Origin of the sequence: Actinomycetospora endophytica (assembly GCF_021026375.1) — a bacterium.
Taxonomy (GTDB): Bacteria; Actinomycetota; Actinomycetes; order Mycobacteriales; family Pseudonocardiaceae; genus Actinomycetospora; species Actinomycetospora endophytica.
The window spans coordinates 113,687-169,790 of the sequence record NZ_JAJNDB010000001.1; the positions used below are offsets into that span (position 1 = coordinate 113,687).

Sequence of the window (56,104 nt, forward strand, 5' to 3'; positions counted from 1 at the left end):
AGCAGCGTGCGGACCGCGAGATCGGGCTCGCCCCGCATCCGGGCCAGCAGGCCACGCACCTGATCGTCGAGCTCGGCGTAGCTCCGCGCCGGGCACGAGCGCCCTGCGACACAGCGCGTGCGCCGGTCGGCGAGGCACCCCTCGGAGGGGCACGACCGCGCATCGTCGATGACGTTCCTCATGCGTGGCCTCCCCGTCGGCCGGGCGTTCAGGGTGGTCCCGATCGGCCCGCCGCCTCAGCCCCGTCGTGCCGGTGCTCAGGCAATCGTCAGGTCCGGCCCCGTCCCGGGGGGCGTCGCGTCCCGGGACGGGGCCGGAGCGAACGGCGTCAGCTCCCGCTGGGAGCCGGCGTGATCGGCGCGGCGGGGGTGGGCTGGGAGGACGGCGCCGACTGCGCCGCGGCCGGGCCGTGGTCGCGGACCCAGCGGGCATCGAGGGGGCTGTGGTCGGCGAGGGCGGCGATCCCGATCCGGTCCCCGACCGCCACGGCGCTGTCGTCGCTCTTCTGCTTGTCCTTGCGGACGTGGGTCTGCGGGGTCAGCGTGTATGTCTGGGTGTAACCGTCCTTGCTCTTGACCGTGACGCTCGAACCGTTGACCGCGGTCACCACACCGCGCTGCAGGTCGATCTTCACCACCCCGTCCTTCTTCGTGTTCTTCGAGAATTCGACATGCTCGCCGGGGTGGTGGTGGGGATGAGCGGCCGGCGCTGCGTCCGCCGCGGGCGCGGCATTCGCGATCCCGGCCCCGAGACCACCCAGCGCCAGCACGCTCACCGTCGTCGCCGCTGCCTTGGCCATCCAGATGCTCATCGTGAATCCCTTTCCTCGCGTCCGCCGTGGCGGTTCCCGCCGCGACGAGGACGACGATTCCTCGGATACCTGACAATGGACTGAGAACCGCGGGACACGGTCCGTGCGCTTCAGACAGCCTTCAGCGACCCGGAATTATTTTCAGGTCACGGCCTGGGATGGGCGTCGAGGAAATCCCAGATGGCGGTGGTGGCATCGAGCGCGGTGGACGGGGGATCGGTCGGTATCAGCCGTGACCGGCCTGAGCCGGCCGGCGCGCTTCCCGGCCACTGGTGCCCGGCGCCGTCGATCTCGATCAGCTCCACCGCGCGGCCGTCGGGGCAGCTGGAGACGGTGGTGTGGACGGGCCCGGCAGTGGTGGTCGACGCCCGACGCCATCCGGGTAGGCCACGAGGAACCCCGACCGGGCGGCCACCGGGTCCCGGCCGTACCGGGTCTCGGCTCCGCGAGCGCTACCGCCGCCCCCGTGGAGCATCACCACCAGCGCCGCCGGGGCGCGCAGCCCGGTCGGCCGGTACATCCGGAACGAGCGGGTCCGCCCGCCGACCAGCATCGTCCGGGTCGAGGATCCGACCGGCACTCCGCCGGCGATCGCCGTCCCCGCAGCGGCCGGCCCCGACCCGGCGTCGGACGCACCACTGCACTGCAGGCGCCGAGGATCATCAGGCAGCGCACCAGGAGCGACACCCCACCGCGACTGTGCCGTGGGAGATCACCGTCCCGGGACGCCGTCACGGCGCACGATCGCCCCCGGCGTCGGGGCCGGGCCCCGTGGTGTCGGGCGGAGCGGCGGACGCGGGGGCATCGTGGGTGAGTTCGCGTGCCTCGGCCCGCAGGATGCGGACCGTCTGGCCGAGCGCTCGGGCGGCGTCGGGCAGGCGGCGCGCTCCGAAGAGCAGCATGACCACGCCGGCCAGGATGAGCAGGTGCCATCCGGTGAGCCCGTCGTAGAGCATCGGTTCCCCCTCGTTCCCGGTGATTCGATCCTTGCTCAGGTCGTGAGCAGACGCGGCACCGGTGTACGACCGGGCCCGAGAACGCGGGTTGGGTCAGTGCCGAGCACGGCGGCCAGTGTCGTGGCGTAGAGGTCGCGGAAGTCGGTGGAGGCCTTGAGGTCGCCGTCGTCGAGGTCGGTGAGGCTGGGCTGCTCGCCGTAGAGCCCGCCCGCGACGGGGCCGCCGAGGAAGAACACCGGGTTGGCGGTGCCGTGGTCGGTGCCCTGGCTGGCGTTGGCGAGCACGCGGCGGCCGAACTCGGAGTAGACCACGGTGACGACCTGGCGGCCCGCGTCGCTGTTCTGCAGGCGCTGGACGAAGGGAGTCAGGGCCCCGTCGAGCTCGGTCAGCAGCCGTTGCTGGGTCCCGCGCTCGTCGGCATGGGTGTCGAACCCGCCCAACGAGACCGAGTAGACCCGGGTGGGCACACGGGCCTCGACCAGGGCCGCCACCGTCTGCAGCTGGTCGCCGAGCTGGGAGTGGGCGCCGCCGCTCTGTGCGCCCGCGGAGTTCCCCGCGTCGTTGCCGGTGGCGCTGCTCTGCTTGCGGGACGCGGCCAGGGTGGGCCCGAGTGTCTGCTCGACCTGCGCGAGATCGCGGCCCGACTGCGCCACCCGGGCGCGCATCGTGTCGTCACCGGGGTCCACCCCGGCCAGGGCCCGGAACGCTGCTCCGCTCGGCCCGGTGGGCAACGTCAGCCCGGCCGAGGGCAGCGTGGACGCCGCGGTCCGCTCCCCGGTGAGCAGCGGCGGCAGCACCGAGTCCATCGACACCGCCCGCAGCGGGTCGTCACCGGTGGCGTCGAGCCAGCGCCCCAACCATCCCGACCCGGTGGGCGAGGTCGGCGACGCGGTCTGCCAGATGGCCATCGAGCGGAAGTGACTGTGGTCGGGCTCGGGGTAGCCGACCCCGCGGACGATGGCGACCTGGCCACTGTCGAACAGCGACTTGATCCCCGCCATCCCCGGGTTGAGACCGAGTCCGTCACCGACGTCGAGGACCTCGGAGGGCTGGTAGGCCAACTCGTGCCGGTTGGACTGGTAGGCGGGATCGCCGGCCGGCACCAGGGTGTTGAGCCCGTCGTTGCCGCCGTAGAGGGTCACGACCACCAGGACCCCCTGGCCCGGCTGCAGCGGAGTGTGCGCCGCCCCGTGCAGCAGCGTCGACCACGGCACCTGCGTCGCCCCCACGGAGAGCCCGGCGGCCGCTGCGGCGACCCCGGACCACGCCAGGAAACGGCGCCGGGTCACGTTCGGGAGGTGCAGGCCGGGCAGGCGGCCGGTGGCGCGCCCGGAAGCCTCGGACGACTCGGCAGACTGGGGGCTGGTCATGTGCTGATCACGTACTCCGGGGTGAGGGCGGCGACCGTGAGCACCGACCGGGGGTCGCCGCCGGCCACGTCGCGCAGGGCGTCGGTGCTCCGCGGCCCGAACGCGTCGACACCGAGGACCTGGCGGGCCCAGTCGATCTGGGCGTTCGGCCCGGTGGGTCCGGGCGGGATCGCGGCGTGGGCGATGACGGCCTGGGCGAGAGCGAGCCGGTCCAGCTGCGCGGACGGCGTCAGCCACGAGGTGCCCCCCGGCCAGCCGCCCACGCTGGGCGGCAGGAAGGGGACCTGACCGAGGGCCTGCAGGTGCTGGTGGACCGGGTCCGCCCGGGCGGCCGCCGTCGCGGCGACGGGCCGGGCACGCGGCGCGGTGGTGACCGAGCTCGGGCGGGTGCCCACCGCCCGCATCAGCCCGATCGCCCACTCCACGGGCTGCTTGACCAGGGTGGTGGCGCTGTCGTGGAACGGCGCCGACGTGGCGATCGCCCGCAGCAGGGCGCCGAGGTCCCGGCCCGGCCCGTAGGCGGCGGTGAGCTGGGCGAGCACCCCAGGAGGCGGCGGCGTGGTCGAGACCAGCCTGAACCACAACCGACCGGCGACGAACGCGGCCGACTCCGGACGGGCGACGACCATGTTCACGAAGCTCGGCGCGTCGAACGCGGCGGTCTGGCCGAGGATGGTCTTCGGTCCAGTGTCCTGCCGGCGAGCGACGAGCCGGGCGGTCCCTGTCGACGCGTTGACCGTCCACCCGGTCAGCGCGCGGGCAGCCTCCCGGACGTCGGTCTCGGTGTAGTGGCCGACCCCGAGGGAGAACAGCTCCATGAACTCCCGGCCCAGGTTCTCGTTCGGCGACCCCACGCGGTTGGTCCGCCCGTCAAGCCAGACGAGCATGGCCGGGTCGACGATCATCGCCTGCGCCAGCGACCGGAAGTCCCCGCTCCCGAGGCGGCGCAGCGACTCGTTCTGGGTCAACAGGTACGCGGGCTGGTTCACCTTCTGGGCGCTGGTGGCGAAATGCCCGTGCCAGAACCAGGTCAGTCGTTCGGGCAGCGACCGCTCGGCGGCCCACATCCGGTCGAGCCACCACCGGGTCAGCGCGTTCTGGCCCTGAGCGCGCTCCTGCTGCGCGGCCTTCTGCGCCGGGGTGCCCGCCTTGCCCCGATTCGCGATCGAGGTCAGCGCCGGCGGCGGAGTGGCGGCGACGCCGGGGTCGGACGGCGCCGGGGCGAGCATCGCGTCCAAAGTCGCGGCGAACCCCTGCCCGACGGCGGCGGACAGTTCCCCGGGGCGCGCGCCGAACCCGAAGCGGTCCAACAGACGCCGGGTTGCCACGGCGTCGGGCACGACGGTCACGGGCGAACCATGGCGCGGCCGCCCCGGCGCGACCCAGGCCCGGTCGCGTCGCCTCAGCCACCCTTCAGAAACCCGTCACCGACCTCATGACCTGCGACGACGATCCGGCCGCGGTGCGTGTGGGCCTGCACGCCCTGCGTGACCTGCACTCACTACCGACTGCGGTCAGCGACGGTGGTCTCGAAGCGACTCTCCGGGCCAGCCTGATCCACCATCCCTCGGCCAGCGCCGGCGCGTCGCCATCCGCATCGCGGCACCGACATGATCGTGTTCGAGCTCCACGCCCTCCCGGTCGCCCGTGACTGACCCGCCCTCCGGACGTCAGGCCCGGCAGTGCAGCGGGCGACCGCCGTTGAAGGTGACCATGTCGCGGAACGCGCCCACCACGTCGACCTCCCCGGCCCCGACCTCGGCGTAGGCGCGGTGGAGGTTGCCGACGATGCGCTCGGGCTCGCTCCACTCGGCGAACCGGCCCAGGTCGCACTCGCGGGCGGCCTCGAGCGGCGTGAGCCCGGCGTCCCGGCCCCGGCGGGCGACGTCCTGGACGAACCGCAGGTAGTCCACGGTCGGGGAGATCACCTCCGGTCCGCAGACCGGTCCGTGTCCCGGCACGATCGTGCGCGCACCGAGCGGAGCGACGATCGTCTCGAGGACGTGGATCGCACCCTCGATCGACCCGGAGAGCAGGAAGGGCGTCCCGCCCGCGAAGAGCAGGTCCCCCGCGAGGAGCACCGAGCGCTCCGGGATCCAGACGATCGAGTCGTTCGTGGTGTGGGCGGGGAGACCGACGTGCCGGACCTCGCAGCGCAGATCGTCGACCCAGAGGGTGATGCCCTCGGCGTAGGTCAGGAACGGCGGCGTGGACGGCACCGCCCCCTGGTCGAAGGGCTCGAACACCCCCTCCATCGGCGGCAGCGCGGCCATCGCCCGCATCTCGGCCCGGGTGGCCTCGTGCCCGACGATCGTGGCCCCGGGGAACCAGCTGTTGCCGGCCGTGTGGTCGGGGTGGCTGTGGGTGTTGACCAGGGTGTGGATCGGCGCGGGCGTGACCGACCGGATGTGCTCGACGAACGCCCGGGTGCGGGCCTCGGTGGAACTGGAGTCCACGGCGACGACCCCCGAGCGCCCGACGAGGAACGCCATGTTGTTGATCATCCAGCTGCCGTCGGGCTGGACGTAGGCGTGGAGCCCGTCCCCGAGGTCGACGTCGACGGGTTCGGTCGAGAGATGCGTGGTCACGCGGAGCTCCTCGTCGTGGTGTCACAGGCCGTCGGGAGCAGGCCGAGTGCCGCGGCGGTGCCGCCGGCGATCGCGTCCCGGTCCGCGGCCGGGAGGCCGGCCGCGTCCAGGCGGGCGAGCGGGTCGTCGACGCCCATGTCGAAGGGGTGGTCGGTGCCGAGCGCGACGCGGTCGGCACCCGCGACGGCGACGAGGTACCGCAGCGCCTCGGGCGTGTACACGAGCGCGTCGAACCAGATCCGGCGCAGCGCCGCCGACGGGGGCGCGGCGGCGGCCCGGTCGCCCGGCCGGGCGTGCCACGCGTGGTCCTGCCGGGCGGTCCCATAGGGGAAGAAGCCGCCGCCGTGCGCGGCCAGCACCCGCACGCCGGGCGCCGCCTCGAGGACCCCGCCATGCACCAGCCGGGACAGCGCGACCGTCGTCTCGACCGGGTTCCCGACGGAGTTGGACAGGTACCCGACGTCGAGCCGCTCGGCCAGGGTGCAGCCCCACGGGTGGACGAACACGACCGCCTCCGACTCCGAGGCGGCCGCCCAGAACGGGGCGAGCGCGGGGTCGTCCAGCTCGCGACGGGTGCCGTCGGGGCCGGCGACGAACGTCGAGATCTCCACGCCGCGCAGGCCCGCCGCGATCGCGCTCCGGAGCACCTCCACGGCGAGGTCGGGGTGCTGCAGCGGGGTGGTGCCGAGTCCGACGAGGCGCTCGGGTGCCGCCGCGCAGTGCGCGAGCACGCCGTCGTTGACCGCGGCGGCGTACCGCGCGGCGAGGTCGGGCCCGGCCCAGGTGTGGTGGATCGGCATGGGGCTGACGAGCTGGACGTCGAGCCCGGCCCGGTCCATCCACGCGAGCCGGTGCTCCAGCGACGTCAGCGCCGGGCCGAGCGCGGCGATCTGTTCCCGGTTGACGCGGGCCGAGGCCGGGCCGGCGGCGCGCGCCTCCACCGCGCGGGCCGCGGCGAGTTCGGGCTCGTCGGGGACGAGCGCCTCGGCGCCGGGGACGAGCAGGTGGGCGTGGACGTCGACCGTCGGGCTGGTCATGACTGCTCAACCCGATCGCCGGGACGACGACGCGGCCGGGGTCGGGCCCCCGGGATCGGCTGCGGCGCCACCCCGGCCACCACCCGGTTGGTCACCGTCCCGATGCCCTCGACCTCCAGCGACACCACGTCGCCCGGTGCCAGCGGCGGCAGCTCCTCCCGCGACGTCCCCCGGCCCCACAGCTCGGCGAGGCACCCCCCGTTGCCGCACGTCCCCGAGCCCAGCACGTCGCCGGGACGCACCTCGGTGCCCCGGGAGGCGTACGCGACGAGGTCTCCGAACGGCCAGCCCATGTTCGAGAGCAGGTCCTCGCCGACCACGCGCCCGTTCACCCGCGAGGTCATCGCGAGGTCGAGGAAGCCCTCGGCGTCCGGCGTGAACTCGTCCGCGGTGACCAGCCAGGGGCCCAGCGTGGTCGCGGTGTCCTTGCCCTTGGCCGGGCCGAGCCCGACCTGCATCTCGCGGCCCTGCAGGTCGCGCGCCGACCAGTCGTTGAGCACCGTGTAGCCCGCGATGTACGACGCCGCCTCAGCAGACGACAGGTCGCGGCCCGTCCGCCCGATCACCGCGGCGACCTCGAGCTCGAAGTCCAGCACCGCGCATCCCGGTGGCACCGGGACGTCGTCGTCGGGACCTGTCGTCGCGTAGGGGTTGGAGAAGTAGAAGGTGGGCGCGTCGTACCAGGCCTCGGGCAGGCCCGACTCCCCCGACACCGCCCGCCGCACCCCGTCGACGTGCTCCTCGAAGGCGACGAAGTCGCGCACCGTCGGCGGCTCGAGCGGGGCGAGCAGCCGGGTGTCCGCGAGCGGCACGGGGCGGGTCCGCAGTGCGTCCTGCCCGGCGGCGGTCAGCTCGCCCGACCGCAGCAGGTCCAGCAGCGAGACCCCGGTGGTGAGGAGGTGCACCCGCTCCTCGCCCGGGTCACCGACGACGACGCCGACGCGAGTGGCGCCCGCGTACCGCACGGTCGCGATCCGCATCAGACCTCCCGAACGGTGATCGGCAGCGCACGCATGCCACGGATGACCGGGCCGAGGGCGCGCTCGGCCGGTCCGGCCGGCGTGATCGACGAGCACCGCCGGACGAGCGCACCGAGGATCGCCTCCGCCTCGACCCGCGCGAGGAACTGCCCGGCGCAGTTGTGGATGCCGGCGCCGAAGGCGAGGTGGCCGGTGGGCCGGCGCTTCACGTCGAAGCGGTCGGGGTCGGCCCAGCGCCGCTCGTCGCGGTTGGCCGAGGCGAAGGGGAGCAGCACCTTCTCCCCGGCGGGGATCGTCACGCCGTCGACGTCGACCTCGCGGGTCGTCGTCCGGAAGAAGGCCGTGACCGGGGACTCCACGCGCAGGGACTCCTCGAAGGCGGGCCCGGCCAGCGACGGGTCGGCGCGCAGACCCGCGAAGGCGTCGGGGTCGCGGGCGAGCAGGTCGATGGTGTTGCCGATGCCGTGGATCGTGGTGTCCATCCCCGCGACGAGGTAGGCCGAGAGCAGCGGGACGACCGATGCGTGGTCGATCTCGCCGCGCTCCGCGGCCGCCCAGACCTGGGCGGCCCATCCGTCGGGACGGACCCGGTCCGGCGCCATCGCGGACCCGAGGTAGCCGAACATCGCGCCGACGGCAGGCATCGCCGCGGCGGCGCGCTCGTCGCGGGGACCGAAGCCGACGAAGGCGGCGTCCGCGTTGCCGACCAGGGCGTCTCGGCCCTCCTCGGGCAGACCGAGGAGATCCGCGACCACGTCGACGGGGAACGGGTAGGCCAGGTCGGCGGCGGCGTCGAAGCTGCCCCGCTCGACGCACGCGGCGACGAGGGCGTCCCCTCGGGCCAGGATGTCGTCGGTGAGCGCCCGCATCGCGCGCGGGAGCAGCTGGGACGCGAGCACGGTACGGAGCCGGGTGTGGGCGGGTGGGTCGCTCGCGATGACCGTGCCGCGGGTGTTCTCGTTGAGGACGGGGTCGAGACCGACACCCTCCGCGGAGGAGAACGTCGCGTGGTCGATGAGCGCGGCGCGCTGCTCGGCGTAGCGGGGGATCACCCAGGCCGGGTGGCTGGTGAGCCGGACCGCCGGGCCGGCCTCGCGCAGTGCCCGCCAGACGGGGTGGGGGTCGGCGAGGGTCTCCGGGGCGAACGGGTCGACCGCGGACGTGGGGACCGACATCGTCGTCATGTCGTGGCTCCTCAGACCGGGGGCGCGACGAAGACGCCGCGGTCGGGGTCGTTGAACGACTTCGTCGCGACGAACTCGCTCATCGGGTTCGCGGTGCCCCACTGGTCGGAGACCTGCGGGTCGGTGAAGTCGTAGAGATGAGGGTGCCAGAGGTCCTCGTCGAGGCGTTCGAGCTCCGTCGTGTACTCGACGGTGTTGCCGAGCGGGTCGAGGAAGTAGGAGAACGTGTTGTTGCCGGCCAGGTGCCGGCCCGGGCCCCACACCTTCTCGACGCCGGCCCGCAGCAGCCGTCCGGTTCCGCGCATGTACTCGTCGATGCCGCGCAGCTCGAACGAGGCGTGGTGCAGCGACACGTGGGGGCAGCGCGCGATCGCGAGGCTGTGGTGCTGCGGGTTGCAGCGCAGGAACCACATCATCGAACCCATGTGGGGGCTCGTCAGGGTGTCCGAGAGCCGGAAGCCGAGGTGCCGGTCGTACCAGGCGACGAGGGCCTCGGGCTGTGGCGAGTTGATGACGACGTGGGAGAGCTTCACCGGCACCGACTCGCCCTCCTCGACGCGTCGGTGCGCGCGGACCGCGACGTCGGAGGACACCTCGATGGTCCGGCCCTCGAGGTCGAAGAACCGGAAGCCGTAGCCGCCGCCCGGGGTCTGCAGCTTGTCCGGCGTGCTGACCAGCGTGACGCCCTGCGCGCGGAGCTCCTCGGCCAGCGCGTCGACGTCGGCCGCGGTCTCGGCGCCGAATGCGATGAGGTCGAGGCGCTTCTCGGTGTCGGCGCGCAGCCGCACCTGGTACTGCTCCGGCGAGCCCTCGGCGGCCAGGAACGCGATCCCGGCGTCGCTGCTCTCGGGGGACAGCTTCCAGAGGTCGGTGTAGAAGGCCAGCTGGCGTTCGTAGTCGGGCACGGCGAGGTCGACGTGCCGGAGGTGGGTGATCAGACGGTCCATCTGGGGCTCCTGGTCAGGCGAGCGAAGCGACGGGGTGCGGCTCAGGGCCGCTGCGCGAGCAGGGCGGAGACGCGGGCCATCAGGCCGGGGACGTCGGCGGTGCCCCCGGCCTGGGGCGGGGGTTCGTGATCGAGCAGCCAGCGGGCCATCTGGACCGAGGCCTCGACCACCGCCGTCGCCCGGGGACGGCGTCGCTCGCCGTAGGCGGTGAGCGCGGTGTCGAGATCGTCGTGCGCGAGGAGTTCCTCGACCAGTACGACGGCGTCCTCGAGGGCCTGGGCGGCGCCCTGGGCGAGGGTGGGTGGGCAGGAGTGGGCGGCGTCGCCGACGAGCACGACCCGCCCGCGGTGCCACGGCCCGTCGACGACGTGGTGGGTGAACCAGGTGTGGTTGACCCGGCCCGGCTCGGTCATCCGCTCCCGGATCTCGGTCCAGGGACCGCCGTAGTGCGCGGCCAGCTCGCGCATCGTCGCGAGCGACTCCTCGGGCGAGAGCCCCGAGCGGTCCTGGGCGTCCTCGACGAGGTACGCGTAGAGGGAGTCCTCGCCGGTGGGGCACCAGCCCGCGATGTAGGCCGCGCCGCCGTAGGTGAGGTCGGTGCGCGTGATGCTCGCCGGCCGCGACGTGAAGACCCGCCAGATGCCCATGCCGACGGGCTCGGGCCGCGCGGCGATCCCGATCGTCGCGCGGACCGTCGAGTTCAGGCCGTCGGCGCCGACGACGAGGTCGTACCGGCTCGTCGAGCCGTCCGAGAAGGTGGCGACGCCGTCGTCGAGGCCGGTGAGCGACGTGGACGTCCGCACCTTCGCCCCGGCCGCGGCGGCCGCGTCGAGCAGGATCCGGGCCATCTCCGAGCGGGGCATGCCGACCGTGGCCGGGAGGTCGGCCCCGCCGGTGCGGGCGTCGGGGATCTCGACGAGGACCGTGCCGTCGGGGGCACGCAGCCCGACGTCGTCGAAGGCGTAGCCGTGGGCCAGGACCTCGTCGAGGACGCCGAGCTCCCGGAACACCCGCAGCGCGTTGCCCTGCAGCGTGATGCCCGAGCCGGCCCCGGCCACGTCGGACTTGGCCTCGACGAGGTCGACGCCGATCCCCCGGCGCGCGAGCAGGATCGCGGTGGCCGCGCCGGAAGCGCCCCCGCCGACGACGAGCGTGGAGTTGATCATCTACGCCACCACCCGCGTGCGCTGCGCGCCGAATCCGACGGTCGAGCTCCGCTGCGCTTCGTCTCCGGGCCCGCTGATCGTCCCCGTCATGACGTCACCCGGTCGCAGCAGCCGGCCCCGGGCCATGCCGTTGCCGGCCGGGCTGCCGGTGAGCACCAGGTCGCCCGGGCGCAGCGGGGTGATCTCCGAGGCCGCGGCGACGAGGGACGCGGTGTCGAAGAGCATGTCCTTGGTGGTCTCGTCCTGCATCACCTCGCCGTCCAGTTCGAGGTGGATCCGCAGGTCGGCCGGGTCGACGTCCCGCGCGGGCAGCAGCCACGGGCCGAGCGGGGTGAACCCGGGCCCGTTCTTGCCGCGGAACCAGTCGGTGCCGATCTCGGGCATGTCGCGGCGGAACACCTGGTCCCGGGCGGTGAGGTCGTTGGCGATCGTGTAGGCGGCGACGTGGGAGAGCGCGTGCTCGCGGTCCACCCGGAACGCCTCGCGGCCGATCACCGCGGCGAGTTCGAGCTCCCAGTCGAGCTTGTCGGTCCAGGGCGGGATGGTGACGTCGTCGTAGGGCCCGGTGACCGCCGACGGCAGCCCGACGAACAGGTACGGCGTCCCCTCGGCGGCTCGGCGGTCCATCATCGCGGCGATCTCGGCCCGGGCCTGCGCCTCGGTGCGGGCGTCGTCGGCGGGGCGGTGCGCGACCGCGAGGTCGATGACGTGGGTGCGGTAGTTCGCGCCCGACTGCAGGACCTGGCCCGGCTCGAGCGGGGCGTGCACGCGCAGCCCGGCGAGCGGCTCACCGTCGGCATCGCCGAGAGCGTCCAGCCGGGGCAGCACGCGGTCCCAGTCGGCGAGCAGGTCCCGGGTCGTCGGGGCCTGGTCGGTGAGGTCCACGACCCGGTCGGCCGCGGTGACCGCCCCGGGGAACCGTCGATCGTCCCCGGGCCGCGAGAACGTGCCGAGCCTGTTCATGGGAATCCTCCGCGACGCCGTCGGTGCCACGACGACTGTGCGGCCGGTCACCGGGGGCCCGGAAGAGCGAACCGCTGATGCCGGGCATCGACGCCGTCGATGCCCGGCGTTGTCGCGTGCCGCTTCCGCGCGGTATTCCTGCACGATGTCCGCGACGACCGGCGGTGCCTCCGGCCCGCCACCGCCTTCGTCGTCGCCGTCCGCCGCGATCCGGCTCGTGAACCTCGACCTCAACCTGCTGCTCTCGCTGCGCGCCCTGCTGACCGAGCGCAACGTCACCCGCGCCGCCGCCGCGCTCGGACTCTCCCAGCCCGCGGTGAGCGCCGCTCTGGCGCGGCTCCGGCGGCACTTCGGCGACGAACTCCTCACCCGGATCGGCAACCACTACGAGCTCACCCCGCTCGCTGTCCGCCTCGTCGACCGCACCGAGAACGCCGTCGCCGGCGTCGAGCGGGTGTTCTCCGCGGCGCCGGACTTCGACCCCGCCGCGACCACCCGCGAGTTCACGCTGCTGGTGTCGGACTATGCGACGGCCGTCCTGGGCCCGCCGCTGGCCGCCGCTCTGGCGGAGCGCGCCCCCGAGGCCCGGTTGCGGCTGCGCCCGCACACCCCCGAGGACGTCAGCGGTGCGGACGAGCGGCTGCGCGGGGTCGACGGCCTGCTGATCCCCCACGGCTTCGTCGACGACCTGCCCTACCTGGATCTCTACGAGGACCGGTGGGTGCTGCTCGTGGCGCGGGACAACCCGCGGGTGGGAGCGACGGTCACGCTCGACGACCTGGCCACCCTGCCGTGGGTGACGATCTACCACCGTCCGACGGCGTTCACCGCGGCGGCGCAGCAGCTACGCGCCCACGGCATCGAGCCGCACCCGCAGGTCGTCGTCGAGTCGTTCCTGCCGGTGCCCGAGCTCGTGGCCGGCACCGACCGCGTCGGCCTGCTCCAGGGCCGCCTCGCCGCCCGGCTGCGCCCGGAGGACGGCGTGCGGGTCGTCCCGTGCCCGTTCGACGCCGCCCCGCTGGTCGAGGCGATGTGGTGGCACCCGATGTACGACGGGGACCCGGCCCACCGATGGCTGCGCGCGCTGCTGGCCGAGGTCGGCGCCGCGCTGCCGACCATCGCCGCGGTGGATGGCGGCCCCCAAGCGGAGTGATTTCCGATCACGCCGATCCCACCTCGAGACTCCGACCCATCCGTGGTGCCGGTCACGGCGGCCACCAGGCGGACGGAGAACGGTCGTGACGGAGCGGACCCTCACCGGCGAGGTGCACGGAGAGGCGGTGGGGCCCGAACGGCCCGGAACCGTCGGGCAGGGCGCCGTGCTGCTGGCCGGCAGCTGCCTGCCGATCCTCGGCTCGGTGCTCCTCGCGCCCGTGCTGCCACGCATGATGGCGGCCTTCGCCGGCACGCCCGGCGTCGAGGTCCTCGTCCCGATCGTCCTCACCGCGCCGGCCCTGATGATCGGTCTGCTCGCGCCGGTCGCCGGACGGATCGTCGACGCCGTCGGGCGCAAGCGGATCCTCGTGGCCGCGCTCGTCGTCTACTCGCTCGTGGGCACCGCGCCGCTGTGGTTGCACGCCCTGGGCGCCGACTCGCTGCCGCTCGTGGTCGCCAGCCGCGTGCTCGTCGGGATCACCGAGGCCGCGATCATGACGGCCTGCACGACGCTCATCGCCGACCTGTGGTCCGGACCGCGACGCGACCGGTGGTTCGCGCGCCAGACGATCACGACGACGCTCGCCGCGACGGTGTTCTTCGGGCTCGGTGGCGCGCTCGGCGCCGTGAGCTGGCGCGCGCCGTTCTGGATGTACCTCGCCGGCCTGGTCGTCGCGGTGCTCGTGGCCGTGCTCGTGCCCGCCACCGGTCGAGTCGCGGCCGCCGCCCGACCGGCTCTGCCGCCGATCCCGTGGCGCCTGATCCTCGTGCCGTGCCTGGTCACGCTCTTCGGCGGCATCGTCTTCTACACCCCGATCGCAGGGCTCTCCCTCGTCCTCGCGGGCCTCGGCATCAGCTCCACGGCGACCATCGGCCTCATCAGTGCGATCGCCTCCCTGGCGACGGCGGCCGGGGCGTTCGCCTTCGGTCGGACGGCCGCTCGGGGCCCGCGGATCGCGGTGCTGCTGCCGCTCGCCCTCGGGCTGGCGGGCGTGGGCCTCGTCGTCGTCGGGCTGGCGTCGGGACCGGTGGTCCTGACCGTGGGCGCCGTGATCGCGAGCGCGGGCACCGGACTGCTGCTGCCGACGCTGCTGACCTGGGCGCTGAGTCGGCTCGGGTTCGCCGAACGCGGCCGTGGCACCGGGCTCTGGACCGCGGCGATGTTCATCGGCCAGTTCTTCTGCCCGCTCCTGTTGTTCGCCGTGTCGGTCCCGCTCGGTGGGCTCTCCGCCGCCGTCGCCCTGCTCGGGGCGGTCACCCTGCTCGGGGCGGCCGGGGCACCCGTCCTGGTCCGGCGCTGGGCATCCCGCCTGGCGGCCTGAGCCGGGCGAGATGCGGCGGGACTGGGACGACACATCCCGGCGCTCGTCCGGCACGTGCTGGCCGATCTACCCGCGCCGGAGTCCGCCACCCGATTCGCCACCGCGGCATGGGATGTGCTGATGGCGTGGCACTGGCCCGGAAACCTCGCGGAGCTTCACACGACCGTCGTTGCCGTGGCCCGCCGGGCTCGGGGCGGGATCGTCGACGCCGACGACCCGCGGCCCGCGGCCCGCGCAGTTCATCCTTCGCGGGTGGGGACCTACCGGGTACGTCCGACTAGAACGTGGCCCGTGTGCCTGCTCATCATTCTGCTGATACTCGGGCCCCGGGCCGTCATCGTCGTGTGGTGGTTGATCGCGCCACTCCAGTGGAGCGCCACATTCGGGACGCTGCTGTGGCCGATCATCGGCTTCCTGATCCTGCCCTGGACGACCTTGGTGTACATGCTCGTGGCGCCGGGCGGGGTCGTCGGGCTCGACTACCTGTGGCTCGCCTTGGCCGTGCTCGTCGACGTGAGCAGCCATGCCGGTGGCAGGGTCTACCAGCGTCGGCGGAGCGCCACGGCGTGACGGTTCAGCTCGCTCCGTCGCATCTTTCATCGTGCAGAGGTGTCGCAGCTCGAAAGACACCTACGGGCGAGCTCACAGCGCAGTCCGAACCAACCGCGAGGGGCGCATCAGGTCCGACGACGGCCCTCCTCGAAGAACGCGGCCACCGCATCCGCGTCGGGGAGATCGTCGGCCCATCGCAGGGCGCCGAACGACACGTTCCAGAACGTCCCATCGCGCGGGCTCCAGGGGCCGACGTACGCGTAGGGGCGCGGATACTGCGCGTCTCCCGGCGAAAGGCCGTAGTTGACCTCGTCGAGGTCGATCCCGACGTCGAAGTGCTCCGGCCACAGCACCGGCTCGCATCCGGCGGCGAACCGCCGCAGTCCCTCGTCCCCGCGGGCGAGACAGCTCTCGAGCAGGTCGGCCGCGATCGGGTCGACGGCCAGCGGTTCCTCCGGGGCCACCCCGGAGGCGTCCGGATATGTGCCCGGCGCCGCAGCTGTCGCGTCGACGGCGGAGGCCAGCTCGGCGCAGCTGCGCCCCTCCAGACCGATCCGTCCCGAGTCCCACACCAGCTCGACGCCTTCGACCCGGACCGGTGCGGCGGTCGCGCGGAAGCCACCGGGTACCGCCTGGAGGTGGATCGTCCCGTGGGCGCGCTGCTGGGGGCCGGCGAGGACGAGCTCGGCGACACCGTGCAGAGCCCGCCGGGTCGACACCAGGACCTTCTCGTCCATCTGGACCTCCACATGACCTGTAACGCGCGCCCGTCGTAGGAGCACTGTTCCCTGGACTACGTGTCCGCGCGAACAGGGAGCGTTACATGGCCGGCACCATCCTTCCGATCGCCCGCACTCCGAGAGAACTGACCGGCTGGAAACGCGAGGTGACCGACCTGGTCGGTGTCAGCCACGCCGGGGTGGGTGCGCGATGACCGCCACCTGGCACCGGGTCGACGAGGTCCCCGGCGACGGCCGGGTACGCACCGCGATCGTGGACGGCCGCAGCATCGCGCTCACCCGGTGCGGCGGAAGGGTCGGCGCCCTCGACAACCACTGCCCCCACCAGGGCGGACCGCTGGGCGAGGGATCCATCGAGAACGGCCTGCTGCGCTGCCCGTGGCACGGCTACGACTACGACCCGACCACCGGCCGGCCACCGGAGGGCTTCTCCGACGCCCCGCAGGCCTTCGACGTCGAGGAGCGGGACGACGGCGTCTACGTCCGCCTGCCGGACGTGGTGCCGAGGCCCCGCAGCGTGGCGGACGTGCTGGTGGAGACGCTCGTGGCGTGGGGCGTGGACACGGTCTTCGGGATGGTCGGCCACTCCAACCTGGGATTCGCCGACGCGCTGCGGGCCGCCGAGGAGCGCGCCGAGATCCGGTACGTGGGGATCCGGCACGAGGGTGCGGCGGCGTTCGCGGCCTCCGCGTACGGGAAGCTCACCGGCCGCCCGGCGGCGTGTTTCGCGATCGCCGGGCCGGGCTCCACGAACCTGCTCACCGGCCTCTACGACGCCCGTCTCGACGGGGCACCGGTGCTCGCCATCTCCGGGCAGGTGCCGTCGAAGGTGCTCGGACGCGGCGCGTTCCAGGACGTCGACCTGTCCGCGGTGTTCCGCGACGTCGCTCTGTCCACCGTGACCGTGAACGCGGGGTCCGACCACGCCGAACTGGCCGCGACAGCGGTCAAGCACGCGCTGGACGGGCGCGGCGTGGCCCACCTCGTGCTGCCCGACGAGGTGCAGAATCTCCCGTGCGACGCCCCCGTCGCCGGACCACTCGGACGTCGCGCCGACCTCGCGGCCGCACCCTCCGCAGCGACCTCGACGGCGGCCGCGGAGATGCTGCGCGCCGCCCGCCGGCCGGTGATCATCGCCGGCCAGGGGGCACGCGGCGCCGCCCCGGAGCTTCGCGAGCTCGCCGAACGGCTCGGCGCGCCGGTCCTCACCACCTTCCGGGCCAAGGGACTGGTGCCCGACACACACCCCCTGGGCGGCGGCGTTCTCGGTCGCTCCGGCACGCCGGTGGCGTCGTGGTTGATGAACGAGTCCGACCTGCTGATCGTGGTCGGGGCCTCGTTCGCGAACCACACCGGCATCGCCCCCTACAAGCCGATCGTGCAGATCGACGACGCGGCGAGCGCCATCGGACGCTTCGACGCGGTCTCGGTCGGGGTGCTCGGAGACGCCGCCGTGAGCCTTCGAACCCTCATCGAGTTGCTCGGGTCCACCTCGGCGGCCGTCGACCAGCGGGCGGACGTGGCCGCGCGGTGGGCGATCTGGCGCGCGGAGAAGGCCCGCCGCGCGGCCGACGACCGCGGCCGCGGAGTGTCCAGCGCGGCGGTGTTCGCGGCGCTGTCGGAGCACTGCCCACGCGACGCGACGATCGCCGTCGACGTGGGGAACCACGCCTACTCGTTCGGTCGCTACTTCGAGAGTGCCGGGCAGCCGGTGTTGATGTCCGGCTACCTCGGCTCGATCGGGTTCGGCTACCCGGCCGCGATGGGCGCGTGGGCCGCGGCACCCGACCGACCCGTCGTGGCCGTCACCGGCGACGGTGGCTTCGGTCAATATCTCGCCGAGCTGACCACCGCGGTGAAGTACGGGATCCCGATCAAACACGTCCTGCTCGACAACGGCGCACTGGGCAAGATCAGCAAAGAGCAGCTCGCCGGCGAGTACGCGGTGTGGCAGACATCGCTGGTCAACCCCGACTTCGCCGACTACGCACAGCTCTGCGGCGCGACGGGCATTCCGGTCCGTCATGCCGACGACCTCGACCGGGCCGTGGCGGCGCTGTTCGCGGCGGATGGTCCCGCGCTGCTGCACGTCCACGCGGACGCCGAGCTGGTGTGACGAGTACTGACTCTCGCAGCGCGCCGGCCGAGGACCCCGCGCTGCTCGCCAGGCTCCGGGCCGGCCCGCCTTCACCGCGATCGTGGGGGCGTGGAGCGGCATGGCGTTCCATGGCAGCCCGAAGAACGCATCTGTTAATCCGAACGCACCACTTCGCTCCGACCGGACACCGCGTCCGTGCGAGCCGATCCAGCCGTTCCCCGGATCGTCCGAGCCGTTGGGCGGACGTCGTCCGAGGTGGGGCCACGGAACCGTCTCCACCGGGCAGTATCGACGCCGAGGCGGAGAGCGGGGTGCCGAGAGATGGCTGCCGATGCCGACCGAGGGCGGCATCGCCGGAATGAGGCCGGCGAGCTCGTTCACCCCGCCCTGCTCTACGCCGACAACGACGCCTACATCGCAGAGACGGTCCCGTTCTTGCGCGAGGGTGCGGAGGCCGGCGAACCGGTGATGATGGCAGCGCCACCGGCCAAGCTCGATCTCGTGAGGCAAGCACTCGGCCCGGTCGCGTCCGAAGTGACCTTCCACGACATGACCCTCTCCGGCCGCAACCCCGGGCGCATCATCGGCGGTGTCCTTCGAGCGTTCGCCGACGAGCACCCCGATACACGGGTACGCATCATCGGCGAGCCGATCTGGGCGGGGCGCAGCCCCGCGGAGTACACGGCTGCGGTCCAGCACGAGGCGTTGATCAATGTGGCGTTGGCGGATCGCCCGGCGACCATCCTCTGCCCGTATGACGTGACCGCCCTCGACGCCACCACGATCGCTGACGCGGCGAGGACGCACCCGGTGCTGGTCGAAGGAGGAACGAGCTTCAGGAGCGACCAGTACAACGACCCCGTCGAACTCGCCCAGTGCTTCAGCAGCCGTCTCGCCGAGAGCGCCGAGCTCGGCGAGACGCTGGTGTTCGACGCCCCGGGCGGACCCCGGGCAGTGCGTCTGGCGGTGGCTGAACACGCCCTCCGCGCCGGCCTCGATGAGGACCGCGTCGCCGATCTGTGCCTGGCCGCCTACGAGGTCGCGGTGAACACGGTCCTGCACACCGGACGGCCGGGGCTGCTCGCCGTATGGACGCGAGGGAGGGGCTCGCCGGCGGCGGAGCCCCCCGCGGTCGTCTGCGAGATACAGGACCGTGGCTGGATCGCCGACCCCCTCGTGGGTCGTCACGGGTGCGGGCCCGCCGAAGGAGGCGGCTACGGCCTGCACCTGGTCAACGAGCTCTGCGACCTCGTGCAGGTCCACAGCGACCCGAGCCTCGGGACCACGGTGCGGATGACGATGCGGCTGGCTGATCCGAGCCCATCCCCGTCTCACCACGGACCAGGTCGTCGCCCATCTCGACATCCCCGCTGAAGCTCCTCGGCGGAGGTGGGATTCAGTCAGGACCGCAGTTCACCGGCCGGCTCCTCGATCTCAGTCCTGGCTCGCGGCGGGATGGGGCCGGTCGGGGTCGTCGTAGGCGCCCCGTCGCTCCGGCGTCCCGACCCGAAGGTGGGCGGAACCGTCGGCTGGGCGCTCGAGCCCTCGTCACCGCACGGCCGGGCCCTCTCCGGCCAGGAGCCTCAGATAACAGTTTGGTAACGCCACCACATCGTTGATCGATGTAGGTAGGGACGGGCACGCGGCTCCCCCCGGGCGCGCCCGTCGAGGTCGAGCCCCCGGCCACCGCGCGCTGTCTCCGGCCGTGGGCTCGACCTCCCTCACCAGCCAACCAGCCGGTCCACGGAAAGGCGCCCCGATGACCTCGCCCGAGCCCCCGGTCCCGCCCGCTCGACATCGCGCCGCCGAACCTGGCGGCATCCCTGCTGATGCGCTCATCCGCCAGACGCAGGCTCAGACGTCGAACGCCGAGGCGACCCCGTCCGAAATCGCGCCTCCCCCACCGGAACAGCCCCGGCCCTCGAGGCTGCCGAGCACCATCCTGCTCGTCGCGCTGAGCCTGATCGGCGTGGCGCTCCTCGCGCTCATCGTCCTGACCGAGACCGGCTTGCTGAACTGACCGACATGCCCGGTCCGCAGCACCGCCACGGAAACTGAATCCCTCCCGGGGTTACAGCGGGTGGTCGTGATGGCTTGCCGCCGGGGTGGGCTCGCGTGGAGGCGGCGGGAACAACGTCGGCGGCAGCCATCCGGTGTGGCCGGCCCGGGCGAACCACGCTGCAGCGAGCGCGGCTGCGCTCGGAAGCGAGCACATCACGGCGAGGATGCCCGCGCCATCGAGTCGACCCAGTCCGCCCACACCCACACACGCGGCGAGGACGGCCGCCAGCCCGGCCCAGAGCACGTAGGACGTACGTCCGAGCCCCAGCGCGCAGGCCGCGGTGACCAGGCTCAGGACGTTCAGGGAGCGGAAGAGGTCCGGCTCGGGCCCGGCCCATCCGAGCAGATAGATCACCCCGGCGAAGGCCAACGACGTCACCGTGAGGCGGCGGGCAGCCCGACGAGGGTCCGGACGACGATCCAGCGCACCAGCGCTCGCGCGGGTGGCGTTCCTCGGTGGGCTCATCGAGAGCCTCCCGTCGATCGACAGCACAGGACGCATCACGTCATGGGACGAGATGCCTCGTACGCGGCATATATCGATCCGTGTTTCGGCTCCGTTACCAGACCTTGATGTGCGTCGGATCATGATCCCGGAGGTCGCGGATGAAAGTATGCGCCCACCGAGCGACCGCAGGTGCGGGCATTGACCACCGCGGATACTGGAGTCGATCAGCAATTGCGTTGTTCGCAATTGGCGAGAGATGTGCGGACAGGGCGGAGTTGATGAGCTCGATCCACGGAGATCTGGCATGGCCAGCGACTCCTCGAAACGAACGGCATGTTCGAGTTCACCGGCGCCCGGTACCGTTCCCGGACGTCTTTCCCATCGCGGTGGCGCCGGCAGAGGGTCATTCCACCCAGTCGGCCGGACGGGCAGCGCATGCCGCGACCGTCCGCTCACGCGCCGCGCGGACGCGGTTACCGGTCGTGGGCTGGCAGGACGACTGGAAGCCTTCCGCGGTCCGCCCACGGCCCGGGGAACCCAGACTCGGACGGGCACGAGGCCCATCGCCCCGAGGAGCACGCCGTGGCCGACACGTATCCGCGTCCACCCGGAGCCCGCCCGATCCCGGGGCCTCCGGGGCGGCCCTTCGTCGGGAACCTCCTCGATCTCCCGCGCGGTCGCATGATCCGCACCATGGCGGACCTGGCGCTGCGGTACGGCCCGATGATGCAGATCAACGTGCTCGGCGGCGACCGGTACGTCGCCTCCGGCCTGGAGATGTTCGACGACCTCTGCGACGAGTCCCGCTTCGCCAAGTTCGTCGCCAGGCCCCAGCATGTCCTCGGGAGCGCGCTGCCGACCCGTGGACTGTTCACCTCCGAGTCCGGCGACCCGTTGTGGAAGAGCGCCCACGAGGTCCTCCTGCCCGCGTTCTCGATGCGCTCGATCCGCGGCTACACCCCGCTGATGATCGACATCGCCGACCAGCTGATGCTCAAGTGGGAGCGCCTCAATCCCGGCGAGCTGGTCGACGTCACCGCCGACATGACCCGGCTGACCCTCGACACGATCGCGCTGTGCGGGTTCGGGTACCGCTTCAACTCCTTCTACCGCGACAGCCGCCACCCCTTCGTCGAGGCGATGATGGTCATGCTCGCCGAGGGCCAGGCCCGGCTGCGGCTTCCCGACCCGGTCGTGAAGGCCCGCCGCCGCGCGCTGCGCCGGTTCGACGCGAGCGTCGAGCTCATGACGACGACCGTGCAGGGGATCATCGACGAGCGCCGGGGGTCCGACGACCCCGGTGACGACCTGCTCGGGCGGATGCTGGCCGGCGTCGACAAGGACGGCAAGCGGCTGCCCGACCGCGACATCGTCTCCCAGTGCATCACCTTCCTCATCGCGGGCCACGAGACGACCAGCGGCCTGCTGGCGTTCGCCGTGCACTACCTGTCCCGCCACCCCGAGGTCGCACGCCGGGCGCAGGCCGAGGTCGACGAGGTGCTGGGCACCGACCCGACAGTCCCGCCCACCGATGCCCAGCTCGGACGGCTGACCTACATCTCCCAGATCCTCGAGGAGACCCTGCGGCTCTGGCCGACCGCGCCGGCGTTCTTCCGGCGGCCGCTCGAGGACACGACGGTCGGCGGGTACGAGTTCACGGCCGGGACACCGATCATGGCCCTGTCGATGGCGCTGCACCGGCAGAAGGACATCTGGGGGGCCGACGCCGAGGAGTTCGACCCCGAGCACTTCGCGGCCGAGCGACGCGACGGCCTCCCGCCGAACGCCTTCAAGCCGTTCGGGACGGGCGCGCGAGCCTGCATCGGGCGGCAGTTCGCCCTGCAGGAGGCCGTGCTCGTGCTGGCCATGGTCGTCCAGCGCTTCGACCTCATCGGCGACCCGGGCTACGAGCTCGACGTGCGTGAGTCGATCACCATCAAGCCCCAGGGCCTGATGATCACCGTCCGGCCCCGGGACGGCCGGACCCAGGGAGCGGTGCCGCGCCCGGTCGCCGCGACGTCACCGGCGGCCGCGGCAGCGACGAGCTCCGCGCCCGAGGCAGTCGTGCCCACGGTCGACGGGCACGGGACCCCGCTGCTCGTGCTCTTCGGGTCGAACCTCGGGGCCGCGGAGGACATCGCCCGCCGGATCGCCCGCGACGGCGCCGACCGGGGGTGGGCCGCGACGGTCGCGGGGCTCGACGACCGGGTGGGCGATCTTCCTCGCGACGGGGCCGTGGTGATCGTGTCGGCGTCGTACAACGGCATGCCGCCGGACAACGCCGTCCGCTTCTGCGACTGGCTGCGTGGCGACGAGGCTTCCGCCTCCGGCGTCCGCTACGCCGTCTTCGGCTGCGGCAACCGGGACTGGGCCTCGACCTATCAGGCCGTCCCGACCCTGATCGATGCGCGGCTGGCCGAAGAGGGGGCGACCCGCGTCCACCCGCGGGGCGAGGGCGACGCCCGCGGCGACTTCGACGCCCAGTTCCAGACCTGGTACGACGGCCTCTGGGACGCGCTCGGGACGGCCTGCGGGCTCTCCGCGGATGCGGCCGCCGCGTCGGTGGACGCTGCCCCGCGGCTGTCGATGGAGCTGGAGAACCGGCGGACCGCGAGCCCCGTCGTGCTCTCGTTCCGCGCGGTGCCCGCCACGGTGCGGGTCAACCGCGAGCTCACCGCCCGAGCGGGCCGACCCGGCGGCCGCTCGGTGCGCCACCTCGAGATCGCGCTGCCCGCCGACGTGACCTACGACGTCGGCGACCACCTCGGTGTCCTCCCGCGCAACGACGTCGACCTGCTCACCCGGGTGACCGCACGGTTCGGCCTCGACGCCGGCCAGTACCTCACGCTGCGCGCCCGCGGCGGCGCCCCGACCCACCTGCCCACCGACCAGCCGTACCCGCTGCTCGGCGTCCTCGCCGGCTGCGTCGAGCTGCAGGACGTCGCGACCCGTCCCCAGCTGGCGGCGATGGCGGCGCACCTGCCCGAGGGCCTGGCGCGCGAGGAGCTCGCCGAGCTCGCGGGCACCGGTGAGGACTCCCGCGCGCGCTACCGCGAGCGCATCGCCGCACCGCGCCGGACGTTCCTCGAGCTCCTCGAGGCGCATCCCGACTGCGAACTCCCCTTCGTGGAGTTCCTCGACCTCCTCCCCGCCCTGCGGCCGCGCTACTACTCGATCTCCTCCGCGCCGTCGGTGAGCGACGAGGCGTCGGTGACCGTGGGGGTGCTCGACGAGCCGGCCCGCTCGGGCGAGGGTCGCTACCGCGGGGTGTGCTCGCGCCACCTCGCGGAGACCCCGGAGGGCGGCACCGTGTTCGTCCTGGTCCGGACCCCGACGATCGCCTTCCGCCCACCGGAGAACCCACACACGCCGATGATCATGATCGGCGCCGGGACGGGGATGGCTCCGTTCCGTGGCTTCCTGCAGGACCGTGCTGCTCTCAAGGCGCAGAACGTGCCGATCGCGGAGTCACTCGTCGTGCTCGGCTGCCGTGACCCGCAGGACGACCTGCTCTACGCCGATGAGCTCGCCGGCTACGAGAAGGAGGGGGTGGCGCGGCTCCTGACTGCCTGCTCGCGGGTCCAGGGCTATCCGCACCGCTACGTCCAGCACGTGCTCGAGGCGAGCGCCGACGACGTCTGGGACCTCCTCCAGCGCGACGCCGCGATCTACGTCTGCGGCAACGCGAGCACGATGGCGCCGGGGGTGCGCGCGGCCCTGGCGGCGGTGTTCCGCGCGAAGACCGGGGCAGTCGAGACCGACGCCGACGCCTGGCTCGCGGGCCTGCGGTCGGGCGGGCGCTATCTCGAGGACATCTGGGGCGAGACGGCGGTCGTCTGACGATCCCACCGGCTCGTCGTCTCCCGGCGTTCTCGGTGGTCGGCCGAGGTCATTCAACGGTCGAGAGGTGCTGCCGAAGCTTGTCGGCCGCGTCCGCGTCCTTGGCCGCCAGGGTCCCATAGGCAAGCTTCGCGTCGGCGATCGCGTGTACTCGATCTGCCATTGCTTGTAGTACCTGACCGCGAGCGGCCTTGGCCTCGTCCTGCGCTGTCTTCGCCGACGAGGCCGAGACCTGGATGCCGAAATAGGCTCCTACCATCGCGGCGATCGGACTCGCCACGATCCCCAGAGCGGACGCGCCGTCCGGGCCACGCCAGAACAGGGCAACGACGAGAAACGCGAGGATGACAGCGGCCAATCCGATACCGAGGGCGATCAGGCTCCACTTGTACCTCGAATCACTCTCGTGATCATCGTCGCCACCCTGCCGCTGCATCGCGGTGCCGGCATCACCGTCCGAGCCTGCCATGATTCCTCCCGTTTGAGGCGATGGGGTAGTAGAGCGGGTCGAGCCGCGGAGTTGTCAAGGTGGTCGAAGCTACGGCCCCCGTCGGGGACGGGCATTTTCCACCCAGCCATGCTGATTCCGGCCGGCGGCCGTTCGATCAGCATGGACTCCTCCCCAGGAATCGTTTGGAGACGATGTGTCCTGGCGCGCCGCCGCCGGTTCCTCGAACTCGAGCACAACGGGCTGGCTTCTCTCCGTTGTTCGCTGAACCGGATCCGGGCTCGAGGTGACCTCGCTCCAGCGGTCGTCGTTGACGCGGCCGGCTGAAAGGCTCCGGTGATCGGCCCGCCTGCAGCAGCGGGGCGGTCACAGTCAGACGAGAATGTGGCGCTTCACGGGCACAGGGGCTATCACCCATGAGGCTTGTCGGAACGATGGTTCATCCGCCGCGGGTGATGCCGACGCCGCCCACCAGGCTCACCGTGACGCGTATCCGCGCCCGAGGCCGTCGGCAGGGAGCTACACGAGTTTCGCCCGGTCTGGCCGGGACCGTACCCGATCGAACTCGCCGGGCGATTCGGTGCAGCGAGGTGCGGATGCCCAACGGTTCGCGAGCGAGGTCGAGATGAGTGAGACCCAACCAAGCCCGACAGTGCGCAACCTGGCGGGATCGGTCAGCGAGTCGACCGACCCGGAGCCGAGTGGCCACGCATCGGGGGAGTCACGCCAGACGGTGGACATGACCGGAATCGGTCTCGTCACGTACGCCGGAGCCGTGTTGATCCTGGCGGGTTTCTTCGAGGTGATCGAGGGACTGACGGGCGTGCTGCGACCGGCAGTCTACGTAGCCGGAGGCGACCACATGCTGATCGCGCTCGGGTACTCAGGATGGGGCTGGCTACATCTCGCCCTCGGCGTCCTCAGCGTGGTCACCGGTGTCGCCGTTTTCGCGTTGCGCCCATGGGCGTGCACCGTCGGTATCGTACTCGCCGGTCTCAGCGCGATCGTGAACCTGGCGTTCATTCCGGCCTACCCGATCTGGGGCGTCGTCCTCATCGGGGTCGACCTGCTGGTTATCTACGCTTTGGTCGCACACGGCGCCCGCCATGAAGTTCAGGTCAAGAACCACAGCCAAGACAGCTGAGAACGCACGCATTCAGATCGAGAACACCCATCCGCACCGAAGGCCGAGCTCATGACGACGACGGCACCTGCGACAATTCCCGAGTCCCGCACGGAAGAGCCCGAGAACGCCGGCCATGTCGATGTTCTCATCGTCGGCGCCGGGGTCTCCGGGATCGGCGCAGCGCATCACCTGCAGGAACAGTTCCCCGACCGGAGCTTCGTCATCCTGGACGCCCAGGACCACCACGGCGGAACCTGGTGGACCCACCGATACCCCGGAGTGCGCTCCGACAGCGACCTGTTCACCTACGGCTACCGATTCAAGCCGTGGCGCGGCCCCTCGATCGCAACCGGAGGAGAGATCCTCTCCTACCTCGACGAGGTCATTGACGCGGACGACCTGAACCGGCACATCCGCTACCGACACCGGGCCACCGCGGCCGGCTGGTCCACCGACGATCGCCGATGGATCGTGGAGGTCACCCGGGACGACACCGGGGAACGGCTGCGCTTCACCACCGACTTCTTGTGGATGTGCCAGGGCTATTACAACCACACCAAGCCGTACCAGCCGCGCTGGGAGGGCATCGACCGGTTCAAGGGCCTGATCGTTCACCCGCAGGATTGGCCCGAGGACCTCGATCACACCGGCAAGCGCGTCGTTGTCATCGGGTCGGGGTCCACCGCGTCGACCCTGATCCCCGCGATCGCGCAGACGGCGGGGCACGTGACGATGCTGCAGCGGTCGCCGTCCTACTACTTCGCCCCGCCCATCACCCACGAGTTGGCCGTGACGCTGCGCCAGCTCGACATCCCGGAGGAATGGACGCACGAGATCCTGCGCCGCCAGTACATGTCGCAGTTCAACTGGCTGGCTCGGACGTCGCTGGACGCCCCCGATGAGCTACACCAGTTCCTCATCGAGTCGATGCGCCCACTGCTGCCCGAGGGCTTCGACATCGAGAAGCACTTCACTCCGAAGTATCGTCCGTGGCAGCAGCGCATCGCCATCGTCCCGGAGGGCGACTTGTTCACGGCTCTGCGCGAGGGGAAAGCGTCGATCGTCACCGACACCATCGAGGAGTTCACCGAGAAGGGTATCCGCATCGGCTCCGGCGAGGAGATCGAGGCCGATATCGTGGTCACCGCCACCGGGTTCAACCTCTCAGCCTTCGGCGACGTCGCGTTCACCGTGGACGGTGAGCCGGTCGACTTCTCCGAGCGGGTCACCTGGCGCGGCATCATGATCACCGGAGTGCCGAACATGGCCTACGTGTTCGGTTACTTCCGGCACAGCTGGACGCTACGGGTGGATCTGGTCAGCGATCTGGTGTGCCGTCTGCTGGAGCACATGCAGGACAAGGGCGCCTCGATGGTCGTCCCGACACTACGACCGGATGATGCGGGCATGAAGCTACGGCCCTGGTCGGACCCGGAGAACTTCAACTCCGGCTATGTGATGCGGTCGCAGCACATCATGTTCAAGCAGGGCGACCACGAGCCGTGGAACCACATGCTCGAGCACGAGCAAGAGCAGAAGATCCTGCCGAAGGTCGACCTCGACGACGGACTCGACTACCGCTGAGAGGTTCTTGTCCCCCCGAAGCGCCGTCGCCGACATCGCGACCACTACCGAAACCGATCCCTCTCACCCCATCCGAACTACCTCCGATGTACCGAACCGCTTCGCGACGAGCTGCTTGACCCCACGCGGAAAGTCCCGTTCGCAGGCGAGGTGGGTCGGGGTGAACCTGCGCATGGCGTCGGCGTCGCCGGAGAAAGCGGCGGCACAGAGCTCGGGGGCGACGTTGGCCAGGGCGAGGATGCCGCCCGCGCAACCGAGGGCCCCGGCCTGGTGGAGCAGGGCCGGGTTCCCGGTCCAGACCGGGCCCCGATAGGAGTCGACGGTCGCCAGCAGGCGGGTCGCGTCGCCCGAGGAGTCCTTGCACCCGGCTACCGGCAGCGACGGCAACATCTCCACCGGGATACCGGGTGGGGAGACCGCCGGGAAGTGGTACGCGAGCACCGGGGTCGTGCTCGCGGCGTCGGCCAGCGCCCGGTAGTAGCCCGTGGGATCCGCGAGCCCCCGCGGCGTCCGGGCGATCACCGCGTCCACCCCGGTATCGACCGCACGTGCCGTCAACCGGGCCGCCTGGAACGTCGACGCCGAACCCGTGCCGCCCACTACGACGGTGTCACCGACGGCCCGCCGCACCGCGCTGAACAAGACGAGTCGCTCGTCGTCGTCGAGCGCGTCGGCCTCGCCGGTGGTGCCGGCGACGACGATCGCGTCGGCGCCGAGCTCGACCAGCCGGGCGGCCAGCCCGGCCGTTCCGTCCGCATCGAGCTCACCCTGCGCGTCGAACAGCGTCACCAGGGCCACGCCGACGCCGGTGAAGACCGGATCCATCTCGTACCTCCGGGGAGCGTCAGTGGGACTCGCGCGGGACCTCGGCCCCGCTGCTGCCGACCAGGAAGTCGAGGTCGGCGCCGTGGTCGGCCTGCAGGACGTGCTCGGTGTAGAGCCTGGTCCAGCCGCGACCGCCCGGCGCCGCCGGCGGGCGCCACCGCGCGCGCCGCGCGGCCAGTTCGTCGTCGTCGACGTGCAGGACGAGCCGGCGGCCGGGCACGTCGAGCTCGATCTCGTCCCCGGTCTCGACCAGCGCCAGCGGTCCCCCGACGGCGGCTTCGGGCGCGACGTGCAGCACGACCGTGCCGTAGGCGGTGCCCGACATCCGGCCGTCGCTGACGCGCACCATGTCGCGGATGCCGCGCTCGAGCAGCTTGCGCGGCAGACCCACGTTGGCGACCTCGGGCATCCCCGGGTATCCCCGCGGGCCGTTGTTGCGCAGGACCAGCACCGTCGACGGGTCCACGTCGAGGTCGTCACTGACCGCCCGGTACTCCTCGGGGGACTCGAACACCAGCGCCCGGCCCCGGTGCTGCCGCAGTTCCGGCGACGCCGCCGACTGCTTGATCACCGCGCCGTCGGGGGCGAGGTTGCCCCGTAGCACGGCGGTGCCGCTGCCCGCGGGGGCCAGTGGCTCGTCGAACGGGCGGATGACCTCGCGGTTCCAGCAGCCGGCGTCGGCGATCGCGTCCTTGATGGTGCCGCCGGCGACGGTCGGGCGCTCGAGGTGGAGCAGGTCGGCGATCTCGCGCATCACCGCCGGCAGTCCACCGGCGTAGCAGAGGTCCTCCATGAGGAACCGTCCCGACGGTTCCAGGTCGACCAGGGTGGGCACGTCGCGGCCCAGGGCGTCGACGTCGTCGAGCGAGAACGGCACGCCGAGCCGCCCGGCGATCGCGGCCAGGTGGATCACGGCGTTGGTCGAGCCGCCGATGGCCGCGTTGACCCGGACGGCGTCCTCGAAGCCCGCCCGGCTCATGACCGTCGAGGGGCGGACGTCGTCCGCGACGAGCTCGACGACCCGCTGCCCGGCCCGCTGGGCGGTCTGGTCACGGCGGGCGTCGACGGCGGGCCAGGTCGCCGAGTAGGGCAACTGCATCCCCAGCGCCTCGGTCAGGCACGCCATCGTCGACGCGGTGCCCATCGTCATGCAGTGCCCGGGCGAGCGGGCCATCGCGCCCTCGGCCACCGCGCACTCCGCCGGGGTGATCGTCCCGGCGGCGAGCTCCTCCTCGAAGCGCCACACCTGGGTGCCCGAGCCGAGCTGGCGGCCCTGGTAGCGGCCGCTGAGCATCGGGCCGCCGGTGACGAGGATCGTCGGGAGGTCGACGCTGGCCGCGGCCATGAGCAGCCCGGGGGTGGTCTTGTCGCACCCGGAGAGCAGGACCAGCCCGTCGAGAGGGTTGGCCCGCATCAGCTCCTCGGCCTCCATGGCCAGCAGGTTGCGGTAGAGCATCGCGGTGGGACGCAGCAGCGTCTCCCCCAGCCCGGTGCACGGGAACTCCCGTGGGAACCCGCCGGACTGCCACACACCGCGCTTCACCGCCTCGGCGACCCGGTCCAGGTGGGCGTTGCACGGCACCAGCTCCGACCAGGTCGTCGCGATGCCGATCACCGGGCGGCCGTCGAAGACCTCGTCGGTGACGCCCTGGTTGCGCATCCAGGAACGGTGGATCATCCCCGACCGGCCCTCGGCGGCGAACCACGCCGCGCTGCGCCCGCTCACGACGAGCCCCCTGCCGCGCTCGCGGGTTCGGGCTCGACCGCCGTCGGTCCCGGATTGGCCCGCCCACGGATCGTGATCATGACGAGGCCGCCGAGCAGCAACGCGATCGCGAGGACCACCGAGGTGGACAGGAAGCTGCCGGAGACGTCCTGGAGGTACCCGCCGACGTAGGGCCCGACGAACCCGCCGAGGTTGCCCAGGGCGTTGACGAGGCCCATCGCGCCGCCCGCCAGGGTCACCGGCACGGCGAGCGAGGCGCTCGCCCAGAACGGCCCGTCGTAGGCCAGCGCCCCGGCCATCGCCACGCAGATCAGGGCGATCGACAGCGCGGCCAGGCTGCCGAGGGCGACGGAGGCGACGAGCGTGACGGCGCCGATCGCCAGCGAGCCGAGGACGTGGAGGCCGTAGCGGCGGTTGCGGTCGGCGGCCCGCGCGTTGAGATACATCGCGACGGCGGCGACGACGTACGGGATCGCGGTCAGCCAGCCGACGAGCGTGCTGTTGCCGCCGGTGGTGGCCTTGAGCAGCGTCGGCAGCCACAGGGTCAGGCCGTAGAACCCGACCTGGACCAGGAAGTACACGAGGACCAGGCGCCAGACCACGCTGGAACGGAACACCTGGCCGTACCCGGCGAAGGGCGGGGCGTCCCGCTCGTCCTCGGCCAGGGAGCTCTCGATCCAGTCCCGCTCGGCCGGTGAGACCCACGACGCCTGGGAGGGGCGGTCCTTGACCAGCAACAACCACAGCGGGAGGGCGATCACGAACGGCAGGGCGCCCTGGATGAAGAACAGCGCCCGCCAGTCGGAGAACGAGAGGATCCAGCCCGACAACGGCGCGGTGATGATCGAGGAGATGGGGATGTTCATCATCCACACGCCGAACGCGCGAGCCCGCTCCTCGCGCGGGAACCAGTGGCTGATCAGCACCAGGATCGCGGGCCAGATACCGCCCTCGGCCACCCCGAGCAGCAGCCGCACCACCAGCAGCTGCCCGAAGGACTGCACCATGCCGGACAGCAGCGCGAACACGCCCCACGCGACGATCATGATCGTGACGAACTTCTTCGCGCTCCAGCGCTCGGCCAGGTGCCCGCCGGGGATCTGCAGGACGAGGTAGCCGAGGAAGAAGACACCTCCCGCGAGGCCCTGTTGGGCCTTGTCGAGGTGGAGGTCCTGCCCCAGCCCGCTGAACGCGAAGCTGATGTTGGTCCGGTCCATGTACGAGATCACATAGACGATCACGGCGACCGGGATGAGCCGTACCCATCGCGTCCGCCCGACGGTGGTCCCTGCGGTGGTCATCATTGCCCACCTCTCCGGTCGAGGTGGGCGCGGACCCACTCCTCGACCTCGATGACATGCGTGGTGGCGGCAGTCCAGGCAGCGAGCGAGTCGCGGTTCCGCAGGGCGCGCACGATCGCGGTGTGCTGGTCGTGGGTCCAGGTCACGACGTCGGCCTCGACGATCGCGCGCCAGATCCGCACCCGGGCGGTCCGTCCGGCGACGGCGGCGGTGAGCGCGGCCAGCGTGGCGTTGCCGGCGGCCGCGGCGATCGCCGCGTGGAACTCGAGGTCCTCGGCGACGAGGCGCTCGGGCTCGGCCGGCCCGCGCATGCGCTCCAGTCGTTCCTGGAGATCCTGCAGCTGCGCCTCGTCGATGCGCGTCGCGGCGAGCGCCGTCGCACCGGGCTCGAGCACGCGCCGGCACTCGAAGAGCTCGGCCACGCCCTGCTCGCCGACCAGGTCGAGGAAGGAGCCGGAGGCCCGCACGAGGCGGTCGGGGCGCAGGTCGGTGACGAACGTTCCGGATCCGTGGCGCACCTCGAGCACCCCGGCCGCGACCAGCGCCCGCACCGCCTCGCGCAGCGACAGGCGTGAGACGTCGAGCTCGGCGGCCAGGTCGGCCTCCGGCGGCAGCCGATCCCCCGCGGAGAACTCCCCACTCTCCACACGGCCGACCACCGCGCCGATCACGCGGTCGACGACGCTGTCGGTGCCCGATCGGGCCACACTGCGCGGAGTCATCCTCAACCGGCCCAGACCGCGCCGTGCGGGAAGGCGTACGCCGCTCGGGTCGCCGCGAGGATCTCCGCGCTGTAGCCGGGCCGCGTCGGCGGCAGGTAGGCCGGACCCTGCATCCGGACCGGGTCGACGAAATGCTCGTGCAGGTGATCGACGTACTCGATCATCCGATCCTCACGGGAGCCGCTGACCGCGACGTAGTCGAACATCGACAGGTGCTGGACCAGCTCGCACAGTCCGACGCCCCCGGCGTGCGGACAGACCGGCACGTCGTACGCGGCGGCGAGCAGCAGGACCGCGACGGCCTCGTCGACGCCACCGGGACGTGCCGCGTCGAGCTGGCAGACGCCCATGGCGCCCGCGGCGAGGAACTGCTTGAACATGACGGCGTTGTGGGCGTGCTCGCCGGTGGCCACCCGGATCGGGGCGATGGCGCGCGCGATGGCGGCGTGCGCGAGGACGTCGTCGGGACTGGTCGGTTCCTCGAACCACCAGATGTCGTAGGGCTCGAGCGCCTCCGCCCAGCGCACCGCGTCCGCGGCCCCCAGCATCTGGTTGGCGTCGATCATCAGACGGCGACCGGGTCCCATCGCCTCGCGGGCCAGCGCACAACGGCGCACGTCGGCGGTGAGGTCGTTGCCGACCTTGAGCTTGATCGAGTCCCAGCCCGCGGCCACCGCCTCCCGGCACAGCCTCACCAGCTTCTCGTCGTCGTACCCCAGCCAGCCGGCGCTGGTGGTGTAGGCCGGATAGCCCTCCCGACGCAGCCGGGCCTCCCGCTCCCCGCGTCCGGGGACCTGCTTCTCGAGCATCTCGAGCGCGGCCTCGGGGGTGAGGGAGTCGCGCAGGTAGCGCCAGTCGACCAGGTCCACGAGCTGCTGCGGGCTCATGTCCGCGAGCACCTTCCACACCGGCTTGCCGACCGCCTTGCCGATCAGGTCCCAGGCGGCGTTGACGACCGCGGCGAGCCCGAGCTGGATCGTTCCCTTCGCCGGCCCGAGCCAGCGCAGCTGGCTGTCGGACTGGAGATGCCGGGAGAAGCCGCCCGGATCGGCGACGAGCTCGGCGATCGACCGGCCCCGCGCGCGGCGGCCGATCGCCTCCGCCGCGGCGAGCGCCAGCTCGTTGCCCCGGCCGATCGTGAACGTGAAGCCGTGCCCCTCCAGTCCGACGTCGGTGCGCAGCACGACGTAGGCGGCCGAGTAGTCCGGCGCCTCGTTCATGGCGTCGGAGCCCTCCAGCGCCCGGGAGGTGGGGAAGCGGAGATCGACGGTCTCGACGTCGACGATGACCCCGTCCATGCCGACACCTCTGATCTCTTGAGCGTCCCCGATGCCTGGAACCGGTCAATCACGCTATCGAGCCAGATTGACAGCCCGAGATATCAGATGTCTAGGGCTCAGCCGTGGTCGGCGGCGGTCCGGCGCCGCCTCCGGTCGCAGTCGCCATCGCCGGCTCCGACGACTCGTCGGAGATCGGATGGCGCAGGTTGCTGCGGAAGTACAGGAGGATTCCGAGGAAGCAGACTGCTGACACCACGAACGACATCTTCAGCGAGCCGAGCGCGTCCGAGACCGCGCCCTGCACCACCGGGACAACGGCTCCCCCGACGATGGCCATCACGAGGATCGCGCCGCCGGTCTCCTGGTAGCGCTTGTCCTGGATGGTGTCCAGGGTCTGCCCGAAGATCGTCGGCCAGCACGGACCCATCAGGAGGTTGGAGGCGATCACCAGCCAGATGGTGGACGCCGCAGGGCCGAATGCGGCCAGCACGAGCAGAATCGCACCGAGGCCGCAGTAGATGATCAGCACCCGGGCGGCCGAATAGCGAGCGATGAGGGTGTTGGCCACGAACTTGCCGACCAGGAAGCAGCTGAATCCGGCGATCATGAAATTGGTCGCCCCGCGCTCGTTCATTCCCGGGTACAGCTCCAGGGCCACCCGGATCGTGAACGACCAGACCGCGGTCTGCAGGCCGACGTAGAGGAACTGAGCGGCGATGCCCTTGCGGTACTGCGGGATCCGGAGGAGAACCCGCAGCGTCTCGGCGAGCCCGGCCGGCCGCTCCGCGACCTCACCCGTCGGCTTGCTCCGGGGGAACTCGGTGAGCACGAAGAGTACGAGGAGGCAGACGAGCACGATGAGGATGTACTTGTAGGGCAGCAGCGTGTTCTGCAGCAGGTCGTGGCCGAGCGCGAGCTTGGCCTCGGGCGTCGGTGCCGCATCGAGCTGCGCCTGGATCGAGTCCCCGGTACTGAAGATCAGATACTTGCCGAGGATCACGCCCATCAGGTTGCCGATCGGGGTGAACGTCTGCGAGATGTTCAACCGCAGCGTCGAGGTCCGGCGGGGGCCGAGCATCGAGGAGTAGGTGTTCGCGCTGGTCTCGAGGAAGCTCAGCCCGATCGCGACGGCGAAGATGCAGAACAGGAACATCCCGTAGGTCGCGAGCATGCTGGCCGGGAAGAACAGCCCGCAGCCGACGATGTAGACGGACAGCCCGATCAGGACACCGACCTTGTACGACGTCCGCCGCACGATGCGCGAGGCCGGGATGGCGATCAGGAAGTAGCCGCCGTAGAACGCCGACTGGACGAACGCCGTCGCCGCGTCCGACAGCGTGAAGACGTGCTTGAACTGTGTGATCAGGATGTCGTTCAGGCCGGCAGCGGCGCCCCACATCGGGAACAGGAGCGACAGCAGGATGAATTGGAACAGTGGAGTCCGGTCCAGATAGCCCGAGTCGAGCTGCCGTGCGGGATTCTTGATCAGCATACGAATCCACTCCCGTGCGCCGGCGCACTGGTCGTTGCGCAAAGTATCCCGACAACTCGGGGAGTAGCAAGGTGTGCGCCGTCGGTGACGATGTTCCAGGATCTTCGATCAGCACCGAGATGACGACGGGGTCCGCCCGGACGATCACGAGCGCGACTTTCGCGACGGCGTGTGCACGGCGCTGAGCATCGAGGTGTGCTCATGGATCAGTGTCGCGGGCGGCCGCCCGGCCGACGCCGCGACACTGTCCGGACTGGCCCGCTCGGTATGGGCGTCGGCTGGGAACCTCGCTCGACGCCTTCGGCCCGCACGCGTGCGCCGAGGGCCGCGAGCACTCCGCGCGGATCGACGGGGCGCTGGGAACGAGGGGCCGCAGCCAGCTCAGGCCCGGCGCCGTGCCTGGGGTAACGCCCTGTTCCACTCCCCCGATACGAGCACCGTCCGACCGGCACCTCAGAACAGGGGGACGAGGGCCATGAGCTGGCACGAACACCACCTCGCGCACTCCACGAGCCGAAACACCGCCCGCAGTGCGGACGCCACGGAGCAGTTGCTGGACGGCCAGCGACGCGCGGAACTGGAGCGCGTCGGACTCATCGACTTCAACGCACCGGCCGCAGGCGTGCGCGCCCTGGAACGCCGCCTTGCCATCGAGGGCGGCGACCCGGTCCGCAGGGTGTTCGACCTCGCCGTGCTGCGGCACCTCGCGGGTTGGGGAAGCGCCGTCGCGGTGATCGGCCTCGTGCTGGCAGGGACGGTGGGAAACGCCGCCCCGGTGGTCAGCGGTTTCGGAGGCCTCATGCTGGTCGGGGGACTCCTCTCCGCCTGTTTCGGCTTCGCGGAGATGGGCCCTTCCTCGGTACGTGTCAGTGATGCGGAGCAGTTGGCGGACTACGAGGCTGCCCGGACGCGTTAGCGTCGCGAGCTGACCGATCCCGCGAGCTCGCGGACCGAGCAGGGGCGTCGACCGCCGCGGAGTCCTCGAACTCGGCGAGCTGCGCCTCGGCCACTCGCAGGCGCTGCTCGAGTGCGCGCAGTACCGTCGGCGCGTCCGAAGGCGACCGGAGCGCGTGGGGATCGGGGAACGTCGTGGACGACGAGCGCTGCCCGCACGACATGGTCCGTCGCTACTGCGCCCTTTGCCGACCGCGGCCTCCTGGCGTGCACTCGCACGGCTTCCGCACGAAGGGCGGCCGCGCATTCCACAACGACCAGCGATGCGCATGGCTGATCGCCGGTCAGCGCCAAGCGCGGCGTCGCGGCGACGCCGCGCACCCCGTGGAGCAAATCGCCTGGGACAGCGTCCGGCCCGGCGTCCTCGAGCCGTGCGAAGCATGTTGCGATCCGCGGCGATCTTGAGTGCAAGGCGGATTCGGCACAGGCGCGCGCCGACGACCGCTTCCGGCTTCGAACGGCCCCGAAATAGTCAAACGATTGTGCGAGTATCCTGGCCGCAGGCCACGCGCCGAGTGGCCCCGGGAAAGGACGACGTGGTGCCCTCGCTACCGGTCGACGACGCCGGGCCGGTCCCGGCGCCGGCGCGACCCCGGCCGGAGCCGCGCTGGCCGATGGTCCTCGCCGTCACCGTCGCGATCGCATTGCAGGTCGCGCTGCCGGGACGGTTCGCCCCCGGCCACCGCCTCGTACCGTTCCTCGAACTGGTCCTGCTGATCGGGCTGTTCCTCGCCAACCCGGGGCGGATCGATCGGCGGGCGATGTGGCTTCGGCGAGCCAGCATCGCGCTGATCGCGATGATCTCGGCGACCAACGCCTGGTCCGCGGTCCGCCTCGTCCTCGACATCATCGGGGGCGCCGCCGACGACGCGATCGCCCTGCTCTCGTCCGGGGCATCGATCTGGGCGACCAACGTGATCGTCTTCGGGCTCTGGTACTGGGAGTTCGACCGCGGCGGGCCACACACCCGCGTCTACGCACCACCCCGGTTCCCCGACTTCGCGTTCCCCCAGGACCAGGATCCGGCCTTGGCCCGCCCCGGGTGGAGCCCGCGTTTCGTGGACTACCTCTACATGTCGTTCACCAACGCGACCGCGTTCAGCCCGACCGACGTCATGCCCCTGGCCCGGTGGGCGAAGCTGACGATGATGACGCAGTCGGCGATCTCGCTGGCCACGGTGACCCTCGTGGTCGCGCGCGCCATCGGCCTCTTCAAGTGATCGTCGCCGAGGCCTGGCGCCGGCCGGCTTCGCTCACCGCACCGCGAGGAACAGATAGCGGTTCAGGCTGAAGAAGTAGTCGGGGCCGAGGCTCTCCAGGTCGGCCCGCCAGGCCGTCACGTCCGCCTCGGTCACGCCGGCCCGGCCGGGCACGAACCCGGAGACGAAATCGATCACTCCGGCGCTGAGCGTGTTCGGGTCGTGGCCGACGTTGAGCATGGGCAGCACCTCACGACGGGTCACCGTGAAGCCCGCGTCATGGAGCAACCGACCCAGCCGGCGAGGCAGATGCGGGTCGGCCACATGCTCGTCCCACGCGGTCAGGATCCGCTGCATCCTTCCGACGTCGGACGAATGCCAGACGAGCGAGTCCCAGTCGGTGTCCAGCACCAGCAGCCGGCCGCCCGCGCGCAGCACCCGGTGCGCCTCGGCCAGGGCACCCGGCATGTCCGGCACGTACTCGTACACCTGAACCGCGGTGAGGACGTCGAAGGACGCATCGGGGAACGGCAGCCCGCTCGCGTCGCCGGCGCGGACACGCACCGTGGCTCCGCCGTCCGGTGGGACGCTGTCCGCGGCGAGGGCGAGCATGGCCGGGCTGGGGTCCACGCCGGTCACGCTGCCGGACGGCCCGATCCGCGCGGCGAGTTCACAGGCCAGGGCGCCGTTACCGCACCCGACGTCGAGCGCGTCCTCACCGGGCAACGGATCGCTCAGGTCCAGCACCGCGGCGCGCTGCGCGACCATGTCCGGCGTCCGGTACGCGATCTCGAGGGCGTGCGCGAGGTCGTCGTCGAGTGCACCCATAGCTCATCGTGACCCGCATCGGTGTGAGCGCCAACCTCATCGAGAGGGGTGGTGATCAGATGCCGTAGCCCTCAGCCGGTATCGGAACCGCTCCCGGTGCCCGACGTCGATCGGGCTGCGCGCCACAGGCTCGTCGGTAACACGACTGCCACGGCGGCGGGCAGCACCCACCACACCGGAATCGCAGTGGTGGCAGCGAGCCAGAAGGTGCCGGCCAGCGCGAGCACCACCGCCACCGCGACCTGCCAGTCGTCACCGACGATGAAGTCGTACCAGAACGCGAAGAACGCCTTGACCGCGTGGATCACGACCCGGCCACCTCGCTGGTGGAGCGGCCGACCTCACGTGCGGGGCGGGCCGGCCGGATCAGCGCGACCAGAGCCAGCGCGAAGAGCGCCACCGCCGGGATCAGCACCAGCAGCGCGGCGTCGCCCCCGGGCCAGACGGCGCCGGCGCCTTCGGCGCCCCAGAACATCCCGAACGACGTCAGCAGGATGCCCACCACGAACTTGAGCGTGTTCTCCGGGACCCGCGCCAGCGGGGCACGCACCGCGACTCCTGCGGTGGCCACCGCCATGACCGCGGCCACCGCCGCCACCGCGGCCAGCGGAATGTTCCGGGCGTTGGCCCCGAAGGTCAGCGCGATGAACACGACCTCGAGCCCCTCGAGCAGGACACCCTTGAACGAGAGGGTGAATCCATACCAGTCGGACACCAGGCGCTGAGGCCGTCCGGAGTCGTCGCTGCGCGGGGCGGCCCGGGCGGCTGCCGTCTCGGCGTCGAAGATCGCGTTCTCGTCGTGGCGGGCCTTGAGCCCGCTCGCGCGCAGGATCGCCTTGCGCAGCCACCCCAGCCCGAACACCAGCAGCAGCCCGCCCACGACCATGCGCAGCGCGTCGAGTGGTATCAACGTCAACGCCGGGCCCAGCGCCGCCACGAGCAGCGCGAGCACGACGAGGCCGCCGAGTACTCCGATGATCGCCGAGCGCCAGTCCCGGCTGGTGCCCACGGCCAGCACGATGGTCAAGGCCTCGACGGCTTCGACCACGCAGGCCAGGAACACCGCCGCGAACAACGCCCCGCTGCCCATCGCAAGCCCTCCCTCTTCCATCCGTGTTCTCCGCCGGAAGTGTCGCGAGCACCCAGCATCATCGGTGGCGGGTTAAAGGCTCGACAATTGCTGCGCGAGCGTCCCGTGCGGCCCTACCCGCCGCCGGTGGCCGGGTTCAGGGCGTGACAGGAGGAAGCGAGCGGTGCCAGACCTCGGCGATCGAGGTGGCGATGGCTCGGACCCGCTCCGGCCTGGGTGTCCGTTCCGGAAGACCGATGTGGACGTAGGCCATCTGTTCGACCATCGAGCCCAGGCATTCGGCGAGCAGCTCGAAGTCGGTCTCGCCGATCGCCCCGGCGCGGTGCCGGGCCCCGGCGACATCCTCGTCGCCCCGATCACCGACCCGTCCTGGACCCCGCTGTTCGTGGCCGCCTCGGCCGTCGTCGTCGACGTGGGCGCACCGTTCTCCCACGCCGCCATCGTCAGCCGTGAGCTCGGGATCCCCTGCGTGGTGTCGGCGACCGACGCCACGAGCCGGATCACCGACGGCGCCACGATCGAGGTCGACGGCACCGCCGCGACCGTCACGATCGTCGGCTGATCAGCTGACGATCACGCCGAGGCCGTCACGAGACGGGCGAAGTGCTCGGGCCGGGGGGCTCAATGGATGTGCGAGCCGCCGTTGACGTCGTAGGTGGCGCCGGTGATGTAGCCGGCGCCCTCGCGGCAGAGAAAGACGATCACGTCGGCGACGTCGGAGACCTGGCCGAAGCGCCCGACCGGGGTCGCCGCCCGCAGCGCGTCCCCGCGCTCGCCCGCCAGGGCGTCCCCGGTGATGTCGGTGTCGATCAGGCCGGGGGCGACGGCGTTGACGGTCACCCCGGTCGGGCCGACCTCACGGGCGAGAGCACGGGCGAACCCGAGCTGGGCGGCCTTCGCCGCGGAGTAGCCGACCCCGCCGAACACCCCGCCCCCGCGCTCGGCCGAGACCGAGGACAGGAACACCACGCGACCGAACCCCCGCTCCATCATGCCCGGCAGCAGTCGGCGGGTGATCGCGAACGCTCCCCCGACATTGACGTCGAACAACCGGTCCCACTCCTCGTCGGTGACCTCGAGGAACGGGGTCGGCGAGGTGATCCCGGCGTTGTTGATCAGTGCCCCGACCGGCGGCAGCTCGGCGTCCACGTGAGCCAGGGCCGCGTCGAGGGACGCCGGGTCGGTGACGTCGGCCGCCAGCCCGAGCGCGCTCACGCCGTGGGCCGCGGCGACCTCCTCGGCCGTACCCACGGCCCCGTCCAGGTCGAGCGCGGCGACGTGCCACCCGGCCGCGGCCAGGGCGTGCGCGGTCGCGCGACCGATGCCGCGTCGGGAGCCGGCGCCGGTGACGACGGCGGTCATCTCGGGCAGGGACACGGTGTCCTCCTCCTCGGTCAGGCCAGCTCGGCGCGGATGCGGGCGACCAGGGCGTCGGTGGACAGGCCGTAGCGCTCGTGCAGGGTCGGCAGCGCCCCGGCGGCGAGGAACTGGTCGGGCAGCGCGACCTGGCCGAAGCGGGCGGCCACCCCGGCGAGGGCGAGGGTCGAGCCGACGGCCTCGCCGAGCCCGCCGATGACGGTGTGGTTCTCGCAGGTCAGCACGAGCCGGTCGGTGCCGGCGGCGGCGAGGATCGCGTCCTGGTCCAGGGGCTTGATCGTCGGAACGTGGAGGACGGCGACGTCGACGTGGTCGGCTTCGAGACGTGCGGCGGCCTGCAGCGCCCGCATCGTCATGAGCCCGGTGGAGATGAGCACGACGTCACGGCCGCCGCGCAGCTCGGCGGCCCGCCCGAGCTCGAAGCGGTAGTCGTACTCGTCGAGGACGGTGGGCACCGCCCCGCGCAGCAGCCGCAGGTAGGTCGGGCCGTCGTGGTCGGCCAGGGCGGGGACCGCCTGCTCGAGGTCGACCGAGTCGCAGGGATCGACGATCGTCAGGTTCGGGCAGCCACGCAGGATCGCCAGGTCCTCGGTGGCCTGGTGGCTGGGCCCGTAGCCGGTGGTCAGCCCGGGGAGCCCGCCGACGACGGTGACGTTGAGGCCGGGCTCGGCGATGTCGAGGCAGAGGAAGTCGTAGGCACGCCGGCTCGCGAACACCGCGTAGGTCGTCGCGAACGGGACGAGCCCGACCTCGGCCATCCCGGCCGCCGCGCCGAGCAGGACCTGCTCGGACATCCCCATCTGGAAGAACCGGTCGGGGTGGGCTTCCCGGAAGACGTGCATGTCGGTGTACTTCGTCAGGTCCGCCGAGAGCCCCACGATCTCGGGCCGCTCCTGCGCCAGAGCAGCGAGCGCGTGGCCGAACGGGGCCTGGGTGGTCCGCTGGTCGGGGTCGGCGAACGACGCGATCATCGCCGAGGTCCTCGCGGTCATCCGGCACCTCCTGCCGAGAGTTGGTCGCGGGCGCTCTGCCACTCGTCGGCCTCGACGCGCAGGAAGTGCGACTTCTCCCGCTGCTCGAGCATCGGCACGCCGTGCCCGGGACGGGTGTCGCAGAGCAGGATCGACGGGGCGGACGGTGCCGCGGTGAGCTCGTCGAGGGCGGCGAGCAGCGCGGCGATGTCGTGACCGTCGACGCGGCGCGCGCGCCACCCGAACGCCCGCCACTTCTCGGGCAGCGGGTCCATCCCCTGGATACCGACGGTGGGACCGTCGGCCTGCAGGGCGTTGACGTCGACGACGGCGAGGACGTTGTCCAGACCGTGGTGGGCGCACGCCATGGCCGCCTCCCACGTCGAGCCCTCGTTGAGCTCGCCGTCGGAGAGCAGGTTCACGACGCGGGCCGGGTTCCCCTGGTGACGGAGGCCGAGAGCCATGCCGGTCGCCACTCCCAGCCCGTGGCCGAGCGACCCGCCGGAGATCTCCATTCCGGGGGTGTAGGAGGCCATCGCCGACATCGGCAGGCGGGAACCGTCGGACCCGTAGGTCTCCAGCTCCTCGACCCCGACGATGCCCGCCTCGGCGAAGGCGGCGTAGGCCGCGATGGCGTAGTGGCCGACCGAGAGCAGGAAGCGGTCCCGTCCGGGCCAGTCGAGCTCGTCGGGACGGAATCGCAGGACCTCCCCGAAGAGCACGGCGAGCACGTCGGCGACCCCGAGCGCCTGCCCGATGTACCCCTGTCCCTGGACCTCGCCCATGTCCAGGGCGTATCCGCGGATGCGGTGCGCGCTCGCGCGCAGGCGCGCGACGCGCTCGGAGACCGGTGCGGTGGTCATCTCGCCTCCTCGAGCCCGTCGGCGAAGCGACGGAGGATGTCGACGGGGCCGACCTGTCCACCCTTGAGCACGAGGCGGCAGCCGGCCGGCACGGCGTCGTCGTCGGTGCGGCAGATCGGGCCGACCGGGACGAACTGGTCGGTGACGCGCAGCTCCCGCACGCCGAGGGCCGCGAGCGCATGGCTGGAGGTGTCGCCGCCGCAGACCATCACGTCGCGGGTGTGGCCGTCGGTGACCGCGGCGCGCACCGCCTCGGCGAGACGCCCGCCGACCGCCCGCGGCGACACCGGACCGTCGCGCAGCCGCTCGTCCTGCGGGCCGCGAACGGTGTGGGCGACGACGTGCTCGCCGCGGCGCAGCCCGTCGACGACCCGGGAGACCCAGGCCCCGTCGTCGTCCTCCCCCGGTAGCGGGACCGCGACCTCGCACCAGCCGGCCCCGACGGCGTCGCCGATCTGGTCGCCGGTGACCGCCGAGGCCGAGGCACTGACCACGAGGACCGGACCGGTGGCCCGGGCCCCCGACGGCGGCACCGGCGCCGACCGTCCGCGCCGCCGTGCCAGCGCCGCCATCACGCCACCCGAGCCGACCACCAGCGCGGGACCGGGCCCGGGGTCGTCGAGCAGGGCGGCCGCGACGCGGTCCATGTCCTCCTCGGTCGTCGCGTCGACGACGAACGCCGGTCCGCGCCCCGTCCGCTCCTCGGCCCACCGGCGGGCGAACGAGCCGTCGGCGTGGGCGGGCAGCTGCACGGCGGGCAGATCGGGGGTCCCGGTCAGCTGCTCGCCCAGGACGCGGCGCAGGTCGGCCTCGTGCATCGGCGTCGAGGGATGGTGGGCCATCACCGGGTGGCGGTCGAGCCGGTGGACGGCGTCGCCGGAGCGGCCGAAGTGGTTGCTGAACGCGGTGTAGCGGCCGAAGTCGGGCTGCGCCGGCGCGACCGGGACGGGCCCGTGCCGGGGGAACGCCTCGGCGAGGAGCTCGATCCCGCGCCCGATGCTCCCCGTCGTCGGGGAGCTGTCGAAGGTCGAACAGACCTTGTAGAGCACGACGTCCAGGTCCGGCCGCGCCGCGATCGGGACCAGCCCGGCCCGCACCTCGGCCTCGAGCTCGGCCCCCGACAGCGAGCGGGCGGTACCCGCGATCCCGACGACGTCGGCATCCGGCAGACCCGTCGCCGGGTCCAGGACGAGAGCGGCGTCGAGGCCGTGGCGGTGGGCCCGGGCGAGGACGTCACTGGCGCCGGTGAGGTCGTCGGCGAAGAACCCGACGACGGCCGCCGCCATCAGGCCAGCGCCTTCGCGACGGCGTCATCCCGCTCGGCGAGGTCGGACAGCGGCTCGCCGCCCACCGCGGCGTCCCACGCGGCCCGCAGGCTGTGCACTCCCGCGGCCGACCCCTGGGGATGCCCGATGATGCCGCCACCGGCGAGCATGAGCAGGTCGGTGGAACCCACGGCCTGCCAGGTCGGTGCGGGAGTCCGGACGTTCTGCCCGGACGAGAGCGTCGGCAGCACCGGCGTGGTGGCACCGAGTGGAGCCTGGAGCGCCCGGATGTTGGTCGCGACCTCGTCGTCGGTCTCGGAGAACTTGCTGCCCAGCCCGCCGACGTGGAGGTGGTCGGCGCCGGCGAGCCGGGCGAGCTGCTGCCAGACGGTGTAGTCGACACCGAGCCCTGGATGCCGCATCTGGGCGGCGAGCCCGGCGCGGTGGCCGTGGATCGGGACCTCCGCGAAGGTGCGAAGCCACTCCAGCGCCGGCAGCCCCATGAGCGGGATCGGCAGCATCACGGCGCGCCCACCCGCCGCGACGACGGTGTCGTGACGAGCGCGCAGGCCGGCGAGGTCACCTGCGATGTTGAACGCGTACATCGTCGGGTGGCCGGTGATCTGCTCGGCGTCGCGGATCTCCTCGGTCGCGATGCGCACCCGCGTGGCCAGCGGCAGGTACGCCGGGTCGGTCAACAGCTCGTCGTCCTTGATCAGATCGATCGCAGCCCGGGCGAGGTCGCGGACGACGCCGCGGAACTCGTCCTCGCCGAGCCCGATGTTGGGCTTGACGATCGTCCCGATCAGCGCGCCGTCCGGTTGGTCCAATGACCGTCGGGTCCCCGCGACGCCGTACGCCGGGCCGGCGTGGGCCGCGACGAACTCGGCGGGCAGTGCGAGCTCGTCGAGGCGGCACGCGGTGAGGTCGCCCAGCTCGAAGAGGTTGCCGGCCACCGCGGCGAGCAACGTCGCGATGTCGGTGCCGACGTTCTCCATCGGGAACTCGACGGCGACGCGGGCCGACCGCACGGTCGCCGGGGCGAGCCGCGACGGCAGCGACGGCAGCCCCTCGCCGGTCTCGACCAGCTCGACGACCTCGGCGCCGAACCGTTCCCGCAGCTCGTCGGTCTCGCCGGGCACGGCGGTGAACGTGCCGCTCGACTGCTCGCCGGCGAACCCGGCCGCCGAGCGGGCGGGGTCGGCGGACTCGATGGCGTAGACGCCGGTGATGCGCCGCGGATCACGCATCGGGGCTCCCCGGGGTCGTGGCGACCGGCGAGCCGTCGGGACGCACCAGCAACTTGATGACGTCGCTCGGCCGTCCGGCCACGGCGTCGGTGAGGTGACCGACGACGCCGTCGAGCCCGCCGCCGTCGGTGACCAGGCCGGCCAGGTCGCGCCATGACCGTTCCAGGGCGGCGACGGCGGCCGCGAAGTCGGCGGCGGTGTAGACGGTGGAGCCGGTCAGCGTCTTCTCGTCCTGCTGGAGGCCCACGACGTCGAACTCCACCCGCCCGCCGAACAGGCCGACCTCCACCACCGTGCCGCGCGGGCGCAGCAGGGCGATCGCCTGGTCCAGCACCCCTGGCGCGGTGGTGGCGACGTAGACGACGTCGAGGGTGCCGGACCGTCCGTCGAACGCGCCCGCCGTCGTGGGGTCGACGACGACGGCCCCGAGCCGGGCGCAGGTGTCCCGCGCGAGTCGGCGGGGGTCGGTGGCGAGCACGCCGGCCGCGCCACCGGCGACGGCGAGGTGGACGAGCAGGGCGCCGATCGGCCCGCCGCCGAGGACCGCGACCTCGCGGTCGCGCGGGTCGGGGCCGCGCCGGACGGCGTGCTCGGCGACCGCGAGCGGCTCGGCCAGGGCGAGGAGCCCGTCGGGGACCGACCCGTCGACCGGGTACAGGCAGGCCAGCGGGGCGGTGACGTACTCGGCGAGGGTTCCGGGCCAGGCGGGCATCCCGAGCATGAGCCGATCGCGGCAGAGGTGGGGCAGCGGCTCCGGGGTCTCGGTGCAGGGCCCGCACCTGCCGCATGCCCGCTGCGGTTCCAGCGCGACGACCCGACCCCGCCAGGCGTCGTCGACCCCCTCGCCGACCGCGACGACGGCGCCCCCGCCCTCGTGCCCGGTGATCAGCGGCGGCACCCGGAACGGGTGCACGCCCTTCAGCGCGGTGACGTCGGACCCGCAGACACCCGCCGAGGTGACGGCGACCAGCACCTCGCCGGGGGTCGGGGAGGGCGCCGGGGCGTCCACGACGCGCGCGAGGTGCTCGGCGGTGAACTCCAGCGCCCTCATGCACGGCCCCTCTGCCGGTCTAGCGTCCCGACGGTCCCGGCACGCTACGCAGAAGGAGGCCCCGTGCGGGCGATGGTGAAACCCGGCCCCTGCCCGGGAGTCGAGGTTCGGGCCGTCGACGAACCGGCAACGGGTCGCGACGACGTGCTCCTGCGGATCGATGCCGCGTCGGTGTGCGGCACCGACCGCGAGCTGCTCGAGTGGACCCCGTCGGCGGCGGCGTTCGGGCTGCGCTTCCCCGTGGTGATGGGGCACGAGGCGGCCGGCACCGTGATCGAGACCGGGCCGGACGTCGCCGGGCTGCGCCCCGGCGACCGTGTCGCCCTGGAGAGCCACCTGGCCTGCGGGGTCTGTCACCCGTGCCGCACCGGCGACGGCCACAACTGCGCCGCCCTCGGCATCCTGGGCATGCACCTCGACGGGGTGTTCGCCGAGCGGGTCGCGGTCCCCGAACGCCTCTGCTACCCGCTGCCCGACGGGATCGGTCCGGAGGTCGGCGCACTGCTCGAACCCGCCGGCGTCGCCTGGCACGCCGTCGACCGCAGTGAGAAGGCGGTGGCCGGCGGCACGGTCCTGGTCTCCGGGTGCGGGCCGGTCGGTCTGGTCATCGTGCAGCTCTCGCTGCTGCTGGGGGCGACGACGGTGCTCGCGGTCGAGCCCAATCCCTACCGCCGCAGGCTCGCGGCGAGCCTCGGCGCGACCGCGGTCGCGCCGGACACCGACGTCGTCGACCTCGCCCGCACCGCGACCGGCGCGCGGGGCGGCGTGGACGTCGCATTCGAGGTCAGCGCCGCGCCCGGTGTCCTGCCGGTCCTGTTCGAGGCGGTGCGCCGCGAGGGCACCGTCGTGACGATCGGACATCCCGCCGACCCCGCAGAGATCGACATCGCCGCCCACGTCAACAAGAAGGGCGTCACGCTGCGCGGTGTGTTCGGGCGCCGGCTCTGGGACACCTGGGAACACATGACGGCGCTGGTGTCGGCCGGGCGCCTGGATCTGTCCTGGCTCATCACCCACCGACTGCCGCTCGAGGCGCTGCCCGACGCCGTCGAGCTGCTCGGCGGCGATGCCGCGAAGATTCTCCTACTGCCCGATGAGGCGTGACCCAATCCGATCGAGGGTATGACCCCTTCGATGCGTGTGACGCGGTTCACCCCGGCGGCAGGACGGTGGGCGCAGCATGGTGGCGCGATACCGACTACCCCGTGACGCAGATCAACGTGGTCCGCTGGACCTCGGCGCCTTCATCCTCGGGCTCGGGCCCGTGTCGGACATCACTGTCGAGTCCCGTCAGGAGCAGCCGTGAGCATCAGGCGACCGGAAGACTTCACCCACCGCGAGCAGCAGCTTCCGGGAGTGAAACTGCACTACGTCAGAGAAGGGTCAGGGCCGCCTCTGGTGCTGCTCCACGGCTGGCCGGGCTTCTGGTGGGAGTGGTACAAGGTCATCGGCGATCTGGCCTCGAACTACGACGTGATCGTCCCCGACCTGCGCGGCTACGGGGACTCCGAGAAGCCCGACCTCGACGACCCCTCGCTCTACAGTGCCGAGCACGCCATCGACGACATCGACGCCCTGTGCGACGCCCTCGGCATCGAGCAGGCCTACTTCGTCGGCCACGACTGGTCGGCGATCCTCATGCACAAGTTCGTCCGCAAGTACCGGCACCGCGTCATCAAAGGTATGACGTTCGATCCCATCACCCCGGACTTCGGCCCGTTCTACCTCGGCTTTCCGCACATGGCTGAGTCCTGGTACTCCCAGTTCCACCAGACCGACATGTCCGTCGAACTGGTGACCTCCAGCCGCGAGGCCTGCGCGATCTACTTCCGCCACTTCTTCGACCACTGGGCCTACGCCGCCCCGTTGCTGTCGGAGGAGGAGGAAGAGGTGTACCTCGACACGTTCATGAAGCAGGACAACGTCCGCGGCGGCTTCAACTGGTACCGGGCCAACCTCTCGGTGACCAGCGCCCCGTTCTCGCCGCTCGACAATCACGTCAGCGACGTCCCGATCACGTTCATCCAGGGCATGGGCGACCCGGTCGTGCCGCCGTCGGTCGCCAACCACGTCACCAAGTACTACAACAACTACACCGTGGAGTACGTCCCCGACTGCGGGCACTACGCCATGGTCGAGAAGCCCGACCTCGTCATCGACCGGATCCGCCGGAACTTCACATGAGCGCGGACATGTTCCGGTTGGACGGCCGGTCGGTGCTGGTCACGGGGGCGGGCAGCGGGATCGGCCAGCGACTGGCGGCGGGTCTCGCCGACCAGGGAGCCGCCGTCTCGATCGTCGACCTACCCACGCAGTCCGACGGAGTCGCCACCACCGTCGCCGGGATCGAGGAGCTCGGGGGACGGGCCGTCTCCATCCCGGCGGACGTGACCGACCCGGAGTCGGTGGAGGATGCCGTCGCGAGGCACGAGGCGGAGTTCGGCGGCATCGACCTGGCCGTCAACTGCGCGGGGGTCAACCACGGCGGCGCCGCCGAGGATCTGGACCCCGCCCAGTGGCGTCGGGTGATCGACGTGAACCTCAACGGTGTCTTCTACTGTTGCCAGTCGCAGGGTCGACGGATGCTCGCGGCCGGGCGGGGTTCGATCGTCAACATCGCGTCGATGTCCGCGACGATCGTCAATCGGGGTCTGTGGCAGGCGCACTACAACTCGTCGAAAGCCGGCGTGAAGCACCTGACGTCGACACTCGCCATGGAATGGGCCCGTCGTGGTGTCCGCGTCAATTCGCTGAGCCCCGGCTACATCATGACGCCGATGATCAGCGGCCCGGAATGGGCGGACAAGGTCGCCGGATTCCGCGACCAGACCCCGATGGAGCGGCTGGGCACCCCGGACGACCTCGTCGGTCCGACCGTCTTCCTGCTCAGCGACGCCGCGGCCTACGTCACCGGCACCGACCTGCTGGTGGAAGGGGGCTTCACCAGTTGGTGATGCCCGCGTCGGCGGGGCGGCGGTTTGGGCTCCGGGTCCGTCACCGCCACGGGGCGAGCGGGATGGTCAGGGTGCTGTCGTGCTCGCCGCCGGTGTGCAGCACGCAGGTGCCGCGGGCGCTGGGCCGGTAGCCGGCGGGGAAGTGACCGGTGAGGGGGTTGCGGGCCTGCAGCCACAGCCCTCGCAGGTCGAGGCGCAGCACGTCACCGGCTCGGAACAGCGTGGCCGAGGGCAGCAGCGCGATCTCGACCGGCACGATCTCCCCCGGCTCGAGGGGCTCCTCCTCGGTGTGGGTGTGCACCGGTCGACCGGGCTCGGACAAGGTCGGATCGAGGCGGCGGTGTGAGGCGCGGAGCATGCCGTGGGTGACCATGTCGCCGCGGAACCCGTAGGAGCCCTCGAACCCGACCTCCCGCCCGTCGCGTTCCTTGGTCACGCCGAGGAACAACGACACGTCGCCGCCCCGGGGCAGCGACACCCACAGCCGGGCGCTCATCGGGCCGACGAGTTCGGCGTCGGTCTCGACCTGCCGGCAGAACGACAACCCGTCGCCACGCGTCCGCCACGACACCTCGGAGAGCTCGGCCGCCGGGGCGTCGGCCAGGGTGCGGAGTCCGGGGTCGAGGTGCAGCTCGCGCCAGGTGGTTCCGGGCGGGGGCCAGTCCGCGACCTGGTGCACCGAGGCCACCGTGTCGGCGTCGTCGCGGACCTCCACGCGCACGCGGGGACGCTCGCGGATTCCGGTGTCCTCGTCGCGCAGGAAGTGGTCGAAGAACTGGGCCTGCACCGCGAGCGCCTCGGGTGAGTAGTACGTGGCCCACTTGGGTCCGCGGTGGGTGTAGAGCCACTTGTGCTCCGAGGAGATGCGTCGGAAACCCTCGAACGACCCGCGCGAGTGCAGGTTGTGATCGGAGAAGCTCCCGCACACCAGGGCCGGTACGTCGATCTTCTCGATGTCGCGGGCGCGCGCCTCCCACCAGGCGTCGCGCAGCGGCCGGTGCTTCTGCTCGTCGCGGAACGTCACCGGTTTGCCGCTGGCCAGGCGCAGCATTGTGGTCCACATGATCACGAAGCCGTCCTCACGGACGCCTCCGGGCCGGGCGAGGTCGCGGTAGGCGTCGGTGAACCCCTCCCACGGGCAGATCGCGGCGAGGTGCGGCGGTCGTTCGGCGGCGACCGCCCACTGCGAGATCGCCAGGTAGGACACCCCGGTCATCCCGACGCGGCCGGTGCTCCAGGGCTGGACTGCGGCCCACTCGACGAGGTCGTGCCCGTCGCGGCCCTCCTGCTCGGAGAACAGCTCCCCTTCACCGCCCGAGTGGCCCCATCCGCGCAGGTCGGCGTTGATCACGGCATATCCGCGTGCCACCCAGTGGGCCGGGTCGGGGGCCTCCCAACTGGTCCACGCCGAGTGCGAGATCGGCTCGCTCTGGGTGAGGACCCGGTACTGGCGGGGGATGCCGTAGCCGTGACGGCGTCGCGGTGGGGTGTTGTCCTTGCCGTAGGGGTGCGCGCACAGCAGCACCGCCACCGGCTCGTCGGCCGCGGGCCGGAACACGTCGACCCGCAGCACCACGCCGTCGCGCATCGGCACCGCGACATCGCGCTCGACGAGCACACCCTCGCCGGGCGGCTCGGTGATGGTGACCAGGGGACGCACCCGCCGCGCGAGACGGTCCCGTACCAGGTGAGCCATGATCTCCTCCTCTGAGCTTGTGGTTTAGAATATGACTCTAAACCTCGGTGCGTAGCCGGCGAGAAGGGCTGAACGGGTGGCGACACGGCAGAAGCGGGTCGGCGAGGCGAGCCGGGCGGCCACCCGACGGCGGCTCGTCGACGCCGCCGCGCAGGAGTTCCGTGAGGGCGGATACACCGCGACCACGATCAGCGCCCTCGCCCGCCGCGCCGGGGTGTCGGTGCAGACCCTCTACCTGGCCGTCGGCGGGAAACCGGCGCTGCTCCGCGCGGTGTTCGAGCAGGCCCTCGCCCCGTCGGACGCGACCGAGGGCACACCTAGCGGCTCCGACAACGAGGGCTACCGACAGCAGCTGCGCTCGCATGCCGCCGAGGCACATCGAGGTTCCGACGACCCCCGGGCCCGGCTCCGAGGCGTCGTCCACGTCTACCGACTCCTGGCTGAGCGGGCTGCGCCCTGGTGGCGGCTCTACCGCGACGCCGCCGCCACCGAGCCCGAGATCGCCGCGGACTGGGCCGAGCTGCACCGCCTGCGCCGCGGCACCCTCGCCGCCCTGCTCGAGGACATCCCCGACGACGCCCTGCGGCCCGGGTTGGGCCGCGACGCCGCCGTCGACACCTTCTGGGCCATCGCCTCCCCCGAGACCTACGACCTGCTCGTCGACCGGCTCGGATACACCCTCGAGCGCTACGAGGACTGGCTCACCGAGACCCTGAGCGCCGCTGTCCTGGCCTGACCCCACCCGACCGAGCAGGGCGCCGACTACTCCGGCGGCACGCCGGCCGGGACGAGCTCGGAGCGGGTGCGACGAAGAGTGTCGCCGTCGACCTCGTAGTAGGACATCGTCGAGAGCGGCGGCGAGTAGGCATGGACGCTGACGGCGGAATCCAGGCCGCGGTTGGAGACGTCGTGGACGTGGCCCAGGGCGAACGCGGCGCCCCGGTCGGTCCGGAGCAGGCGATGGCGGAGGCCCGGACCGACGTTCCCCGGCGGACCGGGCGCGGCGAGGACCGGCGAGGCCGACCCGCCGTCGGTGGTGTCGTCGGTGCGCTCGACCCGGCGACGGCTCCAGCGCCATTCGGTGAGCTCACCCCGGACGACGGTGAGGGCACCGAGTGAACCGCCGTGATCGTGCAGCTCGGCCGCCTGGGTGGGAGCCCAACCGATGAGCCAGACGTCGAGATAGGCATCGGCGTGCAGGCGCTGCGACCAGCGTGATGTCGCGTCGACGGTCGCGGTGTGCCGGCCCGACCTGACCTCCTCGGCGAGGGCGCGGGTCAGGGCGGTGAGGTCGGCCAGGCTGACCGGCGTGGGCCCGTCGCGCCAGCGGCGACGGCCTGCGCCTGCGCCTGCGCCTGCGAAGGGTCCGGACGGGGACGGCGTCAGATGGGGACGGGGCAGTGCGAACGACACGATGGCTCCGGGCGAATCCGGCCGCTGCCCGTGGAGTGGACAGCGGCCGACGGCACGCCGCCGGGCGCGGAGGCCGCGGACGGCGAGGGCTCGGGTGTGCCGTCAGTCCCCGTCGAAGACGTGCGCTCGCCGATGCGCCCAGAACGGGTCGAGAGCGTAGGCGATCGGCACGGTCGCATTTCACCACGGCCCGCCCTCGACGTCACGTCTCCACCCGGACGACCTCCGGCGACCGACCGGCCTGGCCACGCCGCTTCCTCCAGGCGATGCTCGGCGCCTGGGCCGCGGCCGCGGCTACGACGAGTACGGCTACGAGTTCGGCACCGCCCGTGGCCGGCCGGACGACCTCGCCGCCGCGCTGCCCCGGATCCGGTCGCCCTGGGAGCTCAACCCCGCCCCGGCCCCGCGACATACTGGTCCTGATCGGCGGGGGCAGCGAGAAGAAGACGCTGCGCTGCACCGCGGTCCAGAGCGCCCCGGAGCTGCGAGGTCGCGGTGGTGCGGACGTCAGCCGTTCTTGAGCTTGGGCAGATCGTTGGGACAGTAGATGGCGGTGGCGGCTCCGATGATGAATCCGGTGTTCTCCTGGGTCGGGCCACCGAGGGCTTCCTGCAGCTGCCCCGACAGTGCCGGCACCGTCACCCCGGAGTCCAGGGACTGACAGATCGACTGAGCCACCTGTGTACGCGTCTGCGGATCCCCGACCTGCAGACCCTTGCTGTTGAGCGCGTTGACGAAGGCGGGGTCGCGCTGTTCGGGGGTAAGGGCTGGGGCCTCCGAGGGCGAGGGGATGGTCGCCGTCGTCGATGTGGCAGCGGGCGCGGTTTGCGCCGCCGGAGGGGCCTGCTCGGCCCCGCCGCATCCTGCCGCTGCGAGACCAGCAACAGCCAGCATTCCGGCGAGCATCATCGCACTCGATCTTCCGGCGGTCCGTCTACGAGTCATTTTCATTCCGTCTCCATGAGCATGCACGAGGAAGTCTGATCGATAGATTGCCGGTCGCGTTTACAGCGCGCGTGTTCGCCAGGTCCAGCCTGAGGCGGTGACCGTGTCTCGGATCGGGTTCTTGAGCTCACGGGTATCGAACTCTCCGGTTTTGACCATCCGCAACTTGCCATTGGCATCGCGCTCGATCGTGGCACTGAAGCCCCGTTGACTGACATTCCCGCCCTGCCCGTATTGTGCGCCGCCGCTGGGCCCCTTGGATTGCCAGAGTCGGTCAAGGGCACTCACCTCGTGACGGGCTTCGTCGAATCGCATGACGATCATGTACAGGAAACTGGCCGGCTCCGTTGTTTCCCACACGGCCACGAGATCGGCACCCTCCTGCGCCCCGGAACGGATCGACCACGGGACGTCATCGCAGTCCAACGCCACGATGGCGTCGTGGAGTTGGCCGGCGGGCAGCGCCGGTACGCCCGCTTGCGGCCTCCTGGTGCCGGTCAATCGGTCGAAGAGTCCCATGTGCGCTACCTCTTCTCAGTGGAGTCGGCCTCTGCGGCCGGGTCGGGGACGACGCTGTTGACCACCGCCTGGAAGGACGAGGTGACCTGGTCGTGTTGCTCCGACGCGGCGGTCAGGACGAGTCGGACGACCGCACGCACCGAGGGTTCGGTCTGGTCGATGAAGCCGAGGTAGACCTGGTCTTGAACCAGGTCGCGCAGGACCCCGCTTGAAGCGCTCCGGAGCGCGATCCGTTGGGTGAGAGCAGGCATCGAGGCGGTCCCGAGGTGCTCGCGGTCGAGTACGAGGATGTCCTCGCAGCCCGCGCCGGCGAGGTGCTCGACCGACCTGGAGGCGATGTCCTCGAGCGCCTCGCTCGGTGCCCACCTGTCGCCGTCGATGGTGATCGTCGCTCTCACCCCACGGTCGGGTGACGGATGTCCGACGGCGAAGGAGACACCTGATGGCAACACTGCCGGGCGTTCCCATCCCTGCGGTACCTCTACGCGCACCGGCACCGGCAGGGCCGTCACCAGGACCTTGCTCACGAAATCTCCATCGATGCGTATCGGTTGTCCAGTGGTCATCTAAACACACGTGCTACTCCTTCGCGCGCTCCTTCGTACACCTCACCCACGTCCTCCGCCCGCGCGCGAATTGTCTTTCCGGATTCGTCGATTCCATGCGAGATTGCGTCTCCCGCTTCGGATGCGGTCTTATTGACTTCCTTCGGGTCGACCGAGATCTCGAATCCGAGCTTGCCGCCCACTGCTGGCGATGCGCCCGCCGAGGCCTTCAACCCGTACTTTCCGTTCTCCTGTTTTCCGAAATTGATCCCGGCTTCTGCCCCTTCCCCGACCCAGCCCTCAGCAGTCCCGGACAGTCCGATACCGCCCACGTCGGCGCCGGCGGACGCTCGCCCCTTGACGCCGGCGAACGCATTGGCCTGAAGGTCGAGGGAGCCGTCGCGACTGACCTTCGCCACCCCGGAGGCCTCCGCGCCGTCGAAACCGGACACGCGCCCGTCGAGTCCGACCGGCCCCTTGGAGATCCGCCCGGCGGCATCCACCGACTCACCGACTCTCGCTCTCGCGGTCAACCCGAGACCGGTGCTCTGCCAAGCGCCGGCTTTGGTGTCCCAGGTCTTCGCGATCCCGGAAGCCAGGCTCGCCTCCGCACCGAGCTTCGCCTCGACCTTGCCCGTTGCCGTGAGATCACCCTGCTGGACCATCCCCTCTGCGCCCAGGCTCCCGGCGTAGGCGCCTGCCTTGGGGCCGGCCAGATACCCACCCCCTTGGGCGAGGTTCCATCCAGCCTCGGCGAAGGGGCCACCCGCCCAGGCGTGACCGGCCGCAGTGATCGGCTCCCCGTTCGGGAGTCCGAATGACCCCGGGATCGTCCTGGTGCCCCCCGCCTCGGTCCCGGACTCGTCGGGACGAAGACCCGGCGTGAAGGCCGGCGCCCCGGGTGCGGACGGTGCGCCGGGAGCGGGCGGGAGGTTGGACTTGTCGTTCCCGATGTTGCGGTCGCCGAGGTTGCGGTCGCCGCGGTTCAGCGATCCCTGGTTGTCGTCACCGAGGTTGGCGATGCCGCGGTTGCGGTTGCCGACGTTGCTGTTCCCCCGGTTGTTGGTCCCTCGGTTGTCGTTACCGACGTTCGAGTTCCCGTGGTTGCGGTTTCCGGTGTTCATTGAGCCCTGGTTGTCGTCGCCGACGTTGAGGTGGCCCTGGTTGCGATTGCCGCGGTTCAGTGATCCGTGATTGTCGTCGCCTCGGTTGGCGTTCCCAACGTTGCGGTTGCCGACATTGCTGTTCCCGACATTGCGGTTGCCCCGGTTGTCGTCGCCGACATTGCTGTTCCCGGCATTGCGGTTGCCCTGGTTGTCTTCGCCGACGTTCTGGTTGCCGGTGTTGCGGTTGCCGCGATTCGCGTTGCCGTTGTTGTCGTCGCCCGTGTTGAGGTTGCCTTTGTTCCGGTTGCCGCGGTTCAGTGATCCGCGGTTGTCGTCGCCGACGTTGAGGTGGCCCTGGTTGCGATTGCCGCGGTTCAGTGATCCGTGATTGTCGTCGCCCTCGTTGGCGTTCCCGACGTTCTGATTGCCGCGATTCCGGTTGCCCTGGTTGCCCGACCCCAGGTTGTCGTCGCCCCGGTTGGCGTTGCCGCGGTTGCGGTCGCCACGGTTGTCGTCGCCGACGTTCCGGGTCCCCTGGTTACGCGAGCCGCGGTTGTCGTCACCGCGATTGTCGTCGCCGCGGTTGCGCGAGCCCGCGTTGCGCTGTCCGGTGTTGTCGTCACCGACGTTCTGATTGCCGCGATTCCGGTTGCCCTGGTTGCCCGACCCCAGGTTGTCGTCGCCCCGGTTGGCGTTGCCGCGGTTGCGGTTGCCACGGTTGTCGTCGCCGACGTTCCGGGTCCCCTGGTTACGCGAGCCGCGGTTGTCGTCGCCGCGATTGTCGTCGCCGCGGTTGCGCGAGCCCGCGTTGCGCTGTCCGGTGTTGTCGTCACCGACGTTCTGATTGCCGCGATTTCGGTTGCCCTGGTTGCCCGACCCTAGGTTGTCGTCGCCCCGGTTGGCGTTGCCGCGGTTGCGGTTGCCACGGTTGTCGTCGCCGACGTTCCGGGTCCCTTGGTCACGCGAGCCGTGGTTGTCGTCACCGCGATTCTTGTTACCAACGTTCCGATTGCCGTTGTTGTCGTCGCCGTTGTTCTTGTTGCCGGTATTCCGGTTTCCCTTGTTCTCATGGCCGTTGTTGTCATTACCCTTGTTTCCGCTCCCTGCGTTCCGACTCCCCTTATTTCCATCACCCTTGTTGCCGTCGCCCGTGTTCTTGTTGCCGACGTTCCGGTGACCTTCGTTTTCGTTTCCTTTGTTGTCGTCGCCACGATTCTTGTTTCCGGTATTACGACTTCCTTTGTTATCACTACCTTTGTTGTCGTCCCCTTTGTTCTTGTTGCCGACATTTCGGTTACCCCTGTTGTCGCTACCCTTGTTGTCGCTACCCTTGTTCTTGTTTCCTACGTTCCGACT

At 71.6% G+C, this 56,104-nt stretch carries 54 protein-coding genes and 1 pseudogene (2 of these 55 cut by a window edge); 17 read left to right on the top strand and 38 right to left on the bottom strand.

Features of this window, described 5'->3' with window-relative positions; genetic code table 11:
• From LQ327_RS00560 to LQ327_RS00625, 14 genes are all read right to left on the bottom strand, one after another.
• A protein-coding gene (locus tag LQ327_RS00560; RefSeq protein WP_230729575.1) for a hypothetical protein crosses the window boundary here: on the bottom strand, window positions 1–182 show its 5' portion. The gene continues 388 nt to the left of window position 1, outside the view; only the first 182 of its 570 coding nucleotides appear in the window; the start codon lies at window positions 180–182; the stop codon falls past the left edge of the window.
• Window positions 183–328: 146 nt separating this feature from the next.
• Window positions 329–811, bottom strand: a complete 483-nt coding sequence (locus tag LQ327_RS00565) for a DUF5666 domain-containing protein (protein ID WP_230729576.1) — start codon at window positions 809–811, stop codon at window positions 329–331.
• Between the two features lie 146 nt (window positions 812–957).
• The gene (locus LQ327_RS00570) at window positions 958–1,116 is read right to left on the bottom strand and encodes a hypothetical protein (protein ID WP_230729577.1); all 159 of its coding nucleotides are present in this window, start codon (window positions 1,114–1,116) and stop codon (window positions 958–960) included.
• Entirely contained in the window at window positions 1,107–1,391 is a 285-nt protein-coding gene (locus LQ327_RS00575) for an alpha/beta hydrolase family protein (protein ID WP_230729578.1), read from the bottom strand. Before LQ327_RS00575 ends, LQ327_RS00570 begins: the two co-directional genes overlap by 10 nt.
• Before the next feature lie 151 nt (window positions 1,392–1,542).
• Complete coding sequence (locus LQ327_RS00580) at window positions 1,543–1,767, bottom strand: twin-arginine translocase TatA/TatE family subunit (RefSeq protein ID WP_230729579.1); 225 nt, start codon at window positions 1,765–1,767, stop codon at window positions 1,543–1,545.
• A gap of 35 nt (window positions 1,768–1,802) precedes the next feature.
• Complete coding sequence (locus LQ327_RS00585; protein WP_230729580.1) at window positions 1,803–3,137, bottom strand: DUF1501 domain-containing protein; 1,335 nt, start codon at window positions 3,135–3,137, stop codon at window positions 1,803–1,805.
• A complete protein-coding gene (locus LQ327_RS00590; protein ID WP_230729581.1) occupies window positions 3,134–4,486 on the bottom strand; it encodes a DUF1800 domain-containing protein in 1,353 nt (450 codons plus the stop codon). Before LQ327_RS00590 ends, LQ327_RS00585 begins: the two co-directional genes overlap by 4 nt.
• Before the next feature lie 321 nt (window positions 4,487–4,807).
• Window positions 4,808–5,725, bottom strand: a complete 918-nt coding sequence (locus tag LQ327_RS00595; protein WP_230729582.1) for an MBL fold metallo-hydrolase — start codon at window positions 5,723–5,725, stop codon at window positions 4,808–4,810.
• Window positions 5,722–6,762 (bottom strand): amidohydrolase family protein, encoded by a 1,041-nt coding sequence (locus LQ327_RS00600; protein WP_230729583.1) that lies wholly within the window; start codon window positions 6,760–6,762, stop codon window positions 5,722–5,724. Before LQ327_RS00600 ends, LQ327_RS00595 begins: the two co-directional genes overlap by 4 nt.
• The gene (locus LQ327_RS00605) at window positions 6,759–7,742 is read right to left on the bottom strand and encodes a fumarylacetoacetate hydrolase family protein (RefSeq protein WP_230729584.1); all 984 of its coding nucleotides are present in this window, start codon (window positions 7,740–7,742) and stop codon (window positions 6,759–6,761) included. Before LQ327_RS00605 ends, LQ327_RS00600 begins: the two co-directional genes overlap by 4 nt.
• Window positions 7,742–8,926 carry a cytochrome P450 gene (locus LQ327_RS00610; protein ID WP_230729585.1) on the bottom strand — a complete coding sequence of 395 codons (1,185 nt, stop codon included), beginning with the start codon at window positions 8,924–8,926 and terminating at the stop codon, window positions 7,742–7,744. Before LQ327_RS00610 ends, LQ327_RS00605 begins: the two co-directional genes overlap by 1 nt.
• Before the next feature lie 11 nt (window positions 8,927–8,937).
• Window positions 8,938–9,873 (bottom strand): VOC family protein, encoded by a 936-nt coding sequence (locus LQ327_RS00615; RefSeq protein ID WP_230729586.1) that lies wholly within the window; start codon window positions 9,871–9,873, stop codon window positions 8,938–8,940.
• Between the two features lie 41 nt (window positions 9,874–9,914).
• Entirely contained in the window at window positions 9,915–11,039 is a 1,125-nt protein-coding gene (locus tag LQ327_RS00620; RefSeq protein WP_230729587.1) for an FAD-dependent monooxygenase, read from the bottom strand.
• Complete coding sequence (locus tag LQ327_RS00625) at window positions 11,040–12,002, bottom strand: fumarylacetoacetate hydrolase family protein (RefSeq protein WP_230729588.1); 963 nt, start codon at window positions 12,000–12,002, stop codon at window positions 11,040–11,042.
• Between the two features lie 145 nt (window positions 12,003–12,147).
• Here LQ327_RS00625 and LQ327_RS00630 point away from each other — a divergent pair, with 145 nt between their 5' ends.
• The 3 genes from LQ327_RS00630 (at window position 12,148) to LQ327_RS00640 (ending at window position 15,049) form a co-directional block, all read left to right on the top strand.
• Window positions 12,148–13,155, top strand: coding sequence for a LysR family transcriptional regulator (locus LQ327_RS00630; protein ID WP_269069109.1), 1,008 nt, complete (start codon window positions 12,148–12,150; stop codon window positions 13,153–13,155).
• A gap of 85 nt (window positions 13,156–13,240) precedes the next feature.
• Complete coding sequence (locus LQ327_RS00635) at window positions 13,241–14,479, top strand: MFS transporter (protein ID WP_230729589.1); 1,239 nt, start codon at window positions 13,241–13,243, stop codon at window positions 14,477–14,479.
• Between the two features lie 33 nt (window positions 14,480–14,512).
• On the top strand, window positions 14,513–15,049 hold the full coding sequence (locus LQ327_RS00640) for an AAA-type ATPase lid domain-containing protein (RefSeq protein WP_443611912.1): 537 nt from the start codon (window positions 14,513–14,515) through the stop codon (window positions 15,047–15,049).
• A 107-nt stretch (window positions 15,050–15,156) separates the two neighbouring features.
• On the opposite strand, the gene LQ327_RS00645 is transcribed toward LQ327_RS00640, so the two are convergent.
• A complete protein-coding gene (locus LQ327_RS00645; protein WP_230729591.1) occupies window positions 15,157–15,768 on the bottom strand; it encodes a hypothetical protein in 612 nt (203 codons plus the stop codon).
• Between the two features lie 193 nt (window positions 15,769–15,961).
• Between LQ327_RS00645 and LQ327_RS00650 the strand changes: the two genes are divergently transcribed.
• From LQ327_RS00650 to LQ327_RS00660, 3 genes are all read left to right on the top strand, one after another.
• The gene (locus tag LQ327_RS00650; protein ID WP_230729592.1) at window positions 15,962–17,887 is read left to right on the top strand and encodes a thiamine pyrophosphate-binding protein; all 1,926 of its coding nucleotides are present in this window, start codon (window positions 15,962–15,964) and stop codon (window positions 17,885–17,887) included.
• Between the two features lie 303 nt (window positions 17,888–18,190).
• On the top strand, window positions 18,191–19,243 hold the full coding sequence (locus tag LQ327_RS00655; RefSeq protein WP_230729593.1) for an anti-sigma factor RsbA family regulatory protein: 1,053 nt from the start codon (window positions 18,191–18,193) through the stop codon (window positions 19,241–19,243).
• Between the two features lie 385 nt (window positions 19,244–19,628).
• A complete protein-coding gene (locus LQ327_RS00660) occupies window positions 19,629–19,889 on the top strand; it encodes a hypothetical protein (protein ID WP_230729594.1) in 261 nt (86 codons plus the stop codon).
• Window positions 19,890–19,940: 51 nt separating this feature from the next.
• Here the strand turns inward: LQ327_RS00660 and LQ327_RS00665 are convergent, their stop codons facing one another.
• A complete protein-coding gene (locus tag LQ327_RS00665; protein WP_230729595.1) occupies window positions 19,941–20,396 on the bottom strand; it encodes a hypothetical protein in 456 nt (151 codons plus the stop codon).
• Between the two features lie 564 nt (window positions 20,397–20,960).
• On the opposite strand from LQ327_RS00665, the gene LQ327_RS00670 reads away from it, so the two are divergent.
• Window positions 20,961–24,218: a bifunctional cytochrome P450/NADPH--P450 reductase gene (locus tag LQ327_RS00670; protein WP_230729596.1), complete on the top strand. Its 3,258-nt coding sequence runs from the start codon at window positions 20,961–20,963 to the stop codon at window positions 24,216–24,218.
• 49 nt (window positions 24,219–24,267) lie between these two features.
• On the opposite strand, the gene LQ327_RS00675 is transcribed toward LQ327_RS00670, so the two are convergent.
• Window positions 24,268–24,687 (bottom strand): hypothetical protein, encoded by a 420-nt coding sequence (locus tag LQ327_RS00675; RefSeq protein WP_230729597.1) that lies wholly within the window; start codon window positions 24,685–24,687, stop codon window positions 24,268–24,270.
• 604 nt (window positions 24,688–25,291) lie between these two features.
• Here LQ327_RS00675 and LQ327_RS00680 point away from each other — a divergent pair.
• Complete coding sequence (locus tag LQ327_RS00680; RefSeq protein WP_230729598.1) at window positions 25,292–25,810, top strand: DUF7144 family membrane protein; 519 nt, start codon at window positions 25,292–25,294, stop codon at window positions 25,808–25,810.
• A 51-nt stretch (window positions 25,811–25,861) separates the two neighbouring features.
• The gene (locus LQ327_RS00685; RefSeq protein WP_230729599.1) at window positions 25,862–27,376 is read left to right on the top strand and encodes a flavin-containing monooxygenase; all 1,515 of its coding nucleotides are present in this window, start codon (window positions 25,862–25,864) and stop codon (window positions 27,374–27,376) included.
• Between the two features lie 63 nt (window positions 27,377–27,439).
• Here LQ327_RS00685 and LQ327_RS00690 read toward each other — a convergent pair whose 3' ends face one another.
• From LQ327_RS00690 to fucP, 6 genes are all read right to left on the bottom strand, one after another.
• Window positions 27,440–28,201, bottom strand: coding sequence for a dihydrodipicolinate synthase family protein (locus LQ327_RS00690; protein ID WP_230729600.1), 762 nt, complete (start codon window positions 28,199–28,201; stop codon window positions 27,440–27,442).
• A 19-nt stretch (window positions 28,202–28,220) separates the two neighbouring features.
• Window positions 28,221–29,927, bottom strand: a complete 1,707-nt coding sequence (locus LQ327_RS00695; RefSeq protein ID WP_308286230.1) for an IlvD/Edd family dehydratase — start codon at window positions 29,925–29,927, stop codon at window positions 28,221–28,223.
• Window positions 29,924–31,228: an MFS transporter gene (locus LQ327_RS00700; RefSeq protein ID WP_230729601.1), complete on the bottom strand. Its 1,305-nt coding sequence runs from the start codon at window positions 31,226–31,228 to the stop codon at window positions 29,924–29,926. Before LQ327_RS00700 ends, LQ327_RS00695 begins: the two co-directional genes overlap by 4 nt.
• Window positions 31,228–31,935 carry a FadR/GntR family transcriptional regulator gene (locus tag LQ327_RS00705; protein WP_230729602.1) on the bottom strand — a complete coding sequence of 236 codons (708 nt, stop codon included), beginning with the start codon at window positions 31,933–31,935 and terminating at the stop codon, window positions 31,228–31,230. The genes LQ327_RS00700 and LQ327_RS00705 overlap by 1 nt, the downstream gene beginning before the upstream one ends.
• 17 nt (window positions 31,936–31,952) lie before the next feature.
• Window positions 31,953–33,248 carry an enolase C-terminal domain-like protein gene (locus LQ327_RS00710; protein WP_230729603.1) on the bottom strand — a complete coding sequence of 432 codons (1,296 nt, stop codon included), beginning with the start codon at window positions 33,246–33,248 and terminating at the stop codon, window positions 31,953–31,955.
• Window positions 33,249–33,339: 91 nt separating this feature from the next.
• Window positions 33,340–34,722, bottom strand: a complete 1,383-nt coding sequence (fucP, locus tag LQ327_RS00715) for an L-fucose:H+ symporter permease (RefSeq protein WP_230729604.1) — start codon at window positions 34,720–34,722, stop codon at window positions 33,340–33,342.
• A 475-nt stretch (window positions 34,723–35,197) separates the two neighbouring features.
• On the opposite strand from fucP, the gene LQ327_RS00720 reads away from it, so the two are divergent.
• Window positions 35,198–35,638, top strand: coding sequence for a hypothetical protein (locus tag LQ327_RS00720; RefSeq protein ID WP_230729605.1), 441 nt, complete (start codon window positions 35,198–35,200; stop codon window positions 35,636–35,638).
• 577 nt (window positions 35,639–36,215) lie between these two features.
• Window positions 36,216–36,896, top strand: coding sequence for a hypothetical protein (locus tag LQ327_RS00725; RefSeq protein ID WP_230729606.1), 681 nt, complete (start codon window positions 36,216–36,218; stop codon window positions 36,894–36,896).
• Between the two features lie 33 nt (window positions 36,897–36,929).
• Here LQ327_RS00725 and LQ327_RS00730 read toward each other — a convergent pair whose 3' ends face one another.
• The 3 genes from LQ327_RS00730 to LQ327_RS00740 all read right to left on the bottom strand — a co-directional run bounded on the left by LQ327_RS00730 (window position 36,930) and on the right by LQ327_RS00740 (window position 38,793).
• Window positions 36,930–37,703 carry a methyltransferase domain-containing protein gene (locus tag LQ327_RS00730; protein ID WP_230729607.1) on the bottom strand — a complete coding sequence of 258 codons (774 nt, stop codon included), beginning with the start codon at window positions 37,701–37,703 and terminating at the stop codon, window positions 36,930–36,932.
• A gap of 71 nt (window positions 37,704–37,774) precedes the next feature.
• Window positions 37,775–38,011 (bottom strand): hypothetical protein, encoded by a 237-nt coding sequence (locus LQ327_RS00735; RefSeq protein ID WP_230729608.1) that lies wholly within the window; start codon window positions 38,009–38,011, stop codon window positions 37,775–37,777.
• Window positions 38,008–38,793: a TMEM165/GDT1 family protein gene (locus LQ327_RS00740; protein ID WP_230729609.1), complete on the bottom strand. Its 786-nt coding sequence runs from the start codon at window positions 38,791–38,793 to the stop codon at window positions 38,008–38,010. Before LQ327_RS00740 ends, LQ327_RS00735 begins: the two co-directional genes overlap by 4 nt.
• A 238-nt stretch (window positions 38,794–39,031) precedes the next feature.
• Between LQ327_RS00740 and LQ327_RS00745 the strand changes: the two genes are divergently transcribed.
• Complete coding sequence (locus tag LQ327_RS00745; protein WP_230729610.1) at window positions 39,032–39,355, top strand: PEP-utilizing enzyme; 324 nt, start codon at window positions 39,032–39,034, stop codon at window positions 39,353–39,355.
• 59 nt (window positions 39,356–39,414) lie between these two features.
• Here the strand turns inward: LQ327_RS00745 and LQ327_RS00750 are convergent, their stop codons facing one another.
• The 6 genes from LQ327_RS00750 to LQ327_RS00775 are packed head-to-tail and all read right to left on the bottom strand — an operon-like array spanning window position 39,415 to window position 45,570.
• Window positions 39,415–40,170 carry an SDR family NAD(P)-dependent oxidoreductase gene (locus tag LQ327_RS00750; RefSeq protein ID WP_230729611.1) on the bottom strand — a complete coding sequence of 252 codons (756 nt, stop codon included), beginning with the start codon at window positions 40,168–40,170 and terminating at the stop codon, window positions 39,415–39,417.
• 17 nt (window positions 40,171–40,187) lie between these two features.
• The gene (locus LQ327_RS00755; RefSeq protein ID WP_230729612.1) at window positions 40,188–41,162 is read right to left on the bottom strand and encodes a transketolase family protein; all 975 of its coding nucleotides are present in this window, start codon (window positions 41,160–41,162) and stop codon (window positions 40,188–40,190) included.
• Window positions 41,159–42,004: a transketolase gene (locus LQ327_RS00760; protein WP_230729613.1), complete on the bottom strand. Its 846-nt coding sequence runs from the start codon at window positions 42,002–42,004 to the stop codon at window positions 41,159–41,161. The genes LQ327_RS00755 and LQ327_RS00760 overlap by 4 nt, the downstream gene beginning before the upstream one ends.
• A complete protein-coding gene (locus LQ327_RS00765) occupies window positions 42,001–43,290 on the bottom strand; it encodes a four-carbon acid sugar kinase family protein (protein ID WP_230729614.1) in 1,290 nt (429 codons plus the stop codon). Before LQ327_RS00765 ends, LQ327_RS00760 begins: the two co-directional genes overlap by 4 nt.
• Window positions 43,290–44,519: a RuBisCO large subunit C-terminal-like domain-containing protein gene (locus LQ327_RS00770; RefSeq protein WP_230729615.1), complete on the bottom strand. Its 1,230-nt coding sequence runs from the start codon at window positions 44,517–44,519 to the stop codon at window positions 43,290–43,292. Before LQ327_RS00770 ends, LQ327_RS00765 begins: the two co-directional genes overlap by 1 nt.
• On the bottom strand, window positions 44,512–45,570 hold the full coding sequence (locus LQ327_RS00775; RefSeq protein WP_230729616.1) for a zinc-dependent alcohol dehydrogenase: 1,059 nt from the start codon (window positions 45,568–45,570) through the stop codon (window positions 44,512–44,514). The genes LQ327_RS00770 and LQ327_RS00775 overlap by 8 nt, the downstream gene beginning before the upstream one ends.
• A 72-nt stretch (window positions 45,571–45,642) precedes the next feature.
• Between LQ327_RS00775 and LQ327_RS00780 the strand changes: the two genes are divergently transcribed.
• The 3 genes from LQ327_RS00780 (at window position 45,643) to LQ327_RS00790 (ending at window position 48,524) form a co-directional block, all read left to right on the top strand.
• Complete coding sequence (locus LQ327_RS00780; protein WP_230732903.1) at window positions 45,643–46,674, top strand: zinc-dependent alcohol dehydrogenase; 1,032 nt, start codon at window positions 45,643–45,645, stop codon at window positions 46,672–46,674.
• 294 nt (window positions 46,675–46,968) lie between these two features.
• Window positions 46,969–47,754, top strand: coding sequence for an alpha/beta fold hydrolase (locus tag LQ327_RS00785; protein WP_230729617.1), 786 nt, complete (start codon window positions 46,969–46,971; stop codon window positions 47,752–47,754).
• A complete protein-coding gene (locus LQ327_RS00790) occupies window positions 47,751–48,524 on the top strand; it encodes an SDR family oxidoreductase (protein WP_230729618.1) in 774 nt (257 codons plus the stop codon). The genes LQ327_RS00785 and LQ327_RS00790 overlap by 4 nt, the downstream gene beginning before the upstream one ends.
• 40 nt (window positions 48,525–48,564) lie before the next feature.
• Here the strand turns inward: LQ327_RS00790 and LQ327_RS00795 are convergent, their stop codons facing one another.
• On the bottom strand, window positions 48,565–50,220 hold the full coding sequence (locus LQ327_RS00795; RefSeq protein WP_230729619.1) for a CocE/NonD family hydrolase: 1,656 nt from the start codon (window positions 50,218–50,220) through the stop codon (window positions 48,565–48,567).
• A 76-nt stretch (window positions 50,221–50,296) separates the two neighbouring features.
• Here LQ327_RS00795 and LQ327_RS00800 point away from each other — a divergent pair, with 76 nt between their 5' ends.
• On the top strand, window positions 50,297–50,956 hold the full coding sequence (locus LQ327_RS00800; protein WP_230729620.1) for a TetR/AcrR family transcriptional regulator: 660 nt from the start codon (window positions 50,297–50,299) through the stop codon (window positions 50,954–50,956).
• A 26-nt stretch (window positions 50,957–50,982) separates the two neighbouring features.
• On the opposite strand, the gene LQ327_RS00805 is transcribed toward LQ327_RS00800, so the two are convergent.
• Complete coding sequence (locus LQ327_RS00805) at window positions 50,983–51,633, bottom strand: cysteine dioxygenase (protein ID WP_230729621.1); 651 nt, start codon at window positions 51,631–51,633, stop codon at window positions 50,983–50,985.
• A 277-nt stretch (window positions 51,634–51,910) separates the two neighbouring features.
• On the opposite strand from LQ327_RS00805, the pseudogene LQ327_RS00810 reads away from it, so the two are divergent.
• Window positions 51,911–52,097: pseudogene (locus tag LQ327_RS00810) on the top strand (LLM class F420-dependent oxidoreductase); the annotation flags it as partial.
• 43 nt (window positions 52,098–52,140) lie between these two features.
• Here LQ327_RS00810 and LQ327_RS00815 read toward each other — a convergent pair.
• The 4 genes from LQ327_RS00815 to LQ327_RS00830 form a co-directional block, all read right to left on the bottom strand.
• Window positions 52,141–52,542, bottom strand: a complete 402-nt coding sequence (locus tag LQ327_RS00815; RefSeq protein WP_230729622.1) for a DUF732 domain-containing protein — start codon at window positions 52,540–52,542, stop codon at window positions 52,141–52,143.
• Between the two features lie 96 nt (window positions 52,543–52,638).
• Window positions 52,639–53,097, bottom strand: coding sequence for a hypothetical protein (locus tag LQ327_RS00820; protein WP_230729623.1), 459 nt, complete (start codon window positions 53,095–53,097; stop codon window positions 52,639–52,641).
• Window positions 53,098–53,102: 5 nt separating this feature from the next.
• A complete protein-coding gene (locus LQ327_RS00825; protein WP_230729624.1) occupies window positions 53,103–53,663 on the bottom strand; it encodes a hypothetical protein in 561 nt (186 codons plus the stop codon).
• Window positions 53,660–56,104, bottom strand: partial view of a hypothetical protein gene (locus LQ327_RS00830; protein WP_230729625.1) — the 3' portion only. It continues 561 nt past the right edge of the window; 2,445 of the gene's 3,006 nt are visible here — the last part of the coding sequence; its start codon lies beyond the right edge, outside the window; the stop codon is at window positions 53,660–53,662. Before LQ327_RS00830 ends, LQ327_RS00825 begins: the two co-directional genes overlap by 4 nt.

What these genes read in the sequence shown, in the direction of transcription:
- LQ327_RS00565 (WP_230729576.1), bottom strand. Translation starts at nt 811, where the DNA reads ATGAGCATCTGGATGGCCAAGGCAGCGGCGACGACGGTGAGCGTGCTG.
- LQ327_RS00580 (WP_230729579.1), bottom strand. Translation starts at nt 1,767, where the DNA reads ATGCTCTACGACGGGCTCACCGGATGGCACCTGCTCATCCTGGCCGGC.
- LQ327_RS00585 (WP_230729580.1), bottom strand. Translation starts at nt 3,137, where the DNA reads ATGACCAGCCCCCAGTCTGCCGAGTCGTCCGAGGCTTCCGGGCGCGCC.
- LQ327_RS00600 (WP_230729583.1), bottom strand. Translation starts at nt 6,762, where the DNA reads ATGACCAGCCCGACGGTCGACGTCCACGCCCACCTGCTCGTCCCCGGC.
- LQ327_RS00605 (WP_230729584.1), bottom strand. Translation starts at nt 7,742, where the DNA reads ATGCGGATCGCGACCGTGCGGTACGCGGGCGCCACTCGCGTCGGCGTC.
- LQ327_RS00610 (WP_230729585.1), bottom strand. Translation starts at nt 8,926, where the DNA reads ATGACGACGATGTCGGTCCCCACGTCCGCGGTCGACCCGTTCGCCCCG.
- LQ327_RS00615 (WP_230729586.1), bottom strand. Translation starts at nt 9,873, where the DNA reads ATGGACCGTCTGATCACCCACCTCCGGCACGTCGACCTCGCCGTGCCC.
- LQ327_RS00620 (WP_230729587.1), bottom strand. Translation starts at nt 11,039, where the DNA reads ATGATCAACTCCACGCTCGTCGTCGGCGGGGGCGCTTCCGGCGCGGCC.
- LQ327_RS00625 (WP_230729588.1), bottom strand. Translation starts at nt 12,002, where the DNA reads ATGAACAGGCTCGGCACGTTCTCGCGGCCCGGGGACGATCGACGGTTC.
- LQ327_RS00630 (WP_269069109.1), top strand. Translation starts at nt 12,148, where the DNA reads ATGTCCGCGACGACCGGCGGTGCCTCCGGCCCGCCACCGCCTTCGTCG.
- LQ327_RS00645 (WP_230729591.1), bottom strand. Translation starts at nt 15,768, where the DNA reads ATGGACGAGAAGGTCCTGGTGTCGACCCGGCGGGCTCTGCACGGTGTC.
- LQ327_RS00650 (WP_230729592.1), top strand. Translation starts at nt 15,962, where the DNA reads ATGACCGCCACCTGGCACCGGGTCGACGAGGTCCCCGGCGACGGCCGG.
- LQ327_RS00655 (WP_230729593.1), top strand. Translation starts at nt 18,191, where the DNA reads ATGGCTGCCGATGCCGACCGAGGGCGGCATCGCCGGAATGAGGCCGGC.
- LQ327_RS00660 (WP_230729594.1), top strand. Translation starts at nt 19,629, where the DNA reads ATGACCTCGCCCGAGCCCCCGGTCCCGCCCGCTCGACATCGCGCCGCC.
- LQ327_RS00665 (WP_230729595.1), bottom strand. Translation starts at nt 20,396, where the DNA reads ATGAGCCCACCGAGGAACGCCACCCGCGCGAGCGCTGGTGCGCTGGAT.
- LQ327_RS00675 (WP_230729597.1), bottom strand. Translation starts at nt 24,687, where the DNA reads ATGGCAGGCTCGGACGGTGATGCCGGCACCGCGATGCAGCGGCAGGGT.
- LQ327_RS00680 (WP_230729598.1), top strand. Translation starts at nt 25,292, where the DNA reads ATGAGTGAGACCCAACCAAGCCCGACAGTGCGCAACCTGGCGGGATCG.
- LQ327_RS00685 (WP_230729599.1), top strand. Translation starts at nt 25,862, where the DNA reads ATGACGACGACGGCACCTGCGACAATTCCCGAGTCCCGCACGGAAGAG.
- LQ327_RS00690 (WP_230729600.1), bottom strand. Translation starts at nt 28,201, where the DNA reads ATGGATCCGGTCTTCACCGGCGTCGGCGTGGCCCTGGTGACGCTGTTC.
- LQ327_RS00700 (WP_230729601.1), bottom strand. Translation starts at nt 31,228, where the DNA reads ATGACCACCGCAGGGACCACCGTCGGGCGGACGCGATGGGTACGGCTC.
- LQ327_RS00710 (WP_230729603.1), bottom strand. Translation starts at nt 33,248, where the DNA reads ATGGACGGGGTCATCGTCGACGTCGAGACCGTCGATCTCCGCTTCCCC.
- fucP (WP_230729604.1), bottom strand. Translation starts at nt 34,722, where the DNA reads ATGCTGATCAAGAATCCCGCACGGCAGCTCGACTCGGGCTATCTGGAC.
- LQ327_RS00720 (WP_230729605.1), top strand. Translation starts at nt 35,198, where the DNA reads ATGAGCTGGCACGAACACCACCTCGCGCACTCCACGAGCCGAAACACC.
- LQ327_RS00730 (WP_230729607.1), bottom strand. Translation starts at nt 37,703, where the DNA reads ATGGGTGCACTCGACGACGACCTCGCGCACGCCCTCGAGATCGCGTAC.
- LQ327_RS00740 (WP_230729609.1), bottom strand. Translation starts at nt 38,793, where the DNA reads ATGGGCAGCGGGGCGTTGTTCGCGGCGGTGTTCCTGGCCTGCGTGGTC.
- LQ327_RS00755 (WP_230729612.1), bottom strand. Translation starts at nt 41,162, where the DNA reads ATGACCGCGAGGACCTCGGCGATGATCGCGTCGTTCGCCGACCCCGAC.
- LQ327_RS00760 (WP_230729613.1), bottom strand. Translation starts at nt 42,004, where the DNA reads ATGACCACCGCACCGGTCTCCGAGCGCGTCGCGCGCCTGCGCGCGAGC.
- LQ327_RS00765 (WP_230729614.1), bottom strand. Translation starts at nt 43,290, where the DNA reads ATGGCGGCGGCCGTCGTCGGGTTCTTCGCCGACGACCTCACCGGCGCC.
- LQ327_RS00770 (WP_230729615.1), bottom strand. Translation starts at nt 44,519, where the DNA reads ATGCGTGATCCGCGGCGCATCACCGGCGTCTACGCCATCGAGTCCGCC.
- LQ327_RS00775 (WP_230729616.1), bottom strand. Translation starts at nt 45,570, where the DNA reads ATGAGGGCGCTGGAGTTCACCGCCGAGCACCTCGCGCGCGTCGTGGAC.
- LQ327_RS00780 (WP_230732903.1), top strand. Translation starts at nt 45,643, where the DNA reads ATGGTGAAACCCGGCCCCTGCCCGGGAGTCGAGGTTCGGGCCGTCGAC.
- LQ327_RS00790 (WP_230729618.1), top strand. Translation starts at nt 47,751, where the DNA reads ATGAGCGCGGACATGTTCCGGTTGGACGGCCGGTCGGTGCTGGTCACG.
- LQ327_RS00795 (WP_230729619.1), bottom strand. Translation starts at nt 50,220, where the DNA reads ATGGCTCACCTGGTACGGGACCGTCTCGCGCGGCGGGTGCGTCCCCTG.
- LQ327_RS00815 (WP_230729622.1), bottom strand. Translation starts at nt 52,542, where the DNA reads ATGATGCTCGCCGGAATGCTGGCTGTTGCTGGTCTCGCAGCGGCAGGA.
- LQ327_RS00820 (WP_230729623.1), bottom strand. Translation starts at nt 53,097, where the DNA reads ATGGGACTCTTCGACCGATTGACCGGCACCAGGAGGCCGCAAGCGGGC.
- LQ327_RS00825 (WP_230729624.1), bottom strand. Translation starts at nt 53,663, where the DNA reads ATGACCACTGGACAACCGATACGCATCGATGGAGATTTCGTGAGCAAG.